70 protein-coding genes, 2 tRNA genes and 1 pseudogene (2 of these 73 cut by a window edge) are annotated in these 56893 nt (G+C 29.4%); 60 read left to right on the top strand and 13 right to left on the bottom strand.

The genetic code is table 11. From position 1 onward, the window contains the following. The 15 genes from DZ64_RS0101040 to DZ64_RS0100970 all read left to right on the top strand — a co-directional run. Positions 1 to 108 carry the 3' portion of a transaldolase gene (locus DZ64_RS0101040; RefSeq protein WP_024789075.1) on the top strand. Its footprint begins 837 nt before the window's first position, so 108 of the gene's 945 nt are visible here — the last part of the coding sequence; its start codon lies off the left edge, out of view; its stop codon occupies positions 106 to 108. A gap of 1 nt (position 109) precedes the next feature. Next, positions 110 to 1234 (top strand): type IV pilus twitching motility protein PilT, encoded by a 1125-nt coding sequence (locus DZ64_RS0101035; protein ID WP_024789074.1) that lies wholly within the window; start codon positions 110 to 112, stop codon positions 1232 to 1234. 47 nt (positions 1235 to 1281) lie between these two features. Then, positions 1282 to 1818 (top strand): 50S ribosomal protein L25/general stress protein Ctc, encoded by a 537-nt coding sequence (locus tag DZ64_RS0101030; protein WP_024786841.1) that lies wholly within the window; start codon positions 1282 to 1284, stop codon positions 1816 to 1818. Positions 1819 to 1862: 44 nt separating this feature from the next. Continuing rightward, positions 1863 to 2399 carry an aminoacyl-tRNA hydrolase gene (gene pth / locus DZ64_RS0101025; protein ID WP_024789073.1) on the top strand — a complete coding sequence of 179 codons (537 nt, stop codon included), beginning with the start codon at positions 1863 to 1865 and terminating at the stop codon, positions 2397 to 2399. Further along, the gene (locus DZ64_RS0101020) at positions 2399 to 3418 is read left to right on the top strand and encodes an LptF/LptG family permease (RefSeq protein ID WP_024789072.1); all 1020 of its coding nucleotides are present in this window, start codon (positions 2399 to 2401) and stop codon (positions 3416 to 3418) included. The genes pth and DZ64_RS0101020 overlap by 1 nt, the downstream gene beginning before the upstream one ends. Continuing rightward, positions 3418 to 4623, top strand: coding sequence for a diaminopimelate decarboxylase (gene lysA / locus DZ64_RS0101015; protein WP_024789071.1), 1206 nt, complete (start codon positions 3418 to 3420; stop codon positions 4621 to 4623). Before DZ64_RS0101020 ends, lysA begins: the two co-directional genes overlap by 1 nt. 13 nt (positions 4624 to 4636) lie before the next feature. Then, on the top strand, positions 4637 to 5206 hold the full coding sequence (locus tag DZ64_RS0101010) for an HAD hydrolase-like protein (RefSeq protein WP_024789070.1): 570 nt from the start codon (positions 4637 to 4639) through the stop codon (positions 5204 to 5206). Beyond that, positions 5194 to 6258 (top strand): prephenate dehydratase, encoded by a 1065-nt coding sequence (gene pheA, locus DZ64_RS0101005; protein ID WP_024789069.1) that lies wholly within the window; start codon positions 5194 to 5196, stop codon positions 6256 to 6258. The genes DZ64_RS0101010 and pheA overlap by 13 nt, the downstream gene beginning before the upstream one ends. Positions 6259 to 6345: 87 nt before the next feature. Next, positions 6346 to 7419, top strand: a complete 1074-nt coding sequence (gene hisC / locus DZ64_RS0101000) for a histidinol-phosphate transaminase (RefSeq protein ID WP_024789068.1) — start codon at positions 6346 to 6348, stop codon at positions 7417 to 7419. Beyond that, positions 7416 to 9101 carry a flagellar basal-body MS-ring/collar protein FliF gene (gene fliF, locus DZ64_RS0100995; RefSeq protein ID WP_024789067.1) on the top strand — a complete coding sequence of 562 codons (1686 nt, stop codon included), beginning with the start codon at positions 7416 to 7418 and terminating at the stop codon, positions 9099 to 9101. Before hisC ends, fliF begins: the two co-directional genes overlap by 4 nt. Next, positions 9102 to 10127, top strand: coding sequence for a flagellar motor switch protein FliG (fliG, locus tag DZ64_RS0100990; protein ID WP_024789066.1), 1026 nt, complete (start codon positions 9102 to 9104; stop codon positions 10125 to 10127). It begins immediately after the preceding gene. Next, the gene (locus DZ64_RS10365) at positions 10120 to 10887 is read left to right on the top strand and encodes a FliH/SctL family protein (protein ID WP_024789065.1); all 768 of its coding nucleotides are present in this window, start codon (positions 10120 to 10122) and stop codon (positions 10885 to 10887) included. Before fliG ends, DZ64_RS10365 begins: the two co-directional genes overlap by 8 nt. After that, positions 10883 to 12691 carry a 1-deoxy-D-xylulose-5-phosphate synthase gene (dxs, locus tag DZ64_RS0100980; protein ID WP_024789064.1) on the top strand — a complete coding sequence of 603 codons (1809 nt, stop codon included), beginning with the start codon at positions 10883 to 10885 and terminating at the stop codon, positions 12689 to 12691. Before DZ64_RS10365 ends, dxs begins: the two co-directional genes overlap by 5 nt. 44 nt (positions 12692 to 12735) lie before the next feature. Next, a complete protein-coding gene (locus DZ64_RS0100975; protein ID WP_024789063.1) occupies positions 12736 to 13020 on the top strand; it encodes a phasin family protein in 285 nt (94 codons plus the stop codon). After that, positions 13007 to 14626, top strand: coding sequence for an AarF/ABC1/UbiB kinase family protein (locus DZ64_RS0100970; protein WP_024789062.1), 1620 nt, complete (start codon positions 13007 to 13009; stop codon positions 14624 to 14626). Before DZ64_RS0100975 ends, DZ64_RS0100970 begins: the two co-directional genes overlap by 14 nt. A gap of 25 nt (positions 14627 to 14651) precedes the next feature. Here the strand turns inward: DZ64_RS0100970 and DZ64_RS0100965 are convergent. Beyond that, positions 14652 to 14737, bottom strand: a tRNA-Leu gene (locus DZ64_RS0100965). A 38-nt stretch (positions 14738 to 14775) separates the two neighbouring features. After that, the gene (locus DZ64_RS0100960; protein ID WP_024789061.1) at positions 14776 to 15051 is read right to left on the bottom strand and encodes an HU family DNA-binding protein; all 276 of its coding nucleotides are present in this window, start codon (positions 15049 to 15051) and stop codon (positions 14776 to 14778) included. A gap of 104 nt (positions 15052 to 15155) precedes the next feature. Between DZ64_RS0100960 and DZ64_RS0100955 the strand changes: the two genes are divergently transcribed. The 9 genes from DZ64_RS0100955 to DZ64_RS0100910 all read left to right on the top strand — a co-directional run bounded on the left by DZ64_RS0100955 (position 15156) and on the right by DZ64_RS0100910 (position 23604). Continuing rightward, positions 15156 to 15602: a CoA-binding protein gene (locus DZ64_RS0100955; protein ID WP_024789060.1), complete on the top strand. Its 447-nt coding sequence runs from the start codon at positions 15156 to 15158 to the stop codon at positions 15600 to 15602. Beyond that, a complete protein-coding gene (gene ilvA / locus DZ64_RS0100950; RefSeq protein ID WP_024789059.1) occupies positions 15599 to 16807 on the top strand; it encodes a threonine ammonia-lyase in 1209 nt (402 codons plus the stop codon). Before DZ64_RS0100955 ends, ilvA begins: the two co-directional genes overlap by 4 nt. A 9-nt stretch (positions 16808 to 16816) precedes the next feature. Continuing rightward, positions 16817 to 18238 (top strand): Asp-tRNA(Asn)/Glu-tRNA(Gln) amidotransferase subunit GatB, encoded by a 1422-nt coding sequence (gene gatB / locus DZ64_RS0100945; RefSeq protein WP_024789058.1) that lies wholly within the window; start codon positions 16817 to 16819, stop codon positions 18236 to 18238. Then, positions 18235 to 19830: an NAD-binding protein gene (locus DZ64_RS0100940; protein ID WP_024789057.1), complete on the top strand. Its 1596-nt coding sequence runs from the start codon at positions 18235 to 18237 to the stop codon at positions 19828 to 19830. Before gatB ends, DZ64_RS0100940 begins: the two co-directional genes overlap by 4 nt. Further along, entirely contained in the window at positions 19827 to 20519 is a 693-nt protein-coding gene (locus tag DZ64_RS0100935; protein WP_024789056.1) for a TrkA family potassium uptake protein, read from the top strand. Before DZ64_RS0100940 ends, DZ64_RS0100935 begins: the two co-directional genes overlap by 4 nt. Further along, positions 20516 to 21400 carry an NAD(P)H-dependent glycerol-3-phosphate dehydrogenase gene (locus tag DZ64_RS0100930; RefSeq protein WP_024789055.1) on the top strand — a complete coding sequence of 295 codons (885 nt, stop codon included), beginning with the start codon at positions 20516 to 20518 and terminating at the stop codon, positions 21398 to 21400. Before DZ64_RS0100935 ends, DZ64_RS0100930 begins: the two co-directional genes overlap by 4 nt. Positions 21401 to 21552: 152 nt before the next feature. Continuing rightward, positions 21553 to 22272, top strand: a complete 720-nt coding sequence (locus DZ64_RS0100920) for a TlyA family RNA methyltransferase (protein WP_024789054.1) — start codon at positions 21553 to 21555, stop codon at positions 22270 to 22272. Further along, entirely contained in the window at positions 22265 to 23323 is a 1059-nt protein-coding gene (gene ispG / locus DZ64_RS0100915) for a flavodoxin-dependent (E)-4-hydroxy-3-methylbut-2-enyl-diphosphate synthase (RefSeq protein WP_035003014.1), read from the top strand. Before DZ64_RS0100920 ends, ispG begins: the two co-directional genes overlap by 8 nt. Next, complete coding sequence (locus tag DZ64_RS0100910) at positions 23320 to 23604, top strand: hypothetical protein (protein WP_024786819.1); 285 nt, start codon at positions 23320 to 23322, stop codon at positions 23602 to 23604. The genes ispG and DZ64_RS0100910 overlap by 4 nt, the downstream gene beginning before the upstream one ends. On the opposite strand, the gene DZ64_RS0100905 is transcribed toward DZ64_RS0100910, so the two are convergent. Next, on the bottom strand, positions 23594 to 23845 hold the full coding sequence (locus tag DZ64_RS0100905) for a hypothetical protein (protein ID WP_024789052.1): 252 nt from the start codon (positions 23843 to 23845) through the stop codon (positions 23594 to 23596). The two genes, DZ64_RS0100910 and DZ64_RS0100905, sit on opposite strands and share 11 nt — an antisense overlap. Positions 23846 to 23884: 39 nt before the next feature. Here DZ64_RS0100905 and DZ64_RS0100900 point away from each other — a divergent pair, with 39 nt between their 5' ends. The 3 genes from DZ64_RS0100900 (at position 23885) to DZ64_RS0100890 (ending at position 28414) form a co-directional block, all read left to right on the top strand. Further along, positions 23885 to 25285 (top strand): replicative DNA helicase, encoded by a 1401-nt coding sequence (locus DZ64_RS0100900; protein ID WP_024789051.1) that lies wholly within the window; start codon positions 23885 to 23887, stop codon positions 25283 to 25285. Positions 25286 to 25349: 64 nt separating this feature from the next. Then, positions 25350 to 26435, top strand: a complete 1086-nt coding sequence (locus DZ64_RS0100895; protein ID WP_236618619.1) for a ComEC/Rec2 family competence protein — start codon at positions 25350 to 25352, stop codon at positions 26433 to 26435. 14 nt (positions 26436 to 26449) lie between these two features. Next, entirely contained in the window at positions 26450 to 28414 is a 1965-nt protein-coding gene (locus tag DZ64_RS0100890) for an IGHMBP2 family helicase (protein ID WP_051429979.1), read from the top strand. Here the strand turns inward: DZ64_RS0100890 and DZ64_RS13950 are convergent. Further along, positions 28302 to 28755, bottom strand: a pseudogene (locus DZ64_RS13950) (redoxin family protein). The gene DZ64_RS0100890 and the pseudogene DZ64_RS13950 sit on opposite strands and share 113 nt — an antisense overlap. A gap of 458 nt (positions 28756 to 29213) precedes the next feature. On the opposite strand from DZ64_RS13950, the gene DZ64_RS13945 reads away from it, so the two are divergent. Then, on the top strand, positions 29214 to 29366 hold the full coding sequence (locus DZ64_RS13945; RefSeq protein ID WP_369792102.1) for a hypothetical protein: 153 nt from the start codon (positions 29214 to 29216) through the stop codon (positions 29364 to 29366). Positions 29367 to 29665: 299 nt separating this feature from the next. Here DZ64_RS13945 and DZ64_RS13940 read toward each other — a convergent pair whose 3' ends face one another. After that, positions 29666 to 29821, bottom strand: coding sequence for a hypothetical protein (locus DZ64_RS13940; protein WP_369792101.1), 156 nt, complete (start codon positions 29819 to 29821; stop codon positions 29666 to 29668). 558 nt (positions 29822 to 30379) lie between these two features. Here DZ64_RS13940 and DZ64_RS0100880 point away from each other — a divergent pair. From DZ64_RS0100880 to DZ64_RS12165, 3 genes are all read left to right on the top strand, one after another. Further along, on the top strand, positions 30380 to 30631 hold the full coding sequence (locus tag DZ64_RS0100880; RefSeq protein ID WP_024789047.1) for a type II toxin-antitoxin system RelB/DinJ family antitoxin: 252 nt from the start codon (positions 30380 to 30382) through the stop codon (positions 30629 to 30631). Then, positions 30624 to 30893, top strand: coding sequence for a type II toxin-antitoxin system YafQ family toxin (locus DZ64_RS0100875; protein WP_024789046.1), 270 nt, complete (start codon positions 30624 to 30626; stop codon positions 30891 to 30893). The genes DZ64_RS0100880 and DZ64_RS0100875 overlap by 8 nt, the downstream gene beginning before the upstream one ends. Positions 30894 to 31393: 500 nt before the next feature. Next, complete coding sequence (locus DZ64_RS12165; protein WP_156922586.1) at positions 31394 to 31540, top strand: hypothetical protein; 147 nt, start codon at positions 31394 to 31396, stop codon at positions 31538 to 31540. Here DZ64_RS12165 and DZ64_RS0100865 read toward each other — a convergent pair whose 3' ends face one another. Beyond that, positions 31541 to 31798, bottom strand: a complete 258-nt coding sequence (locus tag DZ64_RS0100865) for a sigma factor-like helix-turn-helix DNA-binding protein (protein ID WP_024789045.1) — start codon at positions 31796 to 31798, stop codon at positions 31541 to 31543. A 1049-nt stretch (positions 31799 to 32847) separates the two neighbouring features. On the opposite strand from DZ64_RS0100865, the gene DZ64_RS13645 reads away from it, so the two are divergent. From DZ64_RS13645 to DZ64_RS0100740, 14 genes are all read left to right on the top strand, one after another. Then, a complete protein-coding gene (locus tag DZ64_RS13645) occupies positions 32848 to 32973 on the top strand; it encodes a hypothetical protein (protein WP_255327500.1) in 126 nt (41 codons plus the stop codon). A 751-nt stretch (positions 32974 to 33724) separates the two neighbouring features. Next, a complete protein-coding gene (locus DZ64_RS0100830; protein WP_024789043.1) occupies positions 33725 to 34180 on the top strand; it encodes a helicase-related protein in 456 nt (151 codons plus the stop codon). Positions 34181 to 34370: 190 nt separating this feature from the next. Then, a complete protein-coding gene (locus DZ64_RS0100825) occupies positions 34371 to 34598 on the top strand; it encodes a hypothetical protein (protein WP_024789042.1) in 228 nt (75 codons plus the stop codon). Positions 34599 to 34643: 45 nt separating this feature from the next. Beyond that, complete coding sequence (locus tag DZ64_RS12160) at positions 34644 to 34808, top strand: hypothetical protein (RefSeq protein WP_156922585.1); 165 nt, start codon at positions 34644 to 34646, stop codon at positions 34806 to 34808. 1120 nt (positions 34809 to 35928) lie between these two features. Further along, positions 35929 to 36078, top strand: coding sequence for a hypothetical protein (locus tag DZ64_RS0100805; RefSeq protein ID WP_156922584.1), 150 nt, complete (start codon positions 35929 to 35931; stop codon positions 36076 to 36078). Then, the gene (locus DZ64_RS0100800) at positions 36053 to 36379 is read left to right on the top strand and encodes a hypothetical protein (RefSeq protein ID WP_024789039.1); all 327 of its coding nucleotides are present in this window, start codon (positions 36053 to 36055) and stop codon (positions 36377 to 36379) included. Before DZ64_RS0100805 ends, DZ64_RS0100800 begins: the two co-directional genes overlap by 26 nt. An 86-nt stretch (positions 36380 to 36465) precedes the next feature. Then, the gene (locus DZ64_RS13640) at positions 36466 to 36597 is read left to right on the top strand and encodes a hypothetical protein (RefSeq protein ID WP_255327499.1); all 132 of its coding nucleotides are present in this window, start codon (positions 36466 to 36468) and stop codon (positions 36595 to 36597) included. A 339-nt stretch (positions 36598 to 36936) separates the two neighbouring features. Continuing rightward, positions 36937 to 37062, top strand: coding sequence for a hypothetical protein (locus DZ64_RS13635; protein ID WP_255327498.1), 126 nt, complete (start codon positions 36937 to 36939; stop codon positions 37060 to 37062). Positions 37063 to 37352: 290 nt separating this feature from the next. Then, the gene (locus tag DZ64_RS0100780) at positions 37353 to 37595 is read left to right on the top strand and encodes a type II toxin-antitoxin system Phd/YefM family antitoxin (RefSeq protein WP_024789038.1); all 243 of its coding nucleotides are present in this window, start codon (positions 37353 to 37355) and stop codon (positions 37593 to 37595) included. 1604 nt (positions 37596 to 39199) lie between these two features. Further along, a complete protein-coding gene (locus tag DZ64_RS0100770) occupies positions 39200 to 39406 on the top strand; it encodes a hypothetical protein (protein WP_024789037.1) in 207 nt (68 codons plus the stop codon). A gap of 149 nt (positions 39407 to 39555) precedes the next feature. After that, the gene (locus tag DZ64_RS12155) at positions 39556 to 39708 is read left to right on the top strand and encodes a hypothetical protein (protein ID WP_156922583.1); all 153 of its coding nucleotides are present in this window, start codon (positions 39556 to 39558) and stop codon (positions 39706 to 39708) included. A gap of 251 nt (positions 39709 to 39959) precedes the next feature. After that, the gene (locus DZ64_RS12150) at positions 39960 to 40106 is read left to right on the top strand and encodes a hypothetical protein (RefSeq protein WP_156922582.1); all 147 of its coding nucleotides are present in this window, start codon (positions 39960 to 39962) and stop codon (positions 40104 to 40106) included. A gap of 215 nt (positions 40107 to 40321) precedes the next feature. Beyond that, a complete protein-coding gene (locus DZ64_RS12145) occupies positions 40322 to 40495 on the top strand; it encodes a hypothetical protein (protein ID WP_156922581.1) in 174 nt (57 codons plus the stop codon). 1015 nt (positions 40496 to 41510) lie between these two features. Next, positions 41511 to 41774, top strand: coding sequence for a P27 family phage terminase small subunit (locus DZ64_RS0100740; RefSeq protein ID WP_024789036.1), 264 nt, complete (start codon positions 41511 to 41513; stop codon positions 41772 to 41774). 98 nt (positions 41775 to 41872) lie between these two features. On the opposite strand, the gene DZ64_RS0100735 is transcribed toward DZ64_RS0100740, so the two are convergent. Next, positions 41873 to 41961, bottom strand: a tRNA-Leu gene (locus DZ64_RS0100735). A 16-nt stretch (positions 41962 to 41977) separates the two neighbouring features. Further along, complete coding sequence (locus tag DZ64_RS0100730) at positions 41978 to 43051, bottom strand: pyridoxal phosphate-dependent aminotransferase (protein WP_024789035.1); 1074 nt, start codon at positions 43049 to 43051, stop codon at positions 41978 to 41980. A gap of 41 nt (positions 43052 to 43092) precedes the next feature. On the opposite strand from DZ64_RS0100730, the gene DZ64_RS0100725 reads away from it, so the two are divergent. After that, positions 43093 to 43692 carry a LysE family translocator gene (locus tag DZ64_RS0100725; protein ID WP_024789034.1) on the top strand — a complete coding sequence of 200 codons (600 nt, stop codon included), beginning with the start codon at positions 43093 to 43095 and terminating at the stop codon, positions 43690 to 43692. A gap of 105 nt (positions 43693 to 43797) precedes the next feature. On the opposite strand, the gene DZ64_RS0100720 is transcribed toward DZ64_RS0100725, so the two are convergent. The 4 genes from DZ64_RS0100720 to argH all read right to left on the bottom strand — a co-directional run bounded on the left by DZ64_RS0100720 (position 43798) and on the right by argH (position 46791). Continuing rightward, complete coding sequence (locus DZ64_RS0100720) at positions 43798 to 44484, bottom strand: metallophosphoesterase (RefSeq protein WP_024789033.1); 687 nt, start codon at positions 44482 to 44484, stop codon at positions 43798 to 43800. Next, on the bottom strand, positions 44481 to 44885 hold the full coding sequence (locus DZ64_RS0100715) for a cysteine-rich Sel1 repeat protein (RefSeq protein WP_024789032.1): 405 nt from the start codon (positions 44883 to 44885) through the stop codon (positions 44481 to 44483). Before DZ64_RS0100715 ends, DZ64_RS0100720 begins: the two co-directional genes overlap by 4 nt. Positions 44886 to 44948: 63 nt before the next feature. After that, complete coding sequence (locus DZ64_RS0100710; protein ID WP_051429978.1) at positions 44949 to 45422, bottom strand: OsmC family protein; 474 nt, start codon at positions 45420 to 45422, stop codon at positions 44949 to 44951. Further along, entirely contained in the window at positions 45409 to 46791 is a 1383-nt protein-coding gene (argH, locus tag DZ64_RS0100705) for an argininosuccinate lyase (protein WP_201768455.1), read from the bottom strand. Before argH ends, DZ64_RS0100710 begins: the two co-directional genes overlap by 14 nt. Before the next feature lie 82 nt (positions 46792 to 46873). On the opposite strand from argH, the gene DZ64_RS0100700 reads away from it, so the two are divergent. From DZ64_RS0100700 to DZ64_RS0100650, 8 genes are all read left to right on the top strand, one after another. Next, a complete protein-coding gene (locus tag DZ64_RS0100700) occupies positions 46874 to 47074 on the top strand; it encodes a hypothetical protein (protein WP_024786780.1) in 201 nt (66 codons plus the stop codon). Between the two features lies 1 nt (position 47075). Beyond that, entirely contained in the window at positions 47076 to 48224 is a 1149-nt protein-coding gene (locus DZ64_RS0100695) for an HD domain-containing protein (protein ID WP_024789029.1), read from the top strand. Positions 48225 to 48427: 203 nt separating this feature from the next. Further along, the gene (locus tag DZ64_RS0100690; RefSeq protein ID WP_024789028.1) at positions 48428 to 48631 is read left to right on the top strand and encodes a hypothetical protein; all 204 of its coding nucleotides are present in this window, start codon (positions 48428 to 48430) and stop codon (positions 48629 to 48631) included. 153 nt (positions 48632 to 48784) lie between these two features. Next, complete coding sequence (locus DZ64_RS12140) at positions 48785 to 48901, top strand: diguanylate cyclase domain-containing protein (protein ID WP_156922580.1); 117 nt, start codon at positions 48785 to 48787, stop codon at positions 48899 to 48901. Between the two features lie 68 nt (positions 48902 to 48969). Next, positions 48970 to 49092, top strand: coding sequence for a hypothetical protein (locus tag DZ64_RS13630; protein ID WP_255327497.1), 123 nt, complete (start codon positions 48970 to 48972; stop codon positions 49090 to 49092). Positions 49093 to 49247: 155 nt separating this feature from the next. Further along, the gene (locus DZ64_RS12135; protein ID WP_156922579.1) at positions 49248 to 49400 is read left to right on the top strand and encodes a hypothetical protein; all 153 of its coding nucleotides are present in this window, start codon (positions 49248 to 49250) and stop codon (positions 49398 to 49400) included. Positions 49401 to 49466: 66 nt separating this feature from the next. Then, on the top strand, positions 49467 to 49739 hold the full coding sequence (locus tag DZ64_RS11705) for an EAL domain-containing protein (protein ID WP_236618705.1): 273 nt from the start codon (positions 49467 to 49469) through the stop codon (positions 49737 to 49739). Position 49740: 1 nt separating this feature from the next. After that, complete coding sequence (locus tag DZ64_RS0100650; protein WP_024789026.1) at positions 49741 to 50076, top strand: hypothetical protein; 336 nt, start codon at positions 49741 to 49743, stop codon at positions 50074 to 50076. 809 nt (positions 50077 to 50885) lie between these two features. Here DZ64_RS0100650 and hypA read toward each other — a convergent pair. Then, on the bottom strand, positions 50886 to 51233 hold the full coding sequence (hypA, locus tag DZ64_RS0100640; protein ID WP_024789025.1) for a hydrogenase/urease nickel incorporation protein HypA: 348 nt from the start codon (positions 51231 to 51233) through the stop codon (positions 50886 to 50888). Positions 51234 to 51314: 81 nt separating this feature from the next. Between hypA and DZ64_RS10355 the strand changes: the two genes are divergently transcribed. The 6 genes from DZ64_RS10355 to cybH form a co-directional block, all read left to right on the top strand. Further along, entirely contained in the window at positions 51315 to 51866 is a 552-nt protein-coding gene (locus DZ64_RS10355) for a TetR/AcrR family transcriptional regulator (RefSeq protein WP_051430029.1), read from the top strand. Beyond that, complete coding sequence (locus tag DZ64_RS0100630) at positions 51850 to 52719, top strand: hydrogenase (RefSeq protein WP_024789024.1); 870 nt, start codon at positions 51850 to 51852, stop codon at positions 52717 to 52719. The genes DZ64_RS10355 and DZ64_RS0100630 overlap by 17 nt, the downstream gene beginning before the upstream one ends. Next, positions 52694 to 53854, top strand: a complete 1161-nt coding sequence (locus DZ64_RS0100625) for a nickel-dependent hydrogenase large subunit (RefSeq protein ID WP_024789023.1) — start codon at positions 52694 to 52696, stop codon at positions 53852 to 53854. The genes DZ64_RS0100630 and DZ64_RS0100625 overlap by 26 nt, the downstream gene beginning before the upstream one ends. 105 nt (positions 53855 to 53959) lie before the next feature. Further along, entirely contained in the window at positions 53960 to 55093 is a 1134-nt protein-coding gene (locus DZ64_RS0100620; protein ID WP_024789022.1) for a hydrogenase small subunit, read from the top strand. Between the two features lie 3 nt (positions 55094 to 55096). Next, a complete protein-coding gene (locus tag DZ64_RS0100615; protein WP_024789021.1) occupies positions 55097 to 56833 on the top strand; it encodes a nickel-dependent hydrogenase large subunit in 1737 nt (578 codons plus the stop codon). Positions 56834 to 56843: 10 nt separating this feature from the next. Further along, a protein-coding gene (gene cybH, locus DZ64_RS0100610; protein ID WP_024789020.1) for a Ni/Fe-hydrogenase, b-type cytochrome subunit crosses the window boundary here: on the top strand, positions 56844 to 56893 show its start. It continues 643 nt past the right edge of the window; the window shows 50 of its 693 coding nt (coding positions 1–50); it begins with the start codon at positions 56844 to 56846; its stop codon lies off the right edge, out of view.

Genomic DNA, 56893 nt, shown 5'->3' with positions numbered 1-56893 from the left:
ACACCTGCTGGAATTAATATGCAAAAAATTTATCAGGAATTGTTTGACGAGGGTGTTGAAGCTTTTGGAAATGCATTTAATAATATGCTTGATTCTATAAAGGAATAATATGACAAGAGAAGAGTTAGTAAGATATCTTAGCTTTTTGGTCAGTAAAGGAGGAAGTGATTTACATATAAAAGCTGGAGACGGGATAAGAATGAGAATTCAGGGAAAACTTATTCCTGTTGAGAGTCCAAAACTAACAAGGGAAAGCATTGTTGAATTATTAAAAGAAATCTTAAGAAACAGATTTGAGGAAATGGTTAGAAAAAAAGAGATAGATTTTAACTATAAGTTGAATGAAAATTACCGTTTCAGGGGTAACGCCTTTTTTCAAATAGACGGACCGAGTCTTGTTTTTAGAACAATTCCTCTTAATATACCCACTATAGAGGAATTAAAGCTGCCTCAAATTATAAAAAAATTTACTGAATCTGAAAGAGGCCTTGTTTTGGTAACAGGTGTTACAGGAAGCGGTAAATCTACGACACTTGCCGCAATGATAGACGAAATAAACAATAAAAAAGCAAAACATATTATTACTATAGAAGACCCTGTTGAATTTGTCCATAAAGATAAAAAATGTTTAATTAATCAAAGAAGTCTAGGTGAGGATACATTAAGCTTTTCCAATGCCCTGCGTGCCGCTTTAAGAGAAGACCCTGATATTATTTTGGTGGGGGAAATGAGGGATTTGGAAACTATGGAAATAGCCCTTCATGCAGCTGAAACAGGCCATTTGGTTTTTTCGACACTTCATACGTTGGATGCAAAAGAGACAATAAACAGGGTTATAGGTGTTTTTCCGCCAAGCGAACAGCATAGAATCAGAATGACGCTTGGAAGCGTACTTGAAGGGGTCATATCTCAAAGGCTTGTTCCTACTGTTGATGGAAAAAGAACGGCTGCAATGGAAATAATGATAAAAACACCGAGGGTAAAAGAACTTATTTTTCAAGGAAGGGATGAAGAAATCAAGGACACTATTGAAGAAGGTAAAAATATTTACGGTACTCAGAGTTTTGACCAACATCTTGTTGATTTGGTTATCGAAGGAAGAGTTGATGAAAAAACGGCAATAGAATATGCATCAAGCAGGGATGATTTTCTTCTTAAACTCAGAAAAGCAAAACTTGAAAAAGGTTTAGAAGTGGTAAATGACGCAAAAATAGGTTTAAAAGATAGCAATTAATTGAATTTTTTGTTATAATTTCCTTTCAAAAAATTTAAGGAGTTAAAATGTTACAAGGAATTATCAGAGAGAGTACCTCAAAAAAAGAAACCAAAAAACTTAAGAGGGATGGTTATCTGATTGCAAACATTTATGGAAAAGGAATCGAAAACATAAATGCTGCATTCAAAATGGGTGATTTTATTAAATATATGAAAAATAAAGAACATTTAATTTTTCCTGTCAAATTGGGAGATAAAGAATTAAAAGTTGTTGTTCAGGAATATCAGAAACATCCTGTAACAGGCGAACTTTTGCATGTTGATTTGTTGGTTGCGCAAGAAGGTGTAAAATCATATTACCATGTTCCTATCAGAGTAAAAGGAACACCTGTAGGTTTAAAAAACAAAGGTGTTTTAATTTATCACAGAAGAAGAATCAAAGTTAAAGCGGCACCAGAAAATTTACCGGATTTCTTCGAACTTGATATAAGCAATCTTGATGTTGGGGACAATATTTTAATAAGAGATATTAAAATGCCTGACGGAGTTGAATGTTTCTTAAATCCTTCTATTCCGGTAGTTGGAGTTATTAAAGCCAAATAATCTTCTCCCCTTTAGGGGAATAAAAAATAAAAGAAAAGTAAAAAATGAAACTTATTGTAGGACTTGGAAATCCTGGTAAAAAATATGAGCTTAATCGTCATAATGTTGGTTTTTTTGCGGTTGATTATCTTATAAACGAATTTAACGCCTACAAAAACGGTAATTTTAAGGGTAAACTTTTTAAATCAGAAGATTTTCTTTTTTTAAAACCTTCAATATATATGAATTTAAGCGGTGAAAGCGTTGTTTTGGTTAAAAACTTTTATAAATTGGACAATAAAAATATAATTGTTATTCATGATGATCTGGATTTGAAACTGGGTGTGCTTAAATTTAAAAGAGGCGGTGGCAACGGCGGTCATAACGGATTAAAATCCATTGATAAATTTATAGGAAATGATTATTACAGAGTAAGAATTGGTATAGGCAGGCCTGAGAGAAAAGAAGAAGTTGTAAACTACGTGCTTAGCGATTTTAAAAATGATGAAGTAGAATGTATTAAAAAGCTTTTTCCCGTGATTAAAGAAGCCGTAAAAGATATTGAAAATGCCGCTTCAAAATATACAAGGAAATCCTGTTAATGTTTTTTTTATATATTCTGAAAAGATTTTCCAGAAATTTTTTTCTGTTTTTATTCAGTCTTTCTTTTTTATATCTTTTACTGGATTTAATAGGTAATTTTTCAAAACTGCCTCATTCTTCAAATTTGCTAATATTATACAGCGTATATGTTATCAGTTACTCATTTGAAAATTTTTATCCTTTGGCTCTGATTTTTTCTTTTTTATATACTATTTATCATTTTATAAAATTCAATACATTGGTTTCTTTTTATTCTTTTGGATTTTCTAAAAATAAAATATTGTTTGTGTTTTTAATTTTTTCTTTATCTGTTTATTTTATATTTATTGTTTTAGATAATACAAATTATGTTTATTTTAATCAAAAGGCCCAAAATATTCTGTTGAATAAAAAATTAAAAAAAGAAAATCTTTTTTTAAAATATAAAAACAGTATTGTGTACATAAAAGAATTAAAACCTCTTTTGAAAAAAGCTTACTGTGTTAAAATATTTACTTTGGAGGGGATGAAAGTAAAAAAAATAATAAATATAAAAGAAGCCGAATATAAAAACAATAAATGGATGGGAAACAATGTGACAGTTAAAATGTTTGATAAAAACAGACTTATTGTAAAAAAAGAAAAACATTTAAATGTTTTAACTGATTTTGAGCCACTTGTATTATCGAATTTGAAAAAACTGGAATCAATTTCTATAAAAGATGCTCTCTTGGCTATGAAAATTTTCAAAAGTATAAAATTAAATAAAATAATATCAATCTTAATGTTTAAGATATTAACCCCTATGAGTTTAATACTGTTTTTGATATATTTAATGTATAGTGCGCCTGTGCATCAGAGAATTTCTTCAATTTCATTTTTTTTGATAAAATCAGTTTTCTTTTCCGTATTTTTATGGGGGGCAAATTTACTTCTTTATAAATTTGTAAAACAGGGTGTGATAAACCCCTTTATTTTGACTTTGCCTCTGTTTTTTGTGTTAGTATTGGATATTTATGTTATTAAAAAGGAGAATTAATGAATTTTAAATATTTGGCAAAAAAATATGACACACCTTTGTATGTATATGATTTTAATTATTTTAGCGAGCAGTTCAACAAATTAAAAAAAGCTTTTAAAGCAAGAAAAAGTATTATAGCCTATGCCGTTAAAGCCAATTCAAACTTAAGTGTAATAAATCATTTTGCCTCTCTTGGAAGCGGGGCGGACTGTGTCAGTATAGGCGAAGTTAAAAGAGCTTTGCTTGCGGGAATAGATAAATATAAAATAATTTTCAGCGGCGTGGGAAAAAGGGATGATGAGATAAAAGAATCTTTGGAAAAAGATATTTTAATGCTCAATATTGAAAGCGAGGCGGAATTAAAAAGAATTGAAGAAATTGCTAAAAATTTAGGAAAAGTTGCAAGAATTAGCATTAGAGTAAATCCAAACATAGACCCAAAAACACATCCATATATATCAACGGGGCTTCACGAAAATAAATTTGGCGTTGATATAGAAACAGCTAAAAAGCTTTATATTTATGCTAAAAAAAGTGAAAATTTAAATCCGATAGGAATTCATTTTCATATAGGAAGCCAGTTAACAGAACTTGAGCCTATTAAAGAGGCTAGTCATATAGTTGCTGATTTAGTAAGGAGTTTAAAAGCTATAAATATTGATATTAAATTTTTTGATGTTGGAGGAGGACTCGGCATAAAATATAAAGATGAAAATTTAATAGAGCCTTACGATTATGCCCAGGCGGTTCTTTCTACCCTTAGCGGACTTGATGTGACAATAATTTGTGAGCCCGGAAGATTTTTAGTTGGAAACGGGGGATGGTTTTTAACTAAAGTTTTATATGAAAAAAGAAATGGGGATAAAAGATTTGTAATTGTTGACGGGGCTATGAATGATTTAATAAGACCAAGCCTGTACGGGGCATATCATAAAATTGAGGTTTTAAATGAAAATAAAGAAAAAAGCAAGGCTAACATTGTGGGCCCGATTTGTGAGAGCGGAGATTTTTTTGCAAAAGATATAGAAATTTCCAAAACAGATCCCGGGGATTTGGTTTTAATACATTCTGCCGGGGCATATGGTTTTTCAATGAGCAGTAATTACAATACAAGACCCAGAGCAGCGGAAGTTGCGGTGATTAATGGGAAAGACAGGCTTATTAGAAGAAGGGAAACTTTTGAGGATTTAATAGCATGTGAAATTGATTATTTGAAGAAGTGAAAAATAGTGAATAGTGAGTTGTGAGCCTGCCCGGCCGCTTGCAAAGCGGCGGGGTTGTGAGTTTATAAACGGCAGTATTGCTCCTTTTGGTAACAGTGAATTTGTTAAAATAATGAAAAAAAATTTTAAAATTGATTTTGATAATCCTGATAATGTAATTTTGGGAATAAAAGTCTATTCTTCAGATGAAATTGCAGATATTATTGAATATTTGATAAGAGGGGCCAATTTAATAGGAATGCATAAAACTTCACTTTACCGTAAAAACAATAAGCGTTATCCGGGACTCGGGGCAATTTTGGAAATGCTGAAATATACCATAAACAAAAATTATGAGGTTGTTGGAAAACCAAGTTTAAATTTTTTTGAAGCTGCAAGAATTAAAATTTCTTTAAATTATGATAAAATTACCATAATTAGTGATGATTTAATAGGAGATTTATTGCCGGCCGGTAAACTTGGTATGAAAACGGCTTTGGTTTTAAGCGGTAAAATTAAAAAGTCAGATGAAATAAGTCAAAAAGTGGATTTTATAGCCGAAAATATTGGAGAATTTTTAAAAAGGAAAGAATTTTGGATTTAAAAAAATTAAGAGAAGGAATAGATAAAATTGATGATAATGTTTTAAAACTTCTTAATAAAAGAATGGAAATTGTCAAAAAAGTGGGAGAGATTAAAAATTCTTCTAATACCCCTGTATACAGGCCGGAAAGAGAAAAGGAAATAATAGAAAGATTAAACAGATTAAGCCAAGCACAAAACGGAATATTAAAAAAAGAACATATAGAGGCGATATTTTTGGAAATTTTTGCAATAAGCAGAATGCTTGAAAGAAGTGAAAGAATTGCTTTTTTAGGCCCTGTCGGAACATATACACATCAGGCGGCGGAACATAAATTCGGGGCAAACGCCAAATATCTGCCTTTACTTAATATAGAAGCCGTATTTAAAGCCGTACACAATAAAGAGGCTAAATACGGGGTTGTGCCTATCGAAAACAATACAGAAGGTGTTGTGGGTATAACTCTTGATTCACTTAAAAAATATAATGTAAAAATAGTTTCAGAGGTTTGTCTTGACATTCATCACTCTTTTGCTTCTGTTCAGGACGAACTTGCAAATATAAAAAGAGTGTATTCACACCCGCAGGGTTATAATCAGTGTCTTAATTTTCTTGAAACGCATGGACTTTTGGATGTTGAATTTATTCCGACCGAGTCAACGGCAAAAGCAGCTGAACTGGCAAGCAAAGATGAAAAAAGTGCGGCTATATGTTCAAAAATTGCGGCTAAACTTTATAATGTTCCTTTACTTTTTGAAAAAATAGAAGACAATTTGGCAAACAGAACGAGATTTATAATAATAAGCGATTTTAAAACTCAAAAAAGTGGAAATGACAAAACAAGTGTAATTGCAAAAACTTCCCATAAAACAGGGGCTTTGTTTAATTTGCTTAAAAAATTTAAAGATAAGAACATAAACCTTTTAAAAATAGAAAGCAGACCTAATAAAGACGATACATTTAATACATGGTTTTATATAGATTTTGAAGGACATATAGAAGATAAAGCTGTTAAAAACTTAATAGAAGAGGAAAATATGCTTTGGCTCGGCAGTTATCTTAGGGAATGTTAAAATAGTGAGTGGTGAGCCTGTCCGGCCGCTTGCAAAGAGGCGGGGTGGTGAGTTGTGAATAGAAAATATTGATAATAAAGGAAGAAAATGTTTGAAAATTTAAATAATTTAAAAACATATGAAGCTGGAAAGCCTATAGAATTGGTGGTGAGGGAATACGGTATAAAGCCTTCGGAAATAATAAAACTTGCAAGTAATGAAAATCCGTACGGTCCTCCCCCTATGGCGATAGAAGCCGTAAAAAAGACAGCTAAAAATATGCACAGATATCCTGACGACAGTTATTATGAATTAAAAGACACTTTATCTAAAAGATTTGATATAAAAAATGAAAATATAATTATAGGGGCAGGAAGCGATCAAATCTTGGAATTTGCAATTCATGCGATATTACCAAAAAAAGTTTTAATGGCGGGAATTACTTTTGCGATGTATGAAATTTATTCAAAACAGTTCGGGGCTGAAATATTAAAAACAAAATCAGATAAACATAATTTAGAAGAGTTTTATGAAATCTATAAACAACAAAATCCGGAAATTATATTTTTATGTATTCCTAATAATCCTTTGGGGGAATGTATAGATGCCAAGGATGTTTTTAGTTTTATTGAAAAAATAGATGATGATACTTTAATAATAATAGACGGGGCATATCAGGAATATGCCTCTTTCAAAGATAAAAACAAAGAAATAAAACCAAAAGAAATTTTAAAATATAAAAATGTGCTATACACCGGAACTTTTTCAAAAGCCTACGGACTTGGCGGTATGAGGGTTGGATACGGAATTGCCAATGAATTTATTATAAAAAACCTTCATAAATTAAGACCCCCTTTTAATATTACCACGCTTTCGCTTAAAGCTGCCATAGAAGCTTTGAAGGATAAAGAATTTGTGAAAATGGGAATTGAGCTTAATTTTGAAGAAATGAAAAGATATGAAATTTTCGCAAAAGAAAATAATTTGAATTTTATTGAAAGTTATACAAACTTTATTGTTTTATTTATAAAAAATTCTACATCAGTTGCCAATAATCTGCTAAAAAAAGGTATAATTGTAAGAGATATGGCCAGTTACGGCTTTGATGCAATAAGAATTACGATAGGTAAAAAAGAAGAAAATGAAAAAGTTTTAAATTTATTAAAAGGTTTGATTAATTGAATTTTGAAGAATTATTTAAACAAATAATTGCTTTTAGCAAAAATTTAAATAAAAAACAGAAAATTGTTATCGGTATAACAATAGGCGCTTTTGTTTTATTGATTTCTTTTTTGGTTGTTTATAATTCTTCGACTTCTTTAAAAAAAGATAATTACAGTATTCTTTTTGAAAATTTAAAACCAAAAGACGCTGCTTTAATTGCCCAATATTTAGATAAGAAAAAAATTTCATATGTTATTCCAAGCGACGGAATTATAGAAGTTCCGAAAGACAAAGTGGAAAAACTAAGAATTGAAATTGCAGCTCAGGGTCTCCCGAAAGCGAGCAATGTAGGTTTTGAACTGTTTAATAAAAACAGTTTTGGGGCAACTGCTTTTGAAGAAAAGATTAAATACTTAAGAGCTCTTGAAGGGGAGCTTGCCAACACTGTTGAAGCAATAGATGCGGTGGAAGAGGCAAAAGTAAATATTGCACTTCCAAAAGAAAGTGTTTTTGTTTCCAAACAGACTCCTCCGAGTGCATCTGTAATGATTAAATTAAAGCCGAATATGATATTAACCCCCAAACAGATTAAAGGTATTAAATATTTAGTTGCCGCCGCAGTTCCTAAACTTAAACCTGAAAATGTAAAAATTATAGACCAGTACGGGAATTTACTTGGTGAAAATGATGAATTAAGCTCTAATAATGAGCTTTTGAAAACAGAAATATTATATAAAAAAAGACTTGAAAAAGAACTTGAAGATAAAATAACTTCCATTCTTGCCCCTGTTGTAGGGGGAGATGATAAAATTGTGGCAAAAGTCAATCTGGATATTGATTTTTCCAAAGTAAAATCGCATTCGACCATTTATTCCCCGGACAATGTTGTAAGAAGCGAACAGACTGTAGACGAAGAAAAAACAGGATACGGAGAAAAAAAAGTAGGGGGAGTTCCCGGGGCAGTAAGTAATATCGGGCCGGTTCAGGGAAGTAAATCCAATCAAATCAAAAATAAATATACAAAAAGTGAAGACACCACCAATTATGAAATATCAACCACTATAAAAGACACAATAGCACCTCTTGCAAAGATAAAAAGGGTTACCGCAGCCGTAGTGGTGGACGGAAATTATAAAAAAGACAAAAACGGCAAAATTGTGTTTGTACCGTTGGATAAAATAGAACTGGCAAATATTAATAATCTGGTTAAAAATACTATAGGCTTTGATTCAAAAAGAGGGGATAGTGTAAGCGTCAGCTGTTTTCAGTTTAATCATCTGAATTCTCAAAAAAAATCATCAGTGGAAAATATAATGGATAATGTGCAAGTATATTTGGGACCGGTTGAAAATATAATAAAATATTTGATTTTGTTAATTGTGTTGTTTGTTTTTTATAAAAAAGTAATTGCCCCTTTTTCCCAAAAAATGTTAGAAGTCAAATCGAAAGAAGAAATTAAAAAACCTAAAAAAACACTTGAAATTGAAGAAGAGGAAGAAGAGAATACATACGATAAAATAAAAGAACTTAAAGAAAAAGTTGAAACACAGCTTGGAATATCTTCAAATATTGATGAAGAAGAATTAAAATATGATGTTTTGCTTGAAAGAATTACAAAAATGGTGGAGGATAAAACGCAAGATATAGCTAAAGTACTTGAAAATTTATTAAAAGAGGAAGAAGAGCAAAAAGGAATATAAATGGCACTAACACCCCAGCAGCAGGCGATTTTAGATGAATTATCAATGCCTGAAAAAATAGCTATTTTATTGATTCAACTGGGCGAAGATTTAACAGCTCAGATTTTTTCTTATATGGATGTTGATTCAATCACTGAAATTAGTAAATATATAGCAACAGCGAAAGCTATAGATAAAGCTGTCGCCGCCGCTGTTTTAGAAGAATTTTATGTAATATTTCAATCCAATCAATATATTGCGAGTGGCGGTCTTGAGTATGCAAAAGAAATTCTTTATAAAGCTTTAGGTCCTGAAGAAGCCAAAAAAGTTTTGGATAAGCTTTCCAAATCCCTTCAAAGTGAGCAGACATTTGGTTTTTTACAAAAAGTAAAACCCCAACAGCTTGCAGATTTTACTGTAAATGAGCATCCTCAGACGATTGCTTTGATTTTGGCTCATATGGATCCAACAAGTGCGGCTGAAACTCTCAGTTATTTTCCCGATGAATTAAGAGCAGAAGTATTAATCAGAATGAGCAATTTAGGGGATATTTCTCCTCAGATAATTAAAAAAGTAAGTGCTATTCTTGAAACTAAACTTGAATCACTTACAGGATATAAAGTGGAAATCGGAGGTGTAAGATTTGTTGCTGAAATATTCAACAGACTTGGTCAGAAAGCTGCGAAAGATACATTAAAATATATTGAACAGATTAATTCTGATCTGGCTGAAAAGATAAAAGAAAAAATGTTTACATTCGAAGATATACTTAAACTCGATAATACCGCTATAAGGGAAATTTTAAAAGAGGCAGATAAAAATACATTGATGATTGCCCTAAAAGGTGCACCTGAAGAGCTTAAGCAAAAATTTTTGTCCAATATGTCTCAACGTGCTTCCCAGGCTTTCGAAGAAGAGATGCAGTTTTTGGGGCCAGTCAAAGTAAAAGATGTTGAAGCAGCACAGAGAAAAATAGTTGAAATTGTACAAAAACTTGCTGAAGAAGGTAAAATAGCAGTGGGTGCCGAGGAGGAGGTAATTGAGTAAAATAATTTCTAATGAAAATTCTAATAAACATATTGTCAAACCTTATAAATTTAAAGAATTAGATAATAGTGAAACGGAAGAAGTAATAATTGAAAAAAAAGATGAGCAAATTGTAAAGGAAGAAATTAATATGCAAAAAAACACGAAATCAAGCAATGAATTGATAGAAAGACTGCTCGCTAAAATTGAAGAGATGAGTAATAATATTGTAAATATTGAAAACAGTTTTCAAAATCAGTTAAATGAATGTAAAAAACAGACGGATATTGAAAAACAAAAAGCTTTTGAAGAAGGGTACAAAAAAGGAATCCGGGAGGGTAAAAAAGAGATTGAAGATATTTTCAGTGAAAAAATGAAATTATTGGAAACTTCAATCGAAAAAATAGATAAAATAAATGAAACGTTTGAAGAGAAAATAGTGTCTATTGAAAAAGAGCTTATTTCTGTAGCACTCGATATAGCAAAAGAGGTAATCCAAAAAGAAATCAGTGAAAATTCTAAAGAAATAGCTTATAACTTGGCCAAATCTTTAATGGATGAGGTAAAAGATGCTACAAAAATAAAAATAAAAGTTAATCCAAAAGATGCTGAATTTCTAAAAAACAAAGATTTAAAAAATGTTGAAATTATTGAAGATCCCGCTATAAAAGAAGGCGGGGTTGTTATAATAAGCGACATAGGAAATATTGACGCAGAAATAATTAACAGGTTTAAAGCTATAAAAGAGTCGATTTTAGAGGAGAGAAACAGTGAAAATTGATGTTAAAAAAATGAGTGTAGAAGAATTGAATGAATTAGCCAAGAAAATAAGAGAGAGGATACTTGATATTGTTTCAAGAAAAGGGGGTCATTTAAGCTCTACCCTTGGGGCTGTAGATTTAATTATAGGAATGCATTATGTTTTTGACGTTGAAAAAGACCCTTTTATTTTTGATGTTTCACATCAGGCATATGCACATAAACTCTTAACCGGCAGATGGGAAGAATTTGAGAGTTTAAGGCAGTTTGGGGGAATAAGCGGGTATACAAAACCAAGAGAAAGTAGATATGATTATTTCAGTGCGGGGCATTCATCCACGTCTATTTCAGTGGCACTTGGAGCGGCGAAAGCCATAAAATTAAAAAAAGAAGAAAGAATCCCTGTAGTATTAATTGGCGACGGTGCTATGGGTGCCGGAATGGTGTATGAAGCAATGAATGAACTAGGATATTTGAAACTTCCTGTTGTTATTATTTTAAATGACAATGAAATGAGCATAGGAAGACCTATAGGGGCAGTTAGTAAATATCTGACAAAGTTAAAAGCCAAAAAACATTATCAGAATTTTAAAGACAAATTTAAAAAAATACTCAATTTTATGCCCGAAGATGTAAAATTTACAGCTAAAAAAATGGAAGAGTTTTTCAGTGTTAACGGTATCTTTTTTGAAGAAATGGGGCTTGAATATATAGGCCCTATTGACGGGCATAATATTGAAGAAATAATAGAAATGTTAAAAATAGCAAAAGAACTTAAAAAACCTGTTATTGTCCATGCTAAAACGGTAAAAGGCAAGGGATATAAACAGGCTGAAGGCTATTATGAACACTGGCATGGCGTATCTCCTTTTGATATAGCAACCGGTGAGCCTCTTAAAAAAAGCTCACTTAACGCCACCAAAGTTTTTGCCGATGCTTTGCTTGAAATAGCCAAAAATGATGAAAAAGTGGTCGGTGTTACCGCCGCAATGCCGAGTGGGACAGGAATGAAAGAGTTAATGAAAGAATTTCCCGAAAGGTTTTGGGATGTGGGAATTGCAGAGCAGCATGCGGTAACTTCAATGGCCCCTATGGCAAAAGAAGGTTTTATTCCTTTTGTTGCAATTTATTCTACTTTTTTACAAAGAGGGTATGACCAGGTAATTCACGATGTATGTCTTGATAATTATCCGGTTAGGTTTGCGATAGACAGGGCTGGAATTGTAGGAGCCGACGGGGAAACACATCAGGGTGTTTTTGATGTGGGGTATTTAAGAATAATTCCAAATATGACCCTTTTTGCACCGAGGGATTTTAATACATTAAGAAAGGCTGTGGAATTTGCCTATAAATTTAACAGCTCTCCTTGTGCGTTTAGATATCCGAGGGGGGCGTTTGAACTTGAAGATAATATATTTGAACCAAAAGATTTTGAACTTGGAAAAGGCGAAATTCTAATTGACAGTGAAAATATTATGCTGATTGCTTATGGAAACGGTGTGGGGAAAGCTTATAGAGTTTATAAACTGTTAAAAGAAAAAGGAATAGAGAGTGGAATAGTTGATTTAAAATTTGTAAAACCTTTTGATAAAGAGCTTTTAAGAAGTTTAAAAGCCAAAAAATGGTATGTAATCAGTGATAATGCAAAAAAAGGCGGAATTGCTGAAATGCTCAGTGAATTTGTAAATGAACAAAATTTGGATGTTGAAATTGAAAGTTTTGAATATCCGGATATTTTTATTCCTCATGGGACTGTAAAAGAAGTTGAAAAATATTTGGAAGTGGATGAAAATTCTATTGCTAATGAAATTTTAATAAAAATGTAGTATAATAAAAATGTAGTATAATAAATAAAAAAAAGGAGGGATGTATGAATATTCAAGATTTAGTTAAATTTGGTATAGGAAGTGTTTTTTTGGCAAAAGAGAAAATGGAAGAATTAATTGAAGAAGCTAAAAAGAGGGGAGAACTTAGCGAAAAAGAAGCCAGTGAACTTATAAATGAGATGAAAAAAGAATCCGAGCAAAAAATGGAAGAAATCAAAAGATTGATAAAAGAAGAAGTAAAAAAAGAATTATCCGAAATAGGTGTTGCAACAAAAGAAGATATTAAAAGAATTGAAGAAAAACTTGATAATTTAAATGTTAAAAAATAGTATTTATGAATTAAAAAGAACAAAAGATATAATTTTTGTTCTTGCAAAGTATGGATTTGGAGATATAATAGAGAGTTTAGGTGTTCCTGTCCCTTTCAAAAAAAATAAGTCGAAATTATCCAGAAATGAAAGAATTAGAAAAGCAATAGAAGAATTAGGACCTACTTTTATAAAAATGGCCCAACTTCTTTCTTTGCGTCCAGATTTAATACCGATAGATTTAGCCAAAGAATTTGAAAAACTTCAGGATAATGTCTCTCCTATGCCTTTTGAAAAAATAAAAAGTGTTATTGAAGAGGCATTAAATAAAAAAATAGAAGATTATTTTGAAGGTGAATTTACTCTATTAGCCAGTGCATCAATTGGTCAGGTTTATAAAGCTACTTTAAAAACAGGTGAAATTGTAGCTGTAAAAGTATTAAAACCTGGTATTGAGGATAAAATTTTATTGGATATTGCCATTTTGCAGAGATTGGCTGAAATTCTAAGAAGTCGGCTTTTAATTTACGGAATAGACAGTGTCAGAATAGTGGAAGAGTTTGCAAAATCTATAAAAAAAGAACTTGATTTTAATTTAGAATCTCTTAATATGAAAAGATTCAGCGCTAATTTTAAAGGTAATAACGATATAAAAATTCCAAAGCTCTATTTTTCTTCAAAAAAACTACTTGTTATGGAATATATTGATGGAATTAAAATTTCAGATATAAAAAAATTAAAAGAATCCGGTTATGATTTAAAAGAAATTACAAAAAAAGGTTTTGATTTAATATGTGAGCAGATTTTTTTACACAGATTTTTTCATGCAGATCCCCATCCTGGAAATTTAATGGTGTATAAGAATAAAATTGTATTTTTGGATTTTGGAATTATGGGAAGGTTAAGCGAAGAAGATAGGAAATATTTTATAGAACTTATTTATTATGTAATAAAAAATGAGGAAGAAAAAGCGGCTGAATATGTTTTAAAACTCTCTAAAGTTCCAAAAGAAATTGATGTCTCATCTTTTAAAAAAGAGGCGGCTGACATAATATCTACATATTTTTATTCTTCACTTAAAAATATAGAATTAAAATCTTTAATGGAAGATTTGCTTAGAATCATGAACAGATATAAAATTTTTTTACAAGAAGACAATTATTTACTTTTAAAATCTTTGGTGACGATGGAGGGGGTAGGTAAAAAATTATATCCTGAATTTAACGCCGCCGAAGAAATTAAACCGTTTATTATAAAAACATATAAAAAAATTTTTTCTGTTTTTAATATTTTTAAAAAATCACATGAATTAAATCTTTCTATAATGGAATTTTTCCAAAAAACCCCTTCCAATATAAATGAAATAATAGATAAAGTTAAAAACGGCGAATTAAAAATAGAATTTGAGCATGTCGGTTTAGATGAAATAGAAGAAAGTATGAAGAATTCTTTCAACAGACTCTCTTTAGCAGTTATTATAGCTTCTATTTTAATAGGCTCTTCAATGCTTTTATCTTTTTATGTTCCGCCTATGATGGGGCATATTTCTATTTTAGGGCTTGGAGGATTTGTTTTTGCATTTGTTTTGGGGGTATTGCTGATTCTTGCCATTATAAAACAAAAATAATTTTGAAAAGTATAAATTATTAAAATGGTACCGGCGGTGGGACTCGAACCCACATGAGCAGAGCTCATCGGATTTTGAGTCCGACGCGTCTACCAGTTCCGCCACGCCGGCTTGGAATGAAATTATATCAAAAAAAAGAAAAAAAAGAATTATTTATTTAATAATTCTTTTAGTTTTTTCCCTACTTTGAATTTTACAGATTTTGTTTCAGGAATTTTGATTTCTTTTCCTGTTCCCGGCACTCTTGCTGTTCTTGGAGCTCTTGTGACACTCTCAAAGCTTCCAAATCCTATAAAACTAACTTTTTTTCCAGCTTTTAACGCTTCTTCAATTGTTTGAATAGTTGCATCTATCACTGCGTTAGTATCTTTTTTGCTTAAACCTGTTTTTTCTGCCACAGCGGCGATAAGTTCTGATTTTTTCATTTTTCCTCCTTAAATTAGTCTACAAAAAATTTTACTCTTTTTTTTTATTAAAAATCAAGTGTTTAGGGCTTTTTTTGATATAATTTTGTAAAAAAAGGTAAAAAATGCTCTCTTGTGAGTTGCCTACGGCAAAAAATGCCGACAAATCTATTTGCAGTGTATTAAAAAATTCAAAAGTTATTGTTGTGGTCGGTCTTTCTCCAAAGCCTCACAGGGCTTCAAATCAGGTGGCAAAATATATGCAGGAAAACGGATATAAGATTATTCCTGTTTATCCCAGAGAAATTGAAATATTGGGAGAAAAAGTTTACAGAAGTTTGGAAGAAATAGATTTTGAAGTAGATATTGTTGATATTTTCAGAAAAAGTGAAGATACTCCGCCGATAGTGGAAAAAGCCATCAAGCTTCCCGGAGTAAAATGTGTTTTTTTACAAGAAGGTATAAAAAATGAAAATTCAAAAAAAATAACCCAAAATGCAGAAATTTTTTATGTGGAAGATAAATGTATTATGGTTGAACACAAAAGATGTAAAAACGAAGGATTGTTATGATTGAACTCAGTAAAATAAAAGAAGCCCAAAATAGGGTAAATAAGGTAATTTATAAAACACCGTTTGCTTATGCACCCACACTTTCACAAAAAGTGGGAAACGAAATATATTTAAAAAAAGAAAACCTGCAAATTACAGGTGCGTTTAAATTAAGGGGCGCATTTAATAAAATTGCCGCACTTGGGGATGAAAAGAGAAAAAAAGGAGTAATTGCCGCCAGTGCCGGAAATCATGCACAAGGGGTAGCGTATTCGGCAAGTTATTTTAATGTGCCTTCAGTTATAGTAATGCCTGAGGCCACTCCTCTTACAAAAGTCAGCGGTGTCAAAGAATATGGCGGTGAGGTTGTTTTGGCTGGAAACAATTATGATGAAGCATATGAATATGCCGTAAATTTGGCAAAAGAAAAAGGACTTGAATTTATTCACCCGTTTGCAGATTTTGATGTAATGGCGGGTCAGGGGACAATAGCCCTTGAAATGCTCGAAGCTGTTCCTGATTTGGATTATATATTGGTTCCTGTAGGAGGAGGGGGGTTAATCAGCGGTATAGCCTCTGCGGCAAAACAGATTAATCCTAAAATAAAAGTAATAGGTGTTACAGCGGCGGGTGCACCTGCTATGAGACTCAGTTTTCTCAGCGGTTCAGTTCAGGACAGTGCTTTTGTAAAAACCATTGCAGACGGCATAGCCGTCAGAGACACTTCCCCTGTAACCTATAATATAATAAAAGAAGTGGTTGATGATATTGTGGAAGTGGATGATGAAGAAATAGCCAATGCAATTTTATTTTTAATGGAAAGACAAAAGGTTGTTGTGGAAGGTGCGGGGGCAGTCGGTGTGGCCGCATTATTACATCATAAAATAAATTTTAGTGCTCCAAAAAAAGTTGGAGTTGTAATAAGCGGCGGAAATATTGATGTAACAATGGTTAACTTAATTATAGAAAAAGGTCTTTTAAAATCACACAGAAAAATGAAATTGATAGTTACTTTAATAGATAAACCGGGTTCACTTATGAAACTGACTGAAATCTTAACTGAGCAAAAAGCAAATATTGTTCAAATAGGATACGACAGAACAGATCTTAATTTGGCAATTGGTGATGCAAATGTGACAATAGCACTTGAAACAAGAGGATTTGAACATCAGGAAGCCATTAAAAGGGCGCTTCACAAAAATAAATATAAATTTGTAATTCAATAAGGAGAATTAATGAAATATGAAGTAGTAATAGGATTGGAAGTTCACGTGCAGTTGAATACAAAAACCAAAATTTTCTGCAGTTGTGCAACAAGTTTCGGAGATGAACCGAATATAAATACTTGCCCCGTATGTCTTGGACTTCCGGGGGCTTTGCCTGTAATGAACAAAGAAGCCGTTAAAAAGGCTGTAATGTTTGGTAAAGCTGTTAATGCGACCATTAATAAAAGAAGTATTTTTGCAAGAAAAAATTATTTTTACCCTGATTTACCAAAAGGATACCAAATAAGCCAGTTTGAAATTCCGATTGTAGAACATGGAGAATTATTTATTGAAGCGGACGGAAAAACCAAAAGAATAGGAATAACAAGGGCTCATCTGGAAGAAGATGCAGGTAAAAACATCCATGAAGACGAATATTCTAAAGTAGATTTAAACAGATGCTCCACCCCTCTTCTTGAAATTGTAAGCGAACCGGATATGAGAAGCAGCGATGAAGCCATTGCATATCTTAAAAAACTCCATTCTGTTGTTAAGTATTTAGGAATCAGCGATGCCAATATGCAAGAGGGTAGTTTCAGATGTGATGCAAATGTATCAGTTAGACCTGTAGGACAAAAAGAATTCGGCACAAGGGTTGAACTTAAAAATATAAACTCTTTCAGATTTGTAAAACAGGCGATTGAATATGAAATTGAGAGGCAAATAGAAGCTTATGAATATAATGAATATGAAAAAGAAGTTGTTCAGGAAACCAGGCTTTTTGATTCTAAAACTGGCGAAACAAGAAGTATGAGAGGAAAAGAGGAAAGTGCGGATTACAGATATTTTCCAGATCCTGACCTTTTGCCTCTTGAAGTGCCTGATGAATTTTTTGATATTGAAATTCCCGAATTACCCGATGAAAAGAAAGAACGTTATATTAAAGAATTTAACCTAAAAGAATATGATGCGGGAGTACTTACAAGTGAGCCTGAACTTGCCAAATTTTTTGAAGAAATGGTTCAAAGGGGGGTTGAACCAAACGCTGCAAACAGATGGCTTGCAATTGAACTTTTGGGAAGACTTAATAAATTAAATATATTAATTGAAAATTCTCCTGTGCCTGCCGAAAAACTTTCACTTATTGCCATTAGGGAAAAAGAAGCTGTAATCAGCGGAGCAGGGGGTAAAAAAGTGCTTGATTTGTTAATGGAAGAAGATATTGAAGTTGACGAGGCAATTGAAAAATTGGGCCTTAAACAGGTAAGTGACGAAGGCGCTATTGAAAAAATAGTGGATGATGTTTTGGGCGCCAATGAAGATAAAGTTGCTGAATATAAAGGCGGAAAAGAAAAATTATTCGGCTTTTTTGTCGGACAGGTTATGAAAGCAAGTCGCGGTAAAGCAAATCCTCAGGTTGTAAATAAAATCTTAAAAAGTAAGCTTTCTTGAAGAAAGAATCTAAGATAGTAAAAGCATTAGTTGCTTTTGCTTTTTATTTAGATGGCAGTGAAAAATATATAAAATTTAAAAGAAAAATTGACAGGCTTCTTAATGACACTTCTTATATAGGTAACAGAATATTTGATATTTTTATGCTAATTATGGTAAGTTTAAGCGTTGCCATACTCCTTTATGATATAAAACACAATGTAAATCCGTTTTTTGAAAAATTTGATTTTTATGTAATTACCACTATTTTTGTAATTGAATATATTTTTCGGGTCTGGGTTTATAATGATATTCATAAAATAATTTTAGAAGAATACGAGGAATCTAATTTTTTAGGCAGAAATTTTCATTTAAAAAATGTGTTAATAAAAATTATTAAAACAAAACTTGAATATATGAGCACGCCTTTTGCAATTATAGATTTACTTGCCATTTTACCTGCTTTTAGAACTCTTAGAATTTTTAGAATTTTTATAATATTCAGACTTATAAAAATATTAAGATATACAAAAAACGTCAATATATTTTTAGATGTTTTAAGAAGTAAAAAATTTGAATTATTAATTGTATTATTAGCTGTTGTTTTTATTGTTTTTATTGGAGGTTCAGTTATCTATGTGTTTGAAGCTCATACAAATCCTGAAATAAAAAATCTGTTTGATTCATATTATTGGGCTTTAATTACCATATCTACCGTTGGTTACGGGGACATAACGCCGGTAACAAATGAAGGTAAAACCCTTACAATGCTATTAATTATTACTGGAGTCAGTATTATTTCATTTACCACTTCCATTATCGCAAGTGCATTTACCGAGAAACTGCATGAATTAAAAAGTGAAAAAGTTTTCAGGGAAATTGAGCATTTTAATGAAATTTATTTAATCTGCGGTTTTTCGGATGAAGCAGAAATTTTAGGAGAAAAATTAATAAAAGAAAAAAAAGATTTTTTAATCGTCGATACTGATGAAAACAGGGTTGAAAAAGCTGCATTAAAAGGATATGAGGCAGTTAAAGGAGATATTACCCAAAAAATTTTTTTGAAAAATCTCCATTTTAAAAAAATTACCAAAATTTTTGTATTGACAAACTCGGATGTTACCAATACGTTTATAACATTGACTTTAAGGGCATATTCAAAAGGAGCTGAAATTATTGCCCTAGCCAATGATGAAAAAAATATTTCAAAACTTAAAAAAGTAGGGGCTGATTATGTTGTAGTTCCTACCAAGGCCACTGCTCTTCTTGCAAGTGTTTATATAGGAAGCCCCATTACATTTGCCGTAATTGACGCAATTTTGAGTGAAAAGAAAAATGCAATTATTGATGAAATAAAAGTTATTGAAAATTCAATACTTGATGGGAAACTGATAGGAGAGATTGATTTTGACAAATATAAAATATTGCTTTTCGGCGTTTTAAAAGACAAAGAATCCCAAATGCTTGAAAAAACTTTTTCTCTTAGCAGAGGCCATTTTTATTTTAACCCGCCTTTTGATTTAAGACTTGAAGCCGGAGACATTATTGTTGTAATGGGATACAGCGTAAGCATAAATTATTTTAAATATCATATAGAAAAGAGTAGTTTATGAAAATAGCTATTTTCGGATTTGACAAATACGGGGAAAAAATCGCAGCTACATTAAAAAAATCCAATGTTATAATTGTTGTTTTTGATGAAAATGAAGAACAAAAAGCAAAAGAAAAATTTTTTGACGTAATTAAACTTAACGAAATCAATGATGAAGAGTTGCAAAAGATAGAAAATATAGAATATGCAATGTGTACATTAAAAGATGAGGAAAAAAATCTGTTTTTGGTGTTGTCTCTTAGAGAACTGTTTCCTGAATTAAAAATTGTTGTTAAAATAAGCAATAAAGAAAACGAATATAAATATAAATTGGCCGGTGCAAATAAATTATTGAACCCTTTTGATATTATAGCAAACAGAATAATGACTATTTTGAAAAAACCTTTAACATTAAAAGTTATAGAAGAAATTATTTTTAAAGATAATAAGCTCTCTTTTGCAGAAATTGAAATTCCGGAAAATTCTTTTTTGGAAGGTAAAGCAATAAAGGATGTGTATAAAGAGATAACAAGCATATATAATTTACTGATTATTGGAATAGTGGATAAAGAAATAAGTGAAAATGTTATATTTATAGTTAGAGGTATAAATCATATTTTAAACAAAGGCGATATTTTGGTGGCTGTGGGTGATACAGATGAAATAGATAGGTTTAAAAGAGATTTGGAAATATTTAAAGGGAGACAATGATAGGAATAATAGGAGCGGGAAGCTGGGGAAGCGCTTTGTATCATGCCATAAAACAAAAATATAAAGATGCTGTAATTACTTCGAGAAGAAAAAGAAATATAGAAAACTTTGTAAATATTGAAAAAGTTTTAGAAAATGAATATATAATTATTGTTATTGCAGCGCAGGCTATAAAAGATTTTTTAAAAAAATATGATTTGAGGGGTAAAAAAATTTTAGTTGCAAGTAAGGGAATAGATAAAGATGAGCTAAAATTTTTGAATGAAATTTTCGAACAATATATTGAAACTGAAAATTTAGCGTTTATATCAGGTCCCTCATTTGCAAAAGAGGTAAAAGAAAACAAACCGACCGCTTTGGTTATAGCTTCTAAAAATTTAAATTTGGCAAATGAATTTAAAAAATTTTTTCCGGATTTTTTAAAAATATATATTGATAATGATGTTCAGGGAGTAGAAGTGGCGGGGGCATATAAAAATGTAATAGCAATTGCCGCAGGAATCTGCGAAGGGCTTAATCTTGGAAATAATGCAAAAGCCGCATTAATCAGCAGGGGTCTTGTTGAAATGGCAAGATTTGGAGAGTTTTTCGGTGCTAAAAAGGATACCTTTTTAGGTGTTGCAGGTGCAGGGGATTTGTTTTTAACGGCAAATTCTACAATGAGCAGAAATTACAGGGTCGGACTTAATCTTGCTAAAAACAAAATGCTTAAAGATATTTTGGATGAACTTGGAGAAGTTGCCGAAGGAGTTTACACCACCGAAGCTATTTATAAATTGGCTCAGAAATATAATATTTACACACCTATAGCAAATGAAGTTTATAAAATAATTTATACCGGTAAAAAACCGGCTGAATCTTTAAAAGATTTGCTTATTTAGCTTTTTTTGCTGCATCTAATGCTATACAAAGCATAGCCCCTGTTGCCACTACACATAACAATAATGCTATAAATCCGCTAAATCCCATAACGTCTCCTTTTTTTGTTTTAAAAATTATAACAAATTTAATATAATAATCAAAAAGGTTTTATGTGAGAATTGATAAATTTTTGTTTTTAAAAGGATTTGTAACCTCACGAAACAAAGCAAGCGAGCTTATTAATAACAATAAAGTAAAAATTAATGGTAAAATAGTAAATAAAACTTCTTTTAAAGTAGATGAAAAGGATAAAATTGAAATTTTAGAAGAAAAAATTTATGTAAGCAGAGCGGCATGGAAGCTTAAAAATTATTTGGAAAAATATAAAATAGATTTTAAAGGAAAAATTGTTTTAGATATTGGAGCAAGTACCGGAGGTTTTAGTGAGGTTAGCCTTGAAAAAGGTGCTAAAAAAGTAGTTGCTGTGGATGTTGGGATTAATCAGCTTGATAAAAAATTAAAAGAAAATCCAAAAATAGAAAGTTTCGAAAAGACTGATTTTAGAGATTTTGAATATTTGGAAAAATTTGATTGTATTGTAAGTGATGTAAGTTTTATTTCACTTAATAAATTAATAGAAAATATAAATAAATATGCTAAAAAAGATATTATACTTTTGTTTAAACCTCAATTTGAAGTGGGAAAAAACGCAAAAAGAGATAAAAAAGGTGTTGTTTTGGATACAATTGCAATAGAGAAAGCAAGAAGAAAATTTGAAATCAATTGTAAGAATGCAGGGTGGAAATTATTAAGAAGTGAAGAGAGTTCCGTTAGGGGAAAAGAAGGAAATATTGAATATATTTACCATTTTATAAAGGAAAATAATGATTAAAAGATATCCCACAAGAAAAATAAAAATAAGAAACGTGGAAATAGGAGGGGATGCCCCGATTAGCGTTCAGTCAATGACCTATTTAAAAACAAAAGATATAAATTCAACACTTGAGCAGATAAACAGGCTCTATTTTGCAGGGGCCGATTTGGTAAGGGTTGCAGTGCTTGATGAAGAAGATGCAAAAGCACTAAAAACAATTGTAGAAAAATCTCCATTGCCAATTATTGCCGATATTCATTTTAATTATAAATTAGGGCTAATGGCCTCAGAATATGTGGATGCACTTAGGATTAATCCTGGAAATATAGGGGGAAAGACAAAAATAAAAGAAATTGTAAAAGCGTGTAAGCAAAGGAATCTGCCCATAAGAATAGGGGTAAATTCCGGCTCTTTGGAAGAACATCTGGAAAAAAAATACGGACAGAGTCCTAAAGCAATGGTTGAAAGTGCGCTTTGGCATATTAAATTTTTGGAAGATTTGGATTTTTTTGATATAAAAGTTTCACTTAAAGCAAGCGATGTTATAAGAACGGTCGAGGCTTATCGAATGTTAAGACCTTTAGTGGATTATCCTTTTCATTTGGGAGTGACGGAAGCAGGGACTAAATTCCATGCTACTATTAAAAGCGCTGCGGCATTTGGAGCACTTTTACTTGAAGGAATAGGGGATACATTAAGGGTTTCCATTACGGGTGAACTTGAAGAAGAGATTAGGGTGGGGCGTGCAATTTTACAGGATTTGGGACTTATTAAAGGAGTTAATATAGTTTCATGTCCTACGTGCGGAAGAATAGAAGTTGACCTGCCTCCTATTGTCGAAGAGGTTGAAAAAGCAACGAAAAATATAAAAGTGCCTCTTAATCTCTCTGTTATGGGCTGTGTTGTAAACGCTCTCGGTGAGGCAAAAGAAGCTGATTTGGCAATAGCCTGCGGAAAAGGATACGGTCTTATACTTAAAAAAGGTGAAATAATAGGGAAATATAAAGAAAAAGAACTGCTTCCTAAATTTTTGGAGGAGATAAATAAATATGTAAAGGAATGCAAATGAATACACCCGCTTTAATTTATGCAGTCGCTTTAACTATTGTTTCTTTGGCGGTTATTTTTATGATTATGGTAATTAAACCAAATAAGGTAACTAAAGAAAAGCTTGAAAAAATATTGAAAAAAGAAATAATTGAAAAACTAAAAAATGCTGAAAATGAAAAAGAAATGAAAGAAATTATAAGAAGTTTGGACAATAAAACAAAAATGAAATTAAAAACGCTTTTTGAATCTCAGGATGTAAGAGATGTTATAAACGGTGTAAAAGAACATTTTAAGGTTTAAATTTTTTTCTAAGCTCCGAATCCATTAATACATCGGCAATTTCAATATGTAAATCTGCTTTTTGGGGATTTGTAATTTTGTATTTTTCTTCGTTTTCAGATAAAATAATACCAATTTCGACAGGATTGTTTGTTGTTTTTAACTGATGAACCAAATCTGTATCGTGGGTTTGTATATAAATATCTTTTAACTGGATTGAACCCGGTGTGTCTTTGAAAGGATATGTGATTTTTACATACATTTAATCCTCTTTTTTATAATTATAACATAAGGAGTAAAATTGGATTTATATAATTTGGATATTGAGAGGGGAATATTGAGTGCTGTTATTTTTGACGGGAAAGTATATGAAGATGTGGCGGCTATTTTAAGCCCTAAAGATTTTTACCTTCCTTTTCATCAATATCTTTTCGAAGCTATGGAAGAGTTGTATCATAAAGATATGCCTATTGATGAAATTTTTTTAAGGGATGTTTTAAATAAAAAAAACAAATTTGATGAAGAGCTTTTTTTAGAAATTTTGGGAACCGCCCCGATAGAAGCGGTAGAAATTTATGCAAAAGAGATAAAAGATTTATCGGTAAAAAGAGAGCTTATACATCTTTCAACAGAAATTAAAAAAACAGTTTTGCAAGAAGACAAAAGGGCTGTTGAAGAGGTTGAAGAGATTCAAAGTAAACTTTTCAGCATCGCAACATCCAATCTTTCCGGGGATTTTAAAGATTCAAACAAAATAATAAACGAAACTTTGGATTATATTAAAAAACAGGTATCAAAGCAAAATAAAATTGTAACAGGGCTTGATACCGGATTTGTTGAACTTAACAGAAAAACAAGCGGATTTGGAGAAGGCGATTTGATAATAATTGCCGCAAGGCCTTCTATGGGTAAAACGGCTTTTGCACTGAACCTGGCATTTAATGTATTAAGGCAGGATAAAGGGGTGGCAATTTTTTCACTTGAAATGCCGGCGGAGCAGCTGATGCTTAGAATGATAAGTTCGGCAAGCGATATTCCTCTCCAGGACTTAAGAAGGGGGAATTTAAATGATGAAGAATGGTCCAAACTTACCGAGGTAAGTGATTATTTAAGCGAAAAACCTCTTTTTGTGGATGACGAGGGAAGTGTCAATATTCATACAATAAGGGCAAAACTCAGAAAATTAAAAGCTCAAAACAGAGATATTTCTCTTGCAATTGTGGATTATCTTCAGTTGATAAATTCAGATATTAAAGAAAGGCATTTGGCTATTGCAGAGATTAGCAGAAGTCTTAAACTTTTAGCGCGCGAACTTCAAATACCCATAATTGCCCTTTCCCAGCTAAACAGGGCACTTGAAAGCAGGCCTAACAAAAGACCGATGCTGAGTGATCTTAGAGAATCAGGCGCAATAGAACAGGATGCAGATATTATAATGTTTATTTATCGTGATGACGTATATAAAGCATTGGAAGCCAGACAGAAACAAAAAGAAGCAATTCAAAAAGGAAAAGCTGCGGAAGTGACATATAATGAAAAGGAAATAGAAGATGCGGAAATAATCATCGGAAAACAAAGAAACGGACCGACTGGCACCGTTGAAATGCTGTTTCATAAAAAATACACCAAATTCTCCGATAAATTAAGTGAGGTTAAAGAAGTTGAGCATACCGAAGCTCATATTGACCTTCCTACTATTTAGTTTTTTATTGTTTTTAAGAGGGGCTTTTTCTTATATTTTATATAAAAATTTTATTTCAAAAAAAGTGGTTAAAATAGACGGGTTTGTCGCAAATCAGTATAAAAAGAAAAATTACTATGTATTGAAGATAAAATCAAAAAATTTAACTTTTTATACAATAAACAGGGATGATTTAAAAAATCTTTTGAATGAAGATGTCTCTGTTAAAATTTTTACCAAACATATCTCTTTTAAAAATTATCTTTTCGGATTTTTTGCCCCAAGTTTTGATTTGAAATTAAAAGAACCTTCAAAAATTGAAAAATATGTTGAAAATCAGCATAAAAATATAAAAATAACAAATTTATACAAAGCTTTGTATTTTGGCAAATCTATTGATTTTAGCACAAGAAAAGACCTTTCGACTCTTGGAATAAGTCATCTTTTTGCATTAAGCGGACTTCATTTAGGCTTTTTAAGCGCAATTTTGTTTTTTATGTTAAATCCTGTTTATAAATTTTTTCAAAGCCGTTTTTTTCCGTATAGAAACAGATATTTTGATTTGGGTATTTTTATTTTAACAACAGAATTTTTATATCTTTATTTTACTAATTTTCCTTCATCGCTTGTCAGGGCTTTTGTTATGGAAACGGTTATTTTTATAAGTCTTATTTATCTGGAAAAAGAGCCTTTGAGTGTTTTAATATGGACATTTTTAATAAGTGTTTTAATATTTTTTGAAAAAGTTTTCAGTATCGGATATTTTTTAAGCTTTATGGGTGTATATTATATATTTTTATTTTTTAAATATTTTAAACCGACTTTTGTCAATTCTTTGATTTTGAGCTTTTATATGTATTTGGTTATGTTTATATTGGGGCATTATTTTTTTTATAATTTCAATTTTTATTCATTTTTTTCACCTGTTGTAAACATATTGTTTTCTGTTTTTTATCCTGTAAGTATATTTTTGCATTTAACAGGGTTTGGCGGATTGTTTGATAAAGTTATACAGTGGTATCTTAATATGGGAGAGAAAAATTATTATGTTAATGTAGATTTTTGGATACTTTTATTTTTTTTATCTTTAAGTTTTTTTGCTTATTACAGAAAGTGGGCTTTTTATGGTATAAATTTATTTGCATTGATAGTTATTTTAATAAAAATTTAAAAAGGTTATATTAAATGAAAATAATGTATAAATTTGAAAATATTGAAGAGTATAAAAAATATTTTAGTGAGTTAATTGAAAAAGAAAGAAAAGCAGAAAAAGAATTTTATTTAAATGAAATAAAAAAACTAACGCCACAAGAGAGACAAAAAAAAGGCAGGGCACTGCTCGGGCTTAAAATGAAATATATAGGAGAGTTTTTAGATTTTAAAATATACATGTTCAACAGAAATAATATGCCCGAACACCAAATTAAAGTAGGGGATATTGTATTAGTGAGCAGGGGGGAGCCTTTAAAATTTTCCAAAGAAGCAACCGTTAGCAGTGTTGGCAAAAATTTTATAGAAGTTTATTCAAAAGAAGCAATATTCAGAAGTAAATTATACAGACTTGATTTGTATGTTAATGATATTACATTTAAAAGAATGATAAAAGCGTTAGATGAAATGAAAAATGGAAAATGTAAAATGAAAAATTGTATTGATGTATTGTTAGGTAAAAAAGCCCCGGAAATTATTGAAGTTGATGAAAGAAGCGATATTTTAAATGAAAGTCAAAATGCTGCTCTTAGAAAGTGTATTAACTCAGATGTTTTTTTAATTCACGGTCCTCCGGGAACAGGAAAAACCACCACTTTGGCTGAAGTTATAAAAAAGCACATAGGAAAAAGAATTTTAGTTACGGCAGACAGTAACGTGGCGGTTGATAATGTTATGGAAAAACTGGAGGAATTTAATATTGTAAGAATCGGTCATCCTGCAAAAATTGATTCCAAACTTATGAAATTTTCTCTGGATGTAAGAATAAGAAGGGATAAAAGATATAAAGAAATTGAAAAAATTAATAAAAAAATAGATGATTTAAAACATATGCAGGAAAAAAGATGCAAAAAACCGACTCCCGGTAGAAGAAGAGGGATGAGCGATGAGGAGATTTTACAATTAGCAAAAGAAGGAAAAGCAAAAAGAGGTATTAAGGCCGAGTGGATAAAAGAAATGGCAGAATGGCTGAAATTGCAAAAAAATATAAATAAACTTTATGATGAAAAAAATAAAAAAATAGAAACTATTATGAATGATATTTTAGATAATGTAGATATTATTTTTGCAACCAATTCAGGGGCTGGCGGCGAATTTTTGGAAACAAAAGAATTTGATGTTGTTTTTATAGACGAAGCAGCTCAGGCAATGGAGCCATCAACGCTGATTCCTTTAATAAAAGCAAAGCAAGCTGTTTTTGCGGGTGACCATAAACAGTTGCCTCCAACAATTTTGAGCAATGATACAAGACTTATGGTTTCACTTTTTGAAAGATTTACATATTTATATAAAAATATTTATTATACCCTGGGTATTCAATACAGAATGAATGAAAAAATAAATGATTTTGTAAGCTGTGAGTTTTATGAATGCAGGGTAAAAACATATGAAAAAATTAAAAATATAACAATTAAAGATTTAGGAATTTTAGAAGATGAAATTTATGGAGGATACACGCCAATTGTTTTTATAGATACAAAAGGAAAATTTATAGAAAAATCAAAAAGCGGAAGTTTTTCAAAATATAATCCACTTGAAGCCGAGTATGTAAAAAAAATAGTTGAAAAATTAATAAAAAACGGGGCTAAAGAAGAATATATCGGAGTAATTACCCCTTATAAAGACCATGAAGAATATATAAAAAAAATAATGAAAAACTCAGTTGAAGTGAAATCTGTGGACGGTTTTCAGGGCAGGGAAAAAGAAATAATTATTTTAAGTCTTGTTAGGGCAAATGAAAATGAAGAAATCGGGTTTTTAAAGGATATAAGAAGACTGAATGTATCAATAACACGGGCTAAAAGAAAACTTGTTATAATAGGTGATGCTAAAACATTAAGAATAAATAAAACTTATAAAAATTTGATTGAATATATAAAAAAAGAAGGGATTTATAAAACTGTTTATTTAGAGCTGCTTCATAGTTTGGTTCTTCAGTGATTTCAGGAACTAATTCTTTATAAGTTACTTTTCCTTCTTTGTTTACTACAAATATTGCTCTAGCACTAAGACCTCTAAGTGGACCTTCAGCAATTAAAGTTCCATAATTTACACTAAAACATTTTTCTAATACTTGAAGATTTTCAATTCCTTCAGTTGAACAAAATCATAATTAACTGAGCTTTTCCCTGAGCTCCACCAATTGTTATTTCTTCAAGTGCGTTATTTGGCAGGGTTACAACAGGAGCTTTATCTCCAACATTTACTTGATTCCCATAAAGTTGTCTCCTTTTTTTATTAATAAAAAAGATAAAAATGTAATGTAACAAAAAGTTACACATACTAAAATTAAATTTTAATATGAAATTCTTTTGGAGAAAAATTTATAGAAGGATAGTGGTGCGGCGGAGGTGCGTAGGTTTTTCTCAGTTTCAGATTGTATCACTTCTTTTGAAATATTACCATGAAATATCGGGATATTTTTGTTTTTATTAGTTTTAGTTGTATCATATTAGCACAAAAAAAAGTGGGGTCAGTAGTGGGGTCGGTTTTTTAACCGCACCATATTTCATTAAAAAGGAGTTTAATATGAGTATAGTTTTAACTCAAACAGCAATTAATGTTTGAGACTTGTTAAAAAAAATAAAAGTATAGTTTGGGAGTTTAGATATACAAATATTTGAACTAAAAAAGACACAAGCCTTAAAATAGGAAATTATCCTGATATTACTTTAAAGACAGCCAGAGATATTGCAAGAAGCCGTTAAAAGGGAGCAAGAAAAAAAAGACTTTTAAGACAATAGCTTATGAGTTTTTAGAATTAAAAAAAGGAAGTGTTAGCAATAAAAGATTTAAGAGCAATTATTTAAGAGCTTTTAAAAAATATGCTATTCCTTTTATGGGTTATAAGAAGATAGACAAAATTACAAGATATGATTTAATAGGTATTTAATTATCTAATAAACTGCATTGATTATGCGTTAAATTTAGGACTTATAGAATATAATCCAGCTTACGGAATAGAAGAGAAAAAACAGAAAAATAGGACTTTACCGCTTAAAGTGGGAGTATATTGATTTTAAAAGAAAGATTATTATTTATCCTCCAAATACATATAAGGATAATAAAGAGCCTTTTAGACTTCCTTTAACGGATAACACTGCTTAATATACTTCAATACTTTAAAAAAATTGAGACATACCATTAATTTTGTGTCTGTGATATCAAATACTTTTCATCCATACTTCATATTCAAAAATCATAAAAAAATTTAAATTCATCTCTTTTAGATAAAAAGAGCAAAATTAAAAATACAAATGTAGAATGAACGGATTCCACAGCATTTGTTGAATTGATAAGTTTTCTAATAGTTTCGGGATATTTTAAAAAAGCTAAAAATTCTTCTATTTTTGAATTAAGATATTTGATATAAGTCGGATAGTGATTTTTAAATTTTTCAATTATTTCAGTCTGAAAAATAGATAATCCTTTTTCAAAAGTATCACAATTTTATTGACGGAAGAAGAAGATGAACTGTGCATTTCTGAATGTCAGAATAAGGAAAATAAGCTTTTAAAGAGGGGAAAATAAAAAGACCATTAGTTACAAGACTTTTTAATGCAATGTATCAAAAAAATATCATAGCTCAAAAACTATTAGAGGAATTAAAAGCAATTGACCCGGAGTTTTTAAGTTACTTACTATTAAAGGGACATAAACATATCAAAATCCCCTATTTATGAGAGTTTTAGAGTATTTAATAAATAATTAGGGTGTAAGTAAGTGTAAGCATTTCAAGGGTTTACACCCCAAGAAAATGCCGAAATTATGGGCTTTTCAGGGCGTTAGGGTGTATCAGTCGGCGGCCGAGTCGCGAAAAAACAAAAACTAATTTTAGGGGGGTGGGGGTATAGTTGTTTTTATATCCCAAATGGTGTATAATAAATAATAAAAAAAAGGATTGATATGAAAACTCAAACAAGTATCAGGATTGAAAAAGAATATTTTGAAGAAGCAAAAGAAATTTTAAAACAGGTAGGATTGAGCTATTCAGAAGCAGTTAATATTTTCACTGCAATGATAGTGAAGCATAAGGGACTGCCTTTTGAAGTAAAAATTCCAAATGAAACTACTCAAAAAGCTATTAAAGAAGCAAGAGCAGGTAAAAATGTGGAAAAAACAAGTATAGATGAGCTTAAAAGATTAGCTAATGCTTAAACTAAAAAGGCATAAGCAATTCATAAAAGATATGAAGAAAATTAAAATAAGCGATACTCAGTTTCAAAAATTTATCAATTATATTTCTCTGCTATTAAATAATGAAGAACTTCCGCCAGAAGCAAAAGACCATTCATTAACAGGTGAATGGAGTGATACAAGAGAGTTTCATATAGGAGGAGATTTATTAGTTATATACATCAAAACAGACGAAGAATTAATCCTTGTTAGAATTGGAACTCACTCACAGCTTTTTAAATAGCAACACTTATGCAACAGGTAAAAAACTTCATTAGCTCCCTTTTACAGGGGATTTAAGAGCTTTTAAAAAATACAAAAGCAACACTTTTTTGCAAAAAAATACCTTGATTTTTCCTATTCTGCTAATAGAAAAGATTAAAAAGGAAACAAAAGGAAACAAGTCTTAAAAGTTTCTTTTTTGAAGTTTCCAAAAGTTTACAAGTAATTTAAAAAGTAAACAAAAGTTAACAAACTAAACAGAAACTAAACAGCTTTTAAAAAAGTTAACAGATAAAATTAAACTATATAGAGGCTCTTTTAAGAGGAAAATTAATACATCTTCTTTATTATAATAAAAAAGGAAATGCCCTTTTTCAAAAGCCAGATAAAATTCTTTTAGATAATCCAAATCTTTTTAATGTTTTATGTTCAAATCAAAATAAAGGAGCAATAAGAGAATCATTTTTTGTATCACAGCTTTTTAAACATAAAATCAGATATTTAAAACAGGGGGATTATATAGTGGATGATAATTATGTATTTGAAATAGGAGGAAAAAATAAAACCAAAAAACAAATCAAAAATCTTGAAAATGCATATATTATAAAAGATAATATTGAAATAGGATTTGATGAAATTCCTCTTTGGCTGTTTGGGTTTTTGTATTAACTATGCGAATTCTTTTAAATCTCTTTTTTCTTTAAGAACTATTTGTTTTAGTTTTTTAATGGCATTGCTTTCTAACTGTCTGACTCTCTCTCGTGTAATTCCTAAAATATAGCCTGTTTCTTCAAGGGTAAGACCCTTTACTTCTCTTATATCTTCTATTTTTCCTTCTTCTAACATTTTTAAGGTAGCTTTGTCATAGCTTTTATATTTATCGTAATATTGTTTTAAGATTTCAATTTTTGGATGATGTTTTTTCATCTTTTCCCCTTTTTTTAATATTTTAGAGACTTTATATATACTTTGACAAAAATACTTTAGAGAATATATAAGAATTAACAACTAATGAAGAATCAATCTATATAAATTTATTTGTATTTTTTTATAAAAGATAAAAATGAATTTTTAAAACTGAGAGTGAATAAAAGGATTTATATTCATTATAAAAAAGATTATATATTTGATATTTGAATATAATCTATAATAAAAAGTTAAATTAACTATATTTCTAATTTAAATCTTATTAAAAAAAGAAAATATATAAAAATAAGATTGAAAATTTTGAAAATATGATAAACAGTTTTGAAATTAATTTAAAAATTTATTAAAAAATTGTCTCTTATTTTCCTGGGTGGCTTGAAGCTGAATTTTTTGAAGGGGAAAAATTAAATAATTTAAATAAAATATTTAAAAGATATCATTGAAAAATTTAATAAAGATATTCAATAAAAAGATAAATCTATTTTTTCTTACACACTCACCTTTTTTACTTTCAGACATCCCAAAAGAAAATTTATATTTTTTTAAAAGATGGGAAGAATATTGAAATGAATATAAATCCTTTTGTTCACTTTACTTTCGCATGCATTTTTTATGGAAGATGGACTTATTGGCGATTTTGCAAAAGAAAAGATATTAAATATCTTAATAATGAAAAATCAAAAATTGATTACAGTAAAAGATTATCAAAAGTTAATGAAATAGATGAAATTAGATTGGAAATACTAAGGAAAAATTCTTGAAAAGAATTAAAATTACTGAGAAGATTGAAAAAGAATTTCTAAAATGTTTTATTAAAGAATATATAAGAATATTTTGAATATTTGCAAAATGAAATAATAAAAAAAAATTAAATAATTTAAAAACAAAAGAAAAATATCCTTCTTTTAGGTTTGAATATATATCATTTACATCCTTTTTTTGATGATTTAGTTAAAGAAATAAAATTTTTTTTAAAATTAATTATCATTCGATAGACGGATTTAATATTGAAATAGAGACTAAGTCTTTATCTATAACTTAAAAATTTTATGACAGAAAGTTATCTTGATGAACTTTTCAAAAAATATGAAGGGACATTTTTTAGAAACAAAGAAGATTTGACAAGGCTTATAAGCGGTGGATATATCAGTGATTATATTCATAATAACTTGTAATCTAATTAAATATAGATAATTCAAAAGAAGTATTTGATAAAAATTATAATTAAATATATTCAAAGTATTGAATTATAATTTGATTTTTTTTGATATTGTTACAATTAATGTTGAAAAAAGAGCAGGAGTTCAGCCGTCATTTATTTACTCTTGATAAATTTACTGAATTTTTAAAAAATCAAAATATAAATTTTATAGGTGGACATAATATTGTAAATTATGATATACCTCAATTACTATATAATCAAGGAAACAACACATATGAATGCAGAAGAATCGTTAGCTATTTTTTCAGAATTATGTACTAATTTTAAAGTATTACCTAAAAATATTAAATGCTCATTGTTTTATCTTTTAAAAAATAATCAATAAATCAATGTTTTAATTTAGATAAAGATTATATAAATAAATATCCTCTTGAAATAGCAATTATTTTTTTATCAAAATATTTCAACAAGTCTGTTCCCATTGAAAATTTAAAAAAATTAATAAAAGAATTAATTTTAAAGAAATCATATATAAAAACCTTATCAAATAATGATGAATTTGAATTAAGACAATTTAAGCCCATTTCTCCTTTAAGAAGTTTAATGAAAGACCAGATAGATGGATTTAATTCAAAATACAATACATCAATAAAAGCGGGAAAGTTAGTTTATTATATATGAAATAATTTTAAAGATTTTAGGCCTGATTACAGATATATTGGAGATTTTTTAAAAGAAATGTATCAAGATGATATAATAATTAAATGCAAATTAAAATAATGTATTCTAATAAATTAAATATTGAAACTGGTTATAGGGTTGAGAGTTTTCATTCAAAAAAAGAATATAAAGAAGAAATTTTGCAAAATTTTATTAATAATTATATTGATATTATTGTTTCTACTACTGCATTTGGTATGGGAGTTGATAAGCCTGATATTGAAAGTGTTATTCATTTTGCTTCTTCCCAAAATATTGAAGATTATATGCAAGAATCTGGAAGGGCAGGAAGAGATGAAAAGATTTTCAATAAATATAGAATATATATAACCCCAGTAGATTTAGCTATAAAATCGAAACTTAGTATTGATGTTAATAATAATGAATATGAGCATAAACTTGATGATATTATTGCTGAATTAGTCGAAGAAGGTTTAATTGAAAGAGAAACAAATATTTTTAACAAAAAAAACAATAAAAAAGAAAAAGGAATAATTTGAAATTGCTCAAAAATTAAACATACAAGAAGAAAATCAAGAAAAAATTAAATGATTTGAAAGAATTTATAAAGATAATAGATTAGATAAAAAAATAAATATAAATTATGTAAAGAATGTTTAAAAGATGAAAATGAAATAAAACTATCGGAAATACGAAATACAATTCCCGAACTGAAAGAAAAAGAAATAAGTGATTATCTTGTATATATGCAAATTTATTACTTTAATTGATGGAGTTATAATTTATTATCCTCAATATGTTTTAAAAATTAAAAGATTTGTAAATCAATATACTAATGAGAAAAGTAATAAAGATAAATATAATAAATTTTTAATTTTAGCTGGTGCTGCAAAAACCCTTGTTAATAAAATAGCCAATCTAATTTTAAATAACGAAAAAGTTAATCCTGAATTGTAGTTTAAAGATAGATTATATAATTTAATAGGGAGTGATATTTACAAATTGGATATTCATACATTTCATTCCTATTTGTATTATATTTTAGGAGAAAATAATAAAGATTTGATTAAAAATAGAGAAAGAGAAAGTCCTAATACTTTTGAAGTAATAAATGAACTAATAAAATACGGAGAAATTAAAGAAATTGTTGTTTTGCTTATGAATTAATTGAAAAATTAAAAAAAAGGAAAAAATCTTTATGATCCAGTAATTAAAAAAATAATAGAAATTGGGGAAATTGACAATGAAATTGCTGTTTTAACTCATAATAATGTATTAAAAAACCTTATAAAAAAGATTTAATTAATAAACTTTTTAAGAAGTAAGGAAGATTTTACATAAAAGCTTGGGAAGATATTATGTAGGAATAACAAGGGCTAAAAAAAATCTATTTATTTATACAAATCATGATTATTTTTTTAATAAGTTTGCGAAAAATAATGAATTATACAAATTCAATAAAAATTCATATAAAGAGCCGAATGAAATGATTTTGGAACTAGGATTAAGTGATATAAATCTTTTGATATTCAAGAAAAAAAAGACCAATTATTAATTATAAATTTTAGAAAAAGCATATGTATATTACTTTACTGAAAATTATGACACAAATAATAAAAAAGAAATATTGCAAGGTAATTATAACATAAATTTAAATAAAAATAGAAAAAATAATATTAAAAAAAATTTATTTAAAAAAAACTAAGTGCACTTAAAAATCTTTTCTAAAGAAAAATAAAAACCTTATATTTCTGGCATAGGAGCAAAAAATTCTTTTATATATAAATAAGTGGCTCTCTAATAATATAAATAAAGTTTCAGCTCTGTTTGAAGATATAAAATTAAGAGATTTTATATTTGAATCTTTTAAAGAAGTATTTTATTATCCTGATAAAACTTTAAAAAAACATATTTTATAATAATAAATGCAATTTTAGCAGGCCTTCCAGGACAGCTCGGAGTTGGGGTTTATGTATCTATTGCATTTGAGGCTTGGATGGGATATGTCATAGCAAGACATGTAGGCATAAGTATTTTAAGACCTACTGAAATTTTTAAATATATTGGGGAAGTGGATTATTTATTTTTAAAACAAATCTCAGTTTATCTTTTTCTCTTTTTTCTATAATTCCAGGTCTTAATCCTTTGATATTAGCAGAAATATTTACTACCAATCTTATGGTTTGAAATTTTTAATAAATCAAAAAATTTGTATATTCATCAATTAAGTATTTTAAAAAATACTTTTAATACTGAAAACTTAAAAAAAGTAGCCAATAGACTTAAAATGTGGCTTAATGGCGATATTTACGACACTAAAGAAATAATAGATGAAATTTTTGCTTCAGCTGCTATGGCTTATCTTTTAAGCGGTCATTATGATATATTGCAAGGGCCTTTGGGAAAAATTTTTGAAGAGGCTATCAGACTTAGATGATGAAAATACCCCAATTGAAGAAATTGCAAAAAAATTTTCCGAATATTCCCCAGAGCAGTTAGAAGGGTTTACAAATGAATCACATCCCGATTCTGATATAATTTTTACAAATACAGATACAGGAGAAAAAATTGCACTCTCCCTAAAAGCTACGCATAATCCTGAAATTATTGAACATGCATTATTAAATTATCCAGATACCCCCATCTTAACTACAAAAGAAATTTCAGACTATTTTGAACATAATCCTGAATATGCCCATAAAGTATTTGGGAAAAATTGCAAAAGAAAATTTAAATAAATAGAGAGTATAGAGCCTGTAAATGAAACTGAAGTAGTAGTTTCCGGAGTTACAATGAGTTCAGTTGCATTAGTTTGGCCATTGCAATGAAAAAAATATTTCAAAAACAGGGAGTTAGACTTGCTTCAAGATTAGCTTACGGAATAATGTTCGGCCCTCTTTTTGCCTGGTATTTATTGGCAAGAAGCATTAAGCTTATCAGTAATAAAGCGATGTAAAATAAAATTTAATTTTTGGACTGTTAGATGGACTATCAAAGAAACTTAATTTTAAGCTATGAATTTAAGGGATTTTAATAAGATAAACTGGTGCGGCGGGGGGTGTTTCAGTATGTATCACAAAATAACGAAATTAAGGGATTTATAAAAATTTATTGTCTCAATCTTTCTCTTATGTTATCTAACTCATAATTTAGTGGGTAAACATAGCACATGAAATAAGAAACCTGTCTCTTAAAGCAAACAGATTTAGAATTAAAGAAAAAAGAACATATATTCATTATATTCAACCATTTATAGGCAATAAAAAAATTAATGAAATAACAAGAACTGATATTATTGAAATCATTAAACAAAATTAAATTACCTAATGCAACAAGAAGCACAAATAAAACTTATAAAGCAAAAGAAGTATTACAGATTTTAAAACCTAATAAATTTAAAGAAGAAAAATTGCTTATATGAGAAGCGATTTTTTAAAAGAGAGAAGAAAATTGCTTGAATGGTGGGAAGAGTTTTTAATTAATTTTTAATTTTGCCTTTTAAAAGGAATATTTTTATTTTTTTTTTATTTTTTTTATGTCGATTTGTCGGAAAAAGAAAAAAAAGCCCATAAATACGAGCTTTTTGTAGTAAGTTTTGTCGCATCATTGACACCAAAATTACGCTTTCATAAAAAAAGTATAAATTTATAAGATATTTCACAAAAATATGTGTTATAATATGTATATCTTACTATACATTAAAGGATACATATGATAAATGTAGTTGATTTAAGAAAAAGAGGAATTAAAGCAATAGAAGAGGAGATTAAAAAAGAAAACAGAGCCATTATTACCTTTAAAGGCAAACCTGCTTATGTAATGCTACCAATTAAAGAATATGAAAAAATTATGCTTGATAAAGCTTATAATGAGCTAAAAGCAAAAAAAGAAAAAAACGAAGCTTTTGTATCAGGTGCAGACGAGCTTATTAAGAGAATAGAGAATGAGTTATAAATTAATATATGATGATAAATTTATAAAAAAGAGTGCTAAATTTTTAAAAAAGCACCCAGATTTAAAAGAGAGGTACATTTAAAAATATTTGTTTTTTTGCTTTTTAAAAGGATTATTTTATAATTTTTTGTTTTAAAATTTTTTAAATTTAATCCCCTATTTATGGGCTTTCCCTAAATTAATTAAAACCCCTAAATTACGGTATTTCTTTAAGGTGTAAAATTATTAAATTAAAATAAATAAATATACTATCAAAATAAATGCTATAATTGTATTACTCAAAAACAGGAGCGTGAAAAAATGCAAGCAGTATTGAATAATAGTTAAAGAGTTTGTAAGAAGTAGGCTAATAGCTATTAGAAAAAATATAAGAATACTTAATGATAATTTAGAGGAATTTAAAAAATAAAAATTTTGATAAATTAGTAGAAGAAATAATCGAGCTTAAATTTTATATTGAAAAACTTTTAAATAAAAATCTAAAAAAGAGCTTAATTTATCTTGAAATGAGAAAAGAAAATGTTAAAAATCTTATTATATATATGAGTTAGAAAAATTAATTACTGATTAATCCTCTTTTATAATCCATATATTAAATGAAGATTTTCATTTGAAAATTAATAATATTAATAAAATCCTGAAAAAATAATAATTTCAAAACAATTAATATTACATTTGAAGATAAATTAAATAATATGAAAAAAACATTACAAGAACTATAAAAAAAATTTTAAAGAATTTGATAAAACTAAAAATGAAACTGTATAAATTACTTTTCTTAAGAAAAAATTAATTTTTAAACCCAAAAAAATTTTTTTATATTTTAATAGAAAAATTTATTATGATAAATTTTATCAAATATACGATTTTGCACTGCAAATTAAAAATATTACATTTAATGATATAGTTTATAGATGTAAAAATGAAGATGAATTAAAAAAAGTTTTCTATATCACAAAAAATACTCCAGCATATAATAATATATTATGAAAAAAAATAAATACTGATAAATATTTCAAAGAAATTTTTAAAAAACATAAAACTCCCATAAAATCGTTATTTTTCCTTACTTTTTTATTTGGTAAAAAAAGCTATCTATGATAGAAATTTTTACCTTAATTTTTTCTTTTCCCCTCATAATTGCATTGTATCAAATGATAAAGAATTCCCAAAGCCACTTAAACCAAGTCCGAAAATAACTTTAATCAACAAAAAAGCATTTGAGGAATATTTAGCAAAAAGAACAGCAGGTTATGGATATTTGACAATACTAATTATTTCAAAGAAGCAAAAGATGAATTTTTAAAAACTGATAAAAAGATTAATTTTCAAGAAGCCAATGGGTAAAGCCTTATAAAAGAAAAACAAGTCCATCTTCTTTTACAAGGCAATAAAAATAAAGTGATTCAATAGCATTTAAAAGGTTTAGCAATATGATTATACTTAAAATAGAAAAAAATGCAACAGCGTTAAGATATAAAAGAATTAGAGATAAAAATTTAATCGTTGGTAGTATCAGAAAATTTTCATAAAAAGCCTTTATTATATATGTTACTAAACATATTTAATGAACTTAATATATAATCGCTAAAAAGGAGTATTAAATGAAAACAGCAAAACTTATTCCAATAAGAGAAAAAGCATTAAATAATAAAAGACTTCAAGATTATTTAAAAGAACATAAATTGACTTTTAATGATTTAAATATTTTAGAATTTACAGATAAAGGCTGGGAAGTATTGCAAAAAGGTTTAGCACAGGTTGAGATTTTAATCATAAGTGGAAAATTAAGCTTAATACTTCCGCTTTAAAGTAAAAAAATGAAAAGTTGGAATTGTAATCAGTGCAAAAGATGAAATTGAGGCAAAAGTTAAAGCGTGCAGACTAAACATATTCAAACTTACTATTATTTCTAAAAGGCAAATTGCAAAAATAAAAAAACATTTGCAAAGGATGAAAAATGCAAATTGCAGCAATTAAACAATATTTAACCAAAGAAGAGGTTATATCAATACGTATATATCAGGCAAAAGACGGGAGCATTAGAATCAAAGATTTTGGAACTGGATTCAATGGAGATGAAGAGACAGATATAGAACACAAGAGGAATTAAGAAAAATTTGGGATTCTTTTATTCCTCTTTATGCGTTAGATAGTAAAAAAGCCAGACACAGAAGAAAAGGAGGTATAAAATGGAAAGCATTATCCAAAACACAAGCTAATAAAATAAATGGCATTATATTGTAGATTTAGATTATAAAAACGAACAAGATGAAAGTTATAAAAAATTAAAAAAAGAACTGCAGCAAAATATCATTAATTTGATTCAGCAATTAGAGCCAGTGGGAAGAGAAAATTTAGAAAATGTTAATGAAACAAAAAGAATTTTTAAGCACACTTATAGGAAATGTAAAAAAAATTAATATTATTGATTATGCAAAAGAGAAACTTGGATATATTCCAAGTTATAATAAAGATGGAGAACCATTGCCTCTTACACAAAAAGATTAAAAGTTGATTATAAAGATTTTTGGTGCAAATGGTAAAAGCGTAGTAATGGAAGTAATTGCGGGAGTATTGGGGCAGCTTTTATTCATTAGATGATTTAATGCAGGAGCATTACAGAGCATTTTGGAAGTGAAAACAATACTAAAAAACTTCAAAGCGATACATTTAAAAAATTAGCAAGTGGAGAACCGATTGGGGCAAGGCAAAAACCATTCACAATGGAAAATTATGCGAGGTTAATATTTGCGGTTAATCAAATGAAACTTAAAGAAATTGAATATACTGACGGCTTTTTTAGAAGATTTTTAATCATTCCTTTTAAAAGGACAATACCAATGAAGCTGTATTTGTTTATAACAAGAAATCAAATTAGAAAAGTATTAGACCAGTAGGGAAAAGGGAATTTTCTAAAAGACTTGAAGCATTAGGGTATATAAAAAGACTTTTTGTCGACTTTTTTACGACATTTCTTTTTAGAATTGTCGACACTCAAACCTCCATAAATACGGGCTTTTAATAGGGTTGTCGACAAATCGACAAAAAAAACAAAAAAAATTTTTTTTAAAACTTTTAAGGAGCAGAAATGAGTTATAAAATCAGATACAGACCTTATTTAGATATGGAGGATATGAATGTCTTATAAAGAATAAAAGAAGCAACAGGTATATCTCACGGGGCTATTTTGCAAAAATTATTATATGAATCAGAAACATTTTTAAAAATTAAAGAAATTTATAAAGATTGTGATAAAGAAACCATAAAAAAGGCCTATTTAGGACTTTAATTAGTGTTGACCCAAGAGCTGATTTACAAATTATCTCTTATGAGGCAAATGAATTGATTAATAAGATTAAAAGTATAAAAAAAAATTAACAGAATTTAAGCAAAAAAGATGAAAACTTCAAAGCAAAAACAAAAAAAGATTTTGAAGAATTAAAAAATGTTTTTAAAAAAACACAATTTAATAAAGGAGAGAAAATGAATATATATCAAGCAGTTAATATGATGTCTCAAATCACAAATAAAAGTAAAAAGGCTATAAAAGAAGAAATTAGGCCAATAATAGAAGCTTTTGAGGAATTGGGACTAAAGAATTAAATCTAATAGGAATAAGTAGACCATTGGATATTATTGAAATTAGCGGCTTATAGAATACTTGGCGAGAAATATCCAGAAGATGAATATAATACTTTAAAGACTCTTATTAATTATATGTCAGTAGAGAAAAAGAACAAAAAGAAAACTATTTGAATGAATATAAAAAAGCTATTGCGAAAAATTAAAAGGATAATATTATATAATTGTATATCTAATAACGGGAGGGGCGGGTTTGAAATTTTTTAGGCAAAAGCGGTCAGTCGGCGGCCGAGTCGCGAAAAAACAAAAACTAATTTCAAACGAGTATAAATGAGAGGTGGAGCAAGACCAGGAGCTGGAAAAAAGATTTTTAATAGAGTTAATGGATTAGCTAAATTGAATAAAATTGGTAAAAAAGAAGAGCAAAGAATTGTTAATTTATTGGAAGAAAATGGCGTATTGAGCGATTTTGAGATAAGAGCTTATGCACTTGCTTTTCAAGAATGGAATGAAGCAGAAGCTGCTTTAATAGAGCAAGGAAGAGTTATTGAAAATTCAAGCGGAAATCCAATTGCAAATCCAAGAATAAGATGAGTTTGCAAAATTCTTATTTGATAATTAAAACTAATTAGTACTTCAATTTACTTCTATTTTTTCTCTTTATAAGGCATTTATTGGGATTTGAGGTAAGCTGGTGCGGCGGGGGGGACTCGGACCCCCACGGGCTTATTCGCCCACAAGACCCTCAATCTTGCGCGTCTACCAGTTCCGCCACCGCCGCGTGGAGTGTAATTATATCAAATTTTTAAAAAATTTTTAATTCTTTTTAGAGCTTTTTTTAAATCTTTTATTTCTTTTGTATAAGCTATTCTAATAAAATTTTTAAATTCACCGAAATCTATTCCAGGTGTAACGGCTACTTTTGTATTTTTTAAAAGCTTATTTGCAAATTCAAAAGAATTATCTGAATATTTTGAAACATCGCACCATAAATAAAAAGCCCCGTCAGGTTTTGCTATTTTAAAAACATCTTTTAATTCATTATATAAAAAATCCCTTCTTTTTTTAAATTCAGTTTTTGTATTTTCAAGATATTCATAATTAAAAGCTTCAAGTGCGGCATACTGAGAAACACTAGGGGCTGAAATTAGGATGTTTTGAGCTATTATTTCGGCAGTTCTTATTAAATCATCAGGTAAAATTATCCATCCGATTCTAAAGCCTGGCATACAGAAATATTTACTAAATCCATTAATAACAATTGCATTTTTATTGAATTTTAAGGCTGTTGTATAATCTTTCTCATAAACAAATCCGTGATATAGTTCGTCGCTTATTAAAAGTTTGTTGTTATTTTCACAAAATTTGCAAATTTCTTTTAGTTTTTTAGATTCAATTACGCTTCCTGTAGGATTATTTGGGCTTGAAATCATTAATGTATCAAAATCCATATTTTTTAATGTTTTTAAATCAATTTCATAGTTGGGAAATTTAGTAGGTATTTTTATAAATTTTTTATCTTCAAGCTCGGCAAAATTTTCATAGCAAGGATATCCGGGAGTGGGGGTTGCTATAATTTTACTGAAATAAAAAGCAATTAAAAAAGCAGTGGAAGTTCCGGTGGTAATAATTATATTTTCAGGATTTACCTCAGCATTGTAAAAACATTTATAATGGTCTGCAATTTTTTCTCTTAATTTTTTTAATCCTTTAGACTCTGTATAAAAAAATTTATTTTCCTCGATAGCTTTCAATGCGGCATTTTTAATTTTAGGTGAGGGCAGTATATCAGGCTCTCCAATTTCTAAATGAATAACATTCTCATATTTTTGAGCTTCTTTTACAATATCCATTACAATAAACGGTTTCATTTGACCTCTTTTTTTATATAATTTTATCAAAAAGGAAAGATTTGGAATATTTAATTTTAGCAAGTATTGGATTTGTTGCTGCATTAACTCCCGGACCGGATATATTTTATGTAATAAGGCAGGGACTTTGTCATGGTCTTAAAAGTTCACTAACGGCGGTTGCCGGAATACTTACAGGAAATATTGTTTATTTAACACTTGTGGCCGTTGGGCTTAGCAGCATCGGTAAAAATATATATTTCCAAATAATTGTGGGAATATTAGGTAGTATTTATCTATTTAGAATCTCTATAATTATTTTTAAGGAAAAAGTTCACTTGAATTTAGTCTGTAAAAATTCAAAAGATATTTATAAAGAAGCACTTTTGCTTAATCTCTCAAACCCGAAAGCTATGATATTTTTTGCGGTTATTATTACTCCTTTTATGAGTAAAAATATTATGTTAAGTTGTGTGAGTTTGTTTTTAGGAATTTGTGCAGCATTTGTTTTTGGGGCAATAGTGAGCTCTAAAATTAAAATAAAGAATAATTGGCTAAATGCCATAAATAAGTTTGCCAGTGTTTTATTTTTCTTTTTTGGAGTAAAATTATTTTTGTTTGCTATTGAAAATATTGAAATTATTTTATCAATTTTGAATTAACAGCAAATTTTTAAAGTATTTAAAATGTACATTATTTCAACATTTTTATCATTATAGCTGCTTTTCAAGCAGCCAGATGGGCAAAACCCATTTTACATTTTCCATTTATTGTAAAGGAACATGAGGCTCGGTATATTTTTGTTTTGCATTTACCTGAATAATTGAATATTTTATCTTTACGGTGTCTTCGATAATTGCTGCTGTGAGCTTGTTTCCATAGACGCAGCCTGTATCTATTCCAATGGCGTGTTTATTGATTTTGGGATTTAAAAAAGGATTGTGTCCATATACCACAAATCCTTCGTGTCCATTGTATGTATCTGCCCAGTATCTTGCATTTGGATTATTATTGTCTAAAGGTAAAAATTTATCGTTTTCGTCCACTTCCCTTAAAAATAAAAGCAGTGTCATAATATTTAAAGGTGGATTGTTTAGATAAATTCTGTTTGTAATGCCCGCATGAAGAATTGTTAAATGGTTTAATTTCAAAAAAAAAGGCATAGAAGAGATAAAGTCAAAATCATCTTTTTTAAGTTTGGGATATACTTTTTGCTGGTCTTCATCCAAATGAACTTTTCTCCCCCAAAATTTTCTTAAATGTTTATATTCGTGGTTTCCCATAATTGTAAAAATTTTGTTTTTTTTAGCATAACGCAAAGCTTCAACAGGATAGGGCCCTTTATCAAGTATGTCTCCAACACTTATTTCAAAAGCCCCTTTTGGAATTTCTTTTCTAAGCTCTTCCCATTCTTCCAGACATCCATGAATATCGCCGTAAATGACGTATTTCATTTTATATTGGCAATTTCTTTTAAATAATTGCATGCGTCTTTTGAATTGTTGTTGCACGCTTTTTTAAGTAAAGTTACAGCTTTGTTTAAATTTTTTTTTACACCTATTCCTTTATAATAGTAATATCCCAAAATAGTGCAGCTGTCATTGTCGTTTAGGGCACATCCTTTTGTATAATAATCAATTGCAGCTTTTAAGTCTTTTTTTACACCTAAACCTTTGTTATAAAAATATGCAACCATTCCGCAGGCATATCCGTCATTTTCACTGCATCTTTTATCAAACATTCTAAATGCTTTTATGTAATGTCCCTGCAGTGCTTCCTGAAGGGCAGGGTCGTTAGTCTGGCCATGTTTTGCGAAGGCAAAAACAGCTATTAAAACCAATATTAATTTTTTCATTTTTCTTCCTTTTATTTGATTTTGAGAAATGTTTTGGCTTCAACGAAGCCCTTTTTATCCTCCTCAGGCTATACACCCAAATCCATCATCTTCTTCAAAATCTTCATTATTATGTTTGTGTGTTTGTCCAGATAATATACTTTCTTTAAAAGCTATAGTTTCTCCGTTATGTTTAATAGTATAATAAATTTTGCTTGTATTTCGAACAGTATTGATTGTTGAACAGTATGTTTCAAGTGAACTTAATACCCATCTTCTTGCTGTCATATTATCCGCTTTTGAATTAAAACTGTAAATAAAATGAAATTCGGTAAAAATTTTGGGATAAATTTCTTTTCTTTTATATTCAACTTCCAAAGTAAAATTTTCTATTTCTCCTTTTGCTTTTGAAAGTTCTACAACATCATATGCCGAACAGTTTGCAAGACCTGTTATAAACATATCTACAGGGGTGTATTTTTTAGGATCAATTATTATTATATCTTTTCCATTTGTAGCTTCGTAAATATGATTATTTATATGTCTAATTTTTATCATTATGCTCCTTTAAAAACTTTTCAAAATACTCAATTTGTTTTTTTACACTCTCAGGGGCTGTGCCTCCAAAACTTTTTCTGGAATTCATTGAATTTTCAAGGCATAAATCTAAATCTTTATCTATTCTTTCATCTATTTGTTTTAATTCTTCAATACTTAAATCGCTTAAATCAACTACTTTGCTCTCCGCTAATGCTACTGCTTTTCCTGTTATGTGGTGTGCTTCTCTAAACGGAATTCCTTTTTTTACTAAATAATCTGCTAAATCAGTAGCAGTTAAATGGCCTTTTTTACAGGCTTTATACATATTTCCTTTATTTACTTTCATGGTTTTTAGTGTTTCTTTAAGTATTTCAATAGAAATTAGTCCATTTTTTACACTGTCAAAAACACCTTCTTTATCTTCCTGAGTGTCTTTATTATATGCAAGCGGAAGTCCTTTCATAACAGTTAAAAGCGCCATTAAATTTCCATAAGCTCTTCCTGTTTTTCCTCTAATGAGTTCTGGCACATCAGGGTTTTTTTTCTGCGGCATTATAGAACTTCCGGTTGAGTATTCATCGCTTAAAGTAACAAAAGAAAATTCGCTTGTTGACCAGAGAACAAGCTCTTCACTGATTCTGCTTGCATGCATCATAAGCATTGCAATATTAAATAATATCTCAAGTGCAAAATCCCTGTCACTTACGCTGTCTAAGCAGTTAATTGTTGGTTCATCAAACCCAAGGGCTTTTGTAGTTTTAAATCTGTCTATCGGATGCGGTGTGCCTGCAAGTGCCGCGCATCCAAGCGGATTTTTGTTGTTTCTATTGAAACTATCAATAAATCTTTCATAATCTCTTTTAAACATAGAGGCGTATGCCAGCATATGATAAGCAAAGCTAATTGGCTGTGCGTGTTGAAGGTGTGTCATCCCGGGCATTATTGTGTCAGTATTTTCTTTTGCTAATTTAATAAAAACTTCAATAAGCTCTTTTATTTTTTCAGAAAATTCTATGTTTCTTTTTAATACCCATCTTCTAAAATCAACCGCCACCTGGTCGTTTCTGCTTCTTGCAGTATGCAGTTTTTTTCCTGTATCCCCAATTAATTCAATAAGTCTTTTTTCAATAGCCATATGTATATCTTCATCGGATATATCCCAGTGAAATTTACCTTCTTCTATTTCTTTTTTTATCTGAAGTAAACCTTTTTTTATTTTTTCAGCTTCATCTTGTGTAATAATTCCCTGACTTGCCAGCATTTGAGAATGTGCTATTGAGCCTTCTATATCTTCGAGATAAAGCTTTTTATCAAAAGGAAGTGATGCGTTAAATTCATCAAGTATTTTTGCAGCCTGTTTGGAAAATCTTCCGCCCCAAAGTTTCATTATTTACCTTTTTTGTGAAATTATAACAAAAGTGGTATAATAAAATTATGAATTATGAATGTTGAATACAAAAAGGAATATTATGAGAATAAATGCAAATATAAGTGCCATGAATTATTATGCAGATAAATTTAATAAAAATGCTGAAAATATTGCCAAAAATAAAGATTTAGCCAAAAATTTAATAGAAGAAAATGTAAATGCAAAAGCTTTTGAAGCCCAGAGTAAACCCATAAAAACAGAGGATGAAATGTTTAAAAGTCTGCTTGATATAAAGGCATAAAATGAATGCCGAAATTATTAGACTTATTTTTACCGCATTTACAATTGAAAGATGGAACGATTTGCCACGTCCTGTCAAATTTATTGAACTTGACAAACAGGCACACAAATTTATAATAGCTTATTTAATCAGTTTTTTTGAAAAAGATATAGATTATTACAAATTTATAAATCTGGGAATTGCCAATCTTTTATACAGGGCGGTTCTTACCGATTTAAAGTCTCCCGTTTATCATTTTTTAAGAAAAAAAAGAGGAAAAGAACTTGACGAGTTTGTAATAAATCAGCTTAGGGGAAAAATCAGTGATGAACTGATAGAATATATAAAAATTTTAAAAAAAGATGATTCAATAGAAAACAGACTCCATTCAGCAGCAAGTTTTATCGCCACAAAATGGGAATTTGACATTATTTACAACACAGCCCCTTTTATATATGGAATGGATGAGATTAAAAACAATATAGAAAACGAACTTGAGGATTTTTATGACTTAGAGGGTGTGAGGATACTTAGTCTTAAAAGAAAAAGTTATGATTTTATCTCTTTATGCGGAAATATGAGATTTCAAAAAAGATGGGCAAATACTCCGAGAGTTCCTGAAACTTCAGTTCTTGGGCATATGCTTTTTGTGGCAGTGGTTACATATTTTCTATCAAAAGAGGCCGGGCTTATTAAAGAAAAGATAATTAACAATTTTTTTACAGCCCTTTTTCATGACCTGCCGGAAGCCCTTACGAGAGATATTATCGCCCCCGTTAAACATAAGGTAAAAGGTCTTGATGAAATACTTAAAAGTTATGAGCATTTTTTAATTGATGAGAAAATTTTACCCCTGCTTCCTAAAAATATGCAAAAAATAATGAATATCTATTTAAAAGATGAATTTAAAAATAAAATTATTCAAGACGGATGTTATAAAATTGTTGAAAATATTGAAGAAATTAAAAATATTGCAAATTCAGTGGATGGAAATTTTATTAAAGCGGCCGATCATTTCGGAGCTTTTGTGGAAAGTTATATGAGTATTCATTATGGTATAAAATCTCATGAGCTTGAAATTGCAATAACAGAACTTGAGAAAATGTATAAAAATAAAAAAATTTACGAAATTAATTTAGGAAAATATTTTAATAAAAATTTTTTTGATTAATTAAATATTTTATTTTTAAATAAATGAATAATCACTCTTAGTAAAAAAAAGTTTTTTTGCTAATATTACTGAAAAAAGGTTTTTTATGAAACTGTCCAAACAATTTAAAATAGTGACATATGGCTATTTCTGTATTTGTAATAGTTGTATAGAGACAGAGATATATATAAAAAAGTAAAATAAAAGACAAAATTAATTTAAGTTTGAATATATTTGAAATAAGTAAATCTTTTAAGAAAATCATAGAAAATTACAATAAACATCATTTGGACAAATATATTTTTATAGACAGTGAAAAAGGAGGGATTTTAGTTTATCCAGACAGTAAACTTTTGGGAAATGATATTTATATAATCAAAAATCAAATAGAAAGTTTTTATTTAAATGAGTTTTTATTTCATTGTTAATTTTATTATTAACAGCTCTCTTTTATGTTTTATTGAAAAATATTGAAAATAAATTGAAAAATGATTTAACTGTTTTTGAAAAATTTGTAAAAAAAGGAAAAATATATAAAAATAATTTTTAAAAAGTATTGAATATACTTGAAAAAGATTTAAATGATTGTAGATATTAAAAATTTTTCTTTGATAAACAATTATTATTCAATAGAAGTTGGTGATATGGTATTAAAAAATTTAGCTAAAAATTTAAAAAATTTGCTGCCTGATAATTGAATTATACAGATACAGCGCGGACGAATTTATAGTATTAAATTTTGGGGAGATTTTATGTAAAGAATTGGTTGAGAAAATATTTTTTTATTTTTAATATAGAATTAATTATGGCAATAATTAAGGATGGCAACAAAGAAAATATAATTAAAAAACTTCATTTAGCTTTATTATATGCTAAAAACAATGATTGAAATATAGTTTTTTATAATGAAAAAATGGATATTGAAGAAAAAGTAATTAAAAAATTTGAATCAATAGAAATGGTTAAAAAAGCTTTAACTGAAGACAGGAAAACAAAAAATTAAAGCTGTTAAAATAAGATAGGTTAATAAGTCCGTTTTTCTTTTTGGATAATGTTAAAAATACCGCATTATATTTTAAAAACAGAAGAGAAGATTTTTCAATTAATTTTTCATACAAAGATTTACATAACGATAAAATTAAACGGTATTTAAAAGAACATATTGAAATATTAAAACCTGCAAGGCAGGGTTCTTGAAACAGAGGCAATGGAAGATTTCAAAGAAGTTATCAAATTTATAAAAGAGATGGTATTAAAACAGCAATTGATGATTTTGGCACAGGTTACAGTAATTTTAGTTATTTAGCAGATATTCATCCAGATTACATAAAAATAGACGGAAGTTTGATAAAAACGATTAATAAAAACAAAAGATACTATACTATTGTAAAACATGTGAATTATTTCGCACACGACCTCGGCATAAAAACTATAGCCGAGTTTGTACACAATAAGGAAGTTTATGATGTATTGGTAGAACTCGGAATAGACGGTTTTCAGGGATATTATATTGAAGAGCCAAGAGAGGTGATATAATATGGAACTTAGAAAAAAAATAGCATTAAAATTAAAACATTCAAAAAAAGAAATAATTAAATTGTGGCTTGAGGATAAAGAAGTAAAAGAATTTTTTGATAAAAACAATTTAAGTTTAACAAAATTTAAAAAAGGATTCGCATTAGGTTTTGTAAACAATTTTATAGATTTAATAGAAAATGATGTAAGAAAATGCTCTTATTTACACGAATTATATAAAAGAAAAACAAATTTTTATGAACAGTTATTAGATAATTTTGAAAAAGTGGATATTGAAAAGCTAATTGTTTTGAGGATTTATTCAAAAAAGATAAAAAAGAGTGGTTTAAGGCATTAATGAAAAAGTTAAAGAAAATAATTTTTATGATGCTCTTACCAATTTGTATACTGATACATTATTTAAAAATAAAGTAGAAGAATATATATCTTTGAATAAAAAATTTTTTATTGTTTGTGTTGAACTTGAAAATTTACTCTTATTAAATTATATTTACGGAAGGTCGAAAGTTGATTTTGCTATTAAAGAAAAAATATTTTAAAAAACAATAAATTTTTTTATGAAAATGAACTTATCTCTTTTAAAGAAAAAATTGTAACAATAAAAAGAGACAGGAATATATTTATTTTGAAGAAAAGAGAGAAAAAATTGTAAAAAAGTTTGTTTAGTTTATCGCCGTAAAAGAAAAATTAACAATAAGGGCGTATTATAATAAATTATCAATCAGTGACAAAGCGGTCATTTATAAGATTGATTATGAAAAAAATATTATAGAAGTTAAAAAATAAAAATAGTTGAAATTGGAAATTTTATAGATATAGAATTTGAAAATATTTTAATAAGGGGTGTTGTAAAAGATTTTGATATTGAAAACAATACTATACTTTAGAATTAAACCCTCCGTTAAAAAGTTTTTTAACATGGGATAATATAATAAATGCCACAATTCAGACTACTTTTATATATGAATATAAAATGGAGATGGAAATAAATATCGAATTTGATTTAAATGAAAAATTTGATTTAAAAGCTATAATAACAATTTGTAAAAAGAATTGTTGACGGAATTAAATTTTATTTGGAATTAAATTATCACATTTTATTGCCCAAAAACAGCTTGAAATTATTAAGGAAATAAAAGAGAAAATTTAATCTTTCTCAAGTTCAAGGCTCATCAAATACATATCTTCTCCGTCTATTATTTCTAAATTTCCACTGTTGCATTTTGGGCAGCGGTATTCATCTTTTTTAAGCTCCGCTTCGTATCCACAGTTCCTGCACCGAATTATTACAGGCTGGATTTTCATAATAAATTCGGCTTCTTCACAGATAGTTCCTTCTTTGAATGTTTCGAATGCCGTTTGTAATAAATCCGGCTCAACCCCGCTTAAAACTCCTATTTTAATTTCAAGTTTTGTAACTTTTTTTGCGTTGTTTTTTCTTGCGTGTTCGTCAGCAAGCTGTAAAAGAGAATCTACAATTGAATATTCGTGCATTTTTTACCTTTTTTGTGAAATTATATTATAATTATAAAAAAAGGCTAAAAAGTGGCAAAAGAGACTAAAAAAACTCAAATAATGAAAACAGCTTTAAAACTTTTTGCTGAACACGGTTTTTATAATACAACTATTGCAGATATTGCAAAAGAGATGGGGATGAGCGTGGGGAATATGTATAATTATTTTCCCTCTAAAGAATCACTGGCAAAAGAACTTCTTATTTATACCTCAAACAGATTCGGAGAAAAATTGAAAGAAATTAACGAAATGAATATTCCAAGCAAAGAAAAAATAAAAAAAATCACCGAGCTCTATTTTGACATGGCCGAGAGTGAACCGGAATTAGTGGATTATTTTATGAGAGTTTATCTTTCCAATAAAGAAATATTTGCAAACGGGTGTGAAGGGATGCTTTGTGTTAGTGCATTTGTAACGGAAATTATGATATTTTTAGAAGAGGGTGTAAGAAAAAAAGAACTTAAAAACCAGGATTTTTTCTCAGCATTCGGTCTTTTTATGGGATATTTAGGCGGTCTTGTGTTTTTAAGCAAAGAAAGAATTTTACCCAAACCTTTAAAAGAATATGTTGAAAGTGTAAGTGAGAATATTTACAATGCGCTCAAAGCTTAAAATAATATGGATAGACGCTGTAGGGTGTAACGGCTGTACACATTCTTTTATAAATTATCCGTTTTTAAATGAAATTTATAAAAAATTTGATTTTTTATACCATCCGGTTTTTGATTCTCCTCCGTTTGAATTACAAAAAAGTGACATATTAATTGTAGAAGGTGCTTTAAAAAATAATTTTCCAAGACTCGGGTTTAATCTTAACGATTTAATAAGAAAACTCTTTTTTAAAGCAGACAAAATAATTGCACTTGGAACCTGTGCCGTATACGGCGGAGTATTTGGGGAAGGTCTAATGTTTAATAAAGAACAAAAAGGGGCTTTTTATAAATGCAGAGACAAAATAATCAATATTCCCGGATGCCCCGCTCATTATGAATGGCTTGCTTATGTGTTGAATATGTTGTATGAAAATAAAAAAATTTTATTGGACGAAGAAAACAGGCCAAAAGAAATTTTCTCATACACTTCCCACAGCGGATGCAGCAGGAATGAATATTTTGAATGGAAAATAGATGCTGAGGCTTTCGGAACAAAAGAAGGGTGTCTTTTTTACGAACAGGGATGTCAGGGGCCGTATACCCACAGTAACTGTAATAAAATTTTATGGAATGAAGTAAATTCAAAACCGAGAGCCGGAACTCCATGTTTTGGCTGTACAGAAAAAAATTTTCCAAAAACAGGGCTTTTTAAAACAGAAACTTTTATGGGAATTCCTGCAAAAATTCCTCTTGGAGTTAGTAAAAGGGCATATCTTACTATCAGCGGAATGGCAAAGAGTTTAAAAAACGAAAGACTTTCAAAAAAATTAATAGACGGATGTGAGAATGAAAATAACAAAAAAAATTGTTAACAAAATAGAAGGTGAAGCAAGCTTAAAAATTTACGGTGAAGAAAAAGTGGATTTTGTTGAAATAGAATTTTGGCAATACAGGGGTGTTGAAAGTTATTTAATAAACAGGCCCGTAATGGATGCTTTGGTTATTAACCCGAGAATTTGCGGTATTTGCGGCCATTCCCATCTGTTTGCCACCGTAAAAGCAATTGAGAATGCTGTAAATGCAAAAGTTTCAAAGAAAGCTGAAATTTTAAGAGATATTACTGTTGGGCTTGAAATTGTGGAAAATCATATCAAATGGTTTTATATTACACTTTTCCCAACACAGATAAAAGATAAAAAATATATTTTTAAAGCAGGCGAATTTGCCGCGTTGATTTCAAAGGCAATAGCTCTTATTGCGGGGCAGTATCCACATAATTCCTATATGGTTCCCGGAGGTGTTACCTCAGACCCCACAAATTTGGAAATAATAAAATTAAAAGATTTATTAAATAAAATTTATGAAAAATATCAAGAGAAAATTATGGATTTGAACTTAAATTCAGAGGATATTGAGCTTTTTTTTGAAAATCTGCCTAAAGATATTGGTAAAAGTATTAACAGGTTTTTGGTTTTGGGAGATAATCTTTTTTTTAAAAAAAACGGTGATGTCAATTTGGTTAAAGAAGTTGAAAATTCGTCTTTAAGCAAAAATGTTTTATATAACGGGGAGTTTGTGGAAGTAGGTCCTCTTGCAAGAAATATAAACAATGAAAATATAAGAAAAATTTATAATAATTACAAAAACAGTATATTTACGAGAATTCTTACAAGGGTATATGAAGGTTTACTCATTTTAGAATATTTAATTAATAAAATAAAAGAAATAGATATATGCGAGCCTTCATATATAAAATGTGGAATGAGTAATTCAAAAGGGATTGCCGCTGTCGAAGCGCCCAGAGGAAGCCTGATTCATGAGATAGAAATAAAAAACGGAAAAATCGCTTATTACAATATTATAGTTCCCACACAGTTTAACCTTTCCTCTTCAAAGGATAAAAACAAATTATCCGCCGCCCAGTCTGCAATGATAAACGAAAAAAAAGAATATATTGATTCAATTTTTAAATGTTTTGATATATGTGCTGTCTGTGTCAGCCATTAAATTAATAAAATTTTAATAAAATTTGATAAATTTTGCTTATAACTATTGAAAATGAACATTTATTTAGTATATAATAATGTTGAACAAAAAAATTGGAGGGATAAAATGAATGAAGCAACTATCCAAAAAATTAAAGAGAGATTAGCAACTCTCAAAAAACTTCCAGGAATTGGACAAAAAAGTGTAGCTGAGGTTTTGGAAGAACATGGATTTACAAGAAGGGATTTTCTAAAATGGTCTGCGGCTATGGCTGTAATGCTTGGACTTCCAACAAAATTTTCTCCGTTAATTGCCGAAGCGGCAGAAGTCAGTGATAGATTGCCAGTTGTTTGGCTTCATTTGGCTGAATGTACAGGATGTAGTGAAAGTTTAATCAGAAACGACTCTCCTACAATTGACAATATTCTTTTTAATTTCATCAATCTTCAATACCATGATACAATCATGGCTGCAGCCGGATGGCAGGCAGAAGAAAATTTTGAAGAAGCTATGGAAAAATTTGCAGGTAGATTTGTATTATGTGTTGAAGGCGGTGTACCTACAAAAGATGGCGGTGAATTTTTAACAATAGGCCCGCATGCTGAAACAGGGCTTGAAAAATTAAAAAGAACTGCCGATAAAGCGGCTGCAGTTATAAGTGTCGGTACTTGTAGCAGTTTTGGAGGTATTCAGGCAGCAGCACCAAACCCAACTGGTGTAAAAGGTGTTTATCAGGTAATCAATAAACCAGTAATAAATGTACCAGGCTGTCCTCCAAGTGCAAAAAATATTGTTGGAACTGTATTATATGTAATATTATTCGGTGCACTTCCTGCAGTTGATAATTTCAACAGACCTAAATTTGCATACGGACTTAGAATTCACGATTTATGTGAAAGAAGAGGGCATTTTGATGCCGGTGAATTTGTTGAAGAGTTCGGTGATCACGGTGCAGAAAACGGATTTTGTTTATATAAAGTAGGTTGTAAAGGACCTTATACATTTAATAACTGTTCAAGAGAAAGATTTAACCAACATACATCTTGGCCGGTTCAGGCGGGACACGGTTGTATAGGATGTTCTGAACCAGATTTCTGGGATTCTATGGCTCCATATGAAGAACCGCTTGCAAATCATAAATTTGCTTCAGCTACAGTAGATGCTACAGCAGATAAAATCGGTGCAACTATTTTAGTGGTGGCAGGTGTCGCAATTGTAGCTCATGCAGCACTTAGTGCAATTAAAAATCCTAAGGAGTAGAGAATGGCAAAAAGAGTAGTAATAGACCCGATTACAAGAATTGAAGGGCATTTAAGGGTAGAAGTTGTATTGGATGATAATAATATAATTAAAGATGCTTATTCTTCTGCAACTCTATGGAGAGGTATTGAAGTAATTTTAAAAGGAAGAGATCCAAGAGACGCAGGATTTATGACACAAAGAATATGCGGTGTTTGTACATATTCTCATTATAAAGCCGGAATTATGGCTGTAGAAGATGCTTTGGGGATAGAACCCCCTCTAAATGCAAAACTTACAAGAGAATTAATGAATATGGCACTGTTTTTTCATGACCATATGGTCCATTTTTATCAATTGCACGGGCTTGACTGGGTAGATATTATAAGCGCACTTAAAGCCGACCCTAAAAAAGCGAGCGAAGAAGCGTTTAAATATGTACCAAAAGGATATAATCCAATAGCAACAGGTGAAGATGAATTGAGAGAAGTTCAAAAAAGAGTGGCAAAATTTGCCGAAAAAGGTGATTTAGGCCCATTTAAAAATGCGTATTGGGGTCACAAAACAATGAGATTTACACCTGAGCAAAATTTAATTGCACTTAGCCATTATTTAAAAACACTTGAAATTCAAAGAATTGCGGCTCAGGCAATGGCAATTTTCGGTGGTAAAAACCCTCATCCGCAAAGTTTAACAGTCGGCGGTGTTACATGTGCTATGGATTTGGAAGATCCAAGCAGACTTGGAGAATATTTGCAAAAATTCCAAATTTTGGCTGATTATGCAAACAGGGCATATTATGCAGATATAGTAATGGCTGCTGCTGCATTTGGAAATGAACCAAGTGTTGTTCAGCTTACAAACCTTGGTAATTTCTTAACATACAAAGAGCATCAAATAGGTGCAAATGAATGGCTGTTTGATGCAAGCGGATATATTTTAAATCATGATTTGAGTAAATTTTATGAAATTGACGAAAGCAAAATAGAAGAAGACGTAACTCACAGCTGGTATAAAGATACAGGATTCAGACATCCATATAACGGAGAAACTGTTCCTAATTATACAGGATATGTTGACGGTAAATCAGTTGACGGTAAAGGTAATGAAGTTAATGCAAAAGTTGTAAATCCACAAGGAAAATATTCATGGGTTAAATCACCAAGATATAATAAAAAACCTATGGAAGTGGGACCTCTTGCATGTATGGCAGTTAATTATGCAAAAGGAAATCCAAGGGTTAAAAAAGTCGTTGATGAATTTTTGGCTCAAACAGGACTTCCTGCAAAAGCATTGTTTACTGTTCTTGGAAGAACTGCTGCTAGAATGCTTCAAACTAAAGTTATTGCAGATTATGGAATTGCAGCATTTAATAATTTGGTTGAAAATTTAAAATCTGACAAATCAACAGTCACACCATATAAAATTGACACTAATAAAGAATATAAGGGAAGATACATCGGGGATGTCCCAAGAGGAATGTTGAGCCACTGGTGTAGAATTAAAGACGGAAAAATCGAAAACTGGCAAGCAGTTGTTCCGTCAACCTGGAATGCCGGTCCAGTGGACGGAAACGGTGAAAAAGGCGCTTACGAAGCAAACTTAATTGGTATGAAATTGGCTGATCCAAGCAAACCTTTAGAAGTTATCAGAAGTATTCACAGCTATGACCCATGTATTGCATGTGCAGTTCATGTTATGGATGTTAAAGGTAAAAAATTAGGTGAATTTAAAGTAGACCCACTATATGGTGCATGCTAAGGAGGCACAAATGAAATTTTTAAAAGTAATGGGAAATTATTTAGGCGGAATAGAATTTTC

This window comes from Lebetimonas sp. JH292, assembly GCF_000523275.1.
In the GTDB taxonomy this organism is placed as follows: domain Bacteria; phylum Campylobacterota; class Campylobacteria; order Campylobacterales; family Nautiliaceae; genus Lebetimonas.
Note: the sequence above shows the minus strand (reverse complement) of the source record. Positions and strands in the feature narration are given on the sequence as shown.

Excerpts from the sequence above, each read along its gene's own strand:
- DZ64_RS0101035 (WP_024789074.1), top strand. The coding sequence starts at position 110 with ATGACAAGAGAAGAGTTAGTAAGATATCTTAGCTTTTTGGTCAGTAAA.
- DZ64_RS0101030 (WP_024786841.1), top strand. The coding sequence starts at position 1,282 with ATGTTACAAGGAATTATCAGAGAGAGTACCTCAAAAAAAGAAACCAAA.
- pth (WP_024789073.1), top strand. The coding sequence starts at position 1,863 with ATGAAACTTATTGTAGGACTTGGAAATCCTGGTAAAAAATATGAGCTT.
- DZ64_RS0101020 (WP_024789072.1), top strand. The coding sequence starts at position 2,399 with ATGTTTTTTTTATATATTCTGAAAAGATTTTCCAGAAATTTTTTTCTG.
- lysA (WP_024789071.1), top strand. The coding sequence starts at position 3,418 with ATGAATTTTAAATATTTGGCAAAAAAATATGACACACCTTTGTATGTA.
- hisC (WP_024789068.1), top strand. The coding sequence starts at position 6,346 with ATGTTTGAAAATTTAAATAATTTAAAAACATATGAAGCTGGAAAGCCT.
- fliG (WP_024789066.1), top strand. The coding sequence starts at position 9,102 with ATGGCACTAACACCCCAGCAGCAGGCGATTTTAGATGAATTATCAATG.
- DZ64_RS0100975 (WP_024789063.1), top strand. The coding sequence starts at position 12,736 with ATGAATATTCAAGATTTAGTTAAATTTGGTATAGGAAGTGTTTTTTTG.
- DZ64_RS0100970 (WP_024789062.1), top strand. The coding sequence starts at position 13,007 with ATGTTAAAAAATAGTATTTATGAATTAAAAAGAACAAAAGATATAATT.
- DZ64_RS0100960 (WP_024789061.1), bottom strand. The coding sequence starts at position 15,051 with ATGAAAAAATCAGAACTTATCGCCGCTGTGGCAGAAAAAACAGGTTTA.
- DZ64_RS0100955 (WP_024789060.1), top strand. The coding sequence starts at position 15,156 with ATGCTCTCTTGTGAGTTGCCTACGGCAAAAAATGCCGACAAATCTATT.
- ilvA (WP_024789059.1), top strand. The coding sequence starts at position 15,599 with ATGATTGAACTCAGTAAAATAAAAGAAGCCCAAAATAGGGTAAATAAG.
- gatB (WP_024789058.1), top strand. The coding sequence starts at position 16,817 with ATGAAATATGAAGTAGTAATAGGATTGGAAGTTCACGTGCAGTTGAAT.
- DZ64_RS0100935 (WP_024789056.1), top strand. The coding sequence starts at position 19,827 with ATGAAAATAGCTATTTTCGGATTTGACAAATACGGGGAAAAAATCGCA.
- DZ64_RS0100930 (WP_024789055.1), top strand. The coding sequence starts at position 20,516 with ATGATAGGAATAATAGGAGCGGGAAGCTGGGGAAGCGCTTTGTATCAT.
- ispG (WP_035003014.1), top strand. The coding sequence starts at position 22,265 with ATGATTAAAAGATATCCCACAAGAAAAATAAAAATAAGAAACGTGGAA.
- DZ64_RS0100910 (WP_024786819.1), top strand. The coding sequence starts at position 23,320 with ATGAATACACCCGCTTTAATTTATGCAGTCGCTTTAACTATTGTTTCT.
- DZ64_RS0100905 (WP_024789052.1), bottom strand. The coding sequence starts at position 23,845 with ATGTATGTAAAAATCACATATCCTTTCAAAGACACACCGGGTTCAATC.
- DZ64_RS0100890 (WP_051429979.1), top strand. The coding sequence starts at position 26,450 with ATGAAAATAATGTATAAATTTGAAAATATTGAAGAGTATAAAAAATAT.
- DZ64_RS0100880 (WP_024789047.1), top strand. The coding sequence starts at position 30,380 with ATGAAAACTCAAACAAGTATCAGGATTGAAAAAGAATATTTTGAAGAA.
- DZ64_RS0100875 (WP_024789046.1), top strand. The coding sequence starts at position 30,624 with ATGCTTAAACTAAAAAGGCATAAGCAATTCATAAAAGATATGAAGAAA.
- DZ64_RS0100865 (WP_024789045.1), bottom strand. The coding sequence starts at position 31,798 with ATGAAAAAACATCATCCAAAAATTGAAATCTTAAAACAATATTACGAT.
- DZ64_RS13645 (WP_255327500.1), top strand. The coding sequence starts at position 32,848 with ATGACAGAAAGTTATCTTGATGAACTTTTCAAAAAATATGAAGGGACA.
- DZ64_RS0100830 (WP_024789043.1), top strand. The coding sequence starts at position 33,725 with ATGCAAATTAAAATAATGTATTCTAATAAATTAAATATTGAAACTGGT.
- DZ64_RS0100805 (WP_156922584.1), top strand. The coding sequence starts at position 35,929 with ATGTGGCTTAATGGCGATATTTACGACACTAAAGAAATAATAGATGAA.
- DZ64_RS13640 (WP_255327499.1), top strand. The coding sequence starts at position 36,466 with ATGAAAAAAATATTTCAAAAACAGGGAGTTAGACTTGCTTCAAGATTA.
- DZ64_RS0100780 (WP_024789038.1), top strand. The coding sequence starts at position 37,353 with ATGATAAATGTAGTTGATTTAAGAAAAAGAGGAATTAAAGCAATAGAA.
- DZ64_RS0100770 (WP_024789037.1), top strand. The coding sequence starts at position 39,200 with ATGAAAACAGCAAAACTTATTCCAATAAGAGAAAAAGCATTAAATAAT.
- DZ64_RS12155 (WP_156922583.1), top strand. The coding sequence starts at position 39,556 with ATGCAAATTGCAGCAATTAAACAATATTTAACCAAAGAAGAGGTTATA.
- DZ64_RS12150 (WP_156922582.1), top strand. The coding sequence starts at position 39,960 with ATGTTAATGAAACAAAAAGAATTTTTAAGCACACTTATAGGAAATGTA.
- DZ64_RS12145 (WP_156922581.1), top strand. The coding sequence starts at position 40,322 with ATGGAAAATTATGCGAGGTTAATATTTGCGGTTAATCAAATGAAACTT.
- DZ64_RS0100740 (WP_024789036.1), top strand. The coding sequence starts at position 41,511 with ATGAGAGGTGGAGCAAGACCAGGAGCTGGAAAAAAGATTTTTAATAGA.
- DZ64_RS0100730 (WP_024789035.1), bottom strand. The coding sequence starts at position 43,051 with ATGAAACCGTTTATTGTAATGGATATTGTAAAAGAAGCTCAAAAATAT.
- DZ64_RS0100720 (WP_024789033.1), bottom strand. The coding sequence starts at position 44,484 with ATGAAATACGTCATTTACGGCGATATTCATGGATGTCTGGAAGAATGG.
- DZ64_RS0100715 (WP_024789032.1), bottom strand. The coding sequence starts at position 44,885 with ATGAAAAAATTAATATTGGTTTTAATAGCTGTTTTTGCCTTCGCAAAA.
- DZ64_RS0100710 (WP_051429978.1), bottom strand. The coding sequence starts at position 45,422 with ATGATAAAAATTAGACATATAAATAATCATATTTACGAAGCTACAAAT.
- argH (WP_201768455.1), bottom strand. The coding sequence starts at position 46,791 with ATGAAACTTTGGGGCGGAAGATTTTCCAAACAGGCTGCAAAAATACTT.
- DZ64_RS0100700 (WP_024786780.1), top strand. The coding sequence starts at position 46,874 with ATGAGAATAAATGCAAATATAAGTGCCATGAATTATTATGCAGATAAA.
- DZ64_RS0100695 (WP_024789029.1), top strand. The coding sequence starts at position 47,076 with ATGAATGCCGAAATTATTAGACTTATTTTTACCGCATTTACAATTGAA.
- DZ64_RS12140 (WP_156922580.1), top strand. The coding sequence starts at position 48,785 with ATGATTGTAGATATTAAAAATTTTTCTTTGATAAACAATTATTATTCA.
- DZ64_RS0100650 (WP_024789026.1), top strand. The coding sequence starts at position 49,741 with ATGGAACTTAGAAAAAAAATAGCATTAAAATTAAAACATTCAAAAAAA.
- hypA (WP_024789025.1), bottom strand. The coding sequence starts at position 51,233 with ATGCACGAATATTCAATTGTAGATTCTCTTTTACAGCTTGCTGACGAA.
- DZ64_RS10355 (WP_051430029.1), top strand. The coding sequence starts at position 51,315 with ATGAAAACAGCTTTAAAACTTTTTGCTGAACACGGTTTTTATAATACA.
- DZ64_RS0100630 (WP_024789024.1), top strand. The coding sequence starts at position 51,850 with ATGCGCTCAAAGCTTAAAATAATATGGATAGACGCTGTAGGGTGTAAC.
- DZ64_RS0100625 (WP_024789023.1), top strand. The coding sequence starts at position 52,694 with ATGAAAATAACAAAAAAAATTGTTAACAAAATAGAAGGTGAAGCAAGC.
- DZ64_RS0100620 (WP_024789022.1), top strand. The coding sequence starts at position 53,960 with ATGAATGAAGCAACTATCCAAAAAATTAAAGAGAGATTAGCAACTCTC.
- DZ64_RS0100615 (WP_024789021.1), top strand. The coding sequence starts at position 55,097 with ATGGCAAAAAGAGTAGTAATAGACCCGATTACAAGAATTGAAGGGCAT.